The sequence below is a fragment of the Streptomyces sp. NPDC091371 genome, from assembly GCF_040684275.1.
Classification (GTDB): domain Bacteria; phylum Actinomycetota; class Actinomycetes; order Streptomycetales; family Streptomycetaceae; genus Streptomyces.
The window spans coordinates 1-53827 of the sequence record NZ_JBFBFP010000019.1 but is presented as its reverse complement, the minus strand read 5'-3'; the positions used below and the strand labels follow the sequence as shown (position 1 = coordinate 53827).

General features: G+C 72.5%; 56 protein-coding genes and 1 riboswitch (1 of these 57 cut by a window edge). Of the genes, 26 read left to right on the top strand and 30 right to left on the bottom strand.

What is annotated here, in order from left to right; translation table 11 throughout:
* Positions 1–1274, bottom strand: the 5' portion of a protein-coding gene (locus AB0O21_RS21470) for an FAD-dependent oxidoreductase (protein ID WP_365172778.1). The gene continues 109 nt to the left of window position 1, outside the view; only the first 1274 of its 1383 coding nucleotides appear in the window; its start codon is at positions 1272–1274; its stop codon lies off the left edge, out of view.
* A 154-nt stretch (positions 1275–1428) separates the two neighbouring features.
* On the opposite strand from AB0O21_RS21470, the gene AB0O21_RS21465 reads away from it, so the two are divergent.
* Positions 1429–2142 carry a thioredoxin domain-containing protein gene (locus tag AB0O21_RS21465; RefSeq protein ID WP_365172776.1) on the top strand — a complete coding sequence of 238 codons (714 nt, stop codon included), beginning with the start codon at positions 1429–1431 and terminating at the stop codon, positions 2140–2142.
* A 12-nt stretch (positions 2143–2154) separates the two neighbouring features.
* Here the strand turns inward: AB0O21_RS21465 and AB0O21_RS21460 are convergent, their stop codons facing one another.
* Positions 2155–2556 (bottom strand): VOC family protein, encoded by a 402-nt coding sequence (locus tag AB0O21_RS21460; protein WP_365172774.1) that lies wholly within the window; start codon positions 2554–2556, stop codon positions 2155–2157.
* Between the two features lie 140 nt (positions 2557–2696).
* Between AB0O21_RS21460 and AB0O21_RS21455 the strand changes: the two genes are divergently transcribed.
* The 3 genes from AB0O21_RS21455 to AB0O21_RS21445 all read left to right on the top strand — a co-directional run bounded on the left by AB0O21_RS21455 (position 2697) and on the right by AB0O21_RS21445 (position 4886).
* A complete protein-coding gene (locus tag AB0O21_RS21455; RefSeq protein WP_365172773.1) occupies positions 2697–3605 on the top strand; it encodes an aminoglycoside phosphotransferase family protein in 909 nt (302 codons plus the stop codon).
* Positions 3606–3627: 22 nt separating this feature from the next.
* On the top strand, positions 3628–4131 hold the full coding sequence (locus tag AB0O21_RS21450; protein ID WP_365172771.1) for a GNAT family N-acetyltransferase: 504 nt from the start codon (positions 3628–3630) through the stop codon (positions 4129–4131).
* 80 nt (positions 4132–4211) lie between these two features.
* The gene (locus AB0O21_RS21445) at positions 4212–4886 is read left to right on the top strand and encodes a pentapeptide repeat-containing protein (protein WP_365172770.1); all 675 of its coding nucleotides are present in this window, start codon (positions 4212–4214) and stop codon (positions 4884–4886) included.
* An 8-nt stretch (positions 4887–4894) separates the two neighbouring features.
* On the opposite strand, the gene AB0O21_RS21440 is transcribed toward AB0O21_RS21445, so the two are convergent.
* From AB0O21_RS21440 to AB0O21_RS21425, 4 genes are read right to left on the bottom strand one after another with little or no spacing between them, the layout of a single operon-like run.
* Complete coding sequence (locus AB0O21_RS21440; RefSeq protein WP_365172769.1) at positions 4895–5707, bottom strand: hypothetical protein; 813 nt, start codon at positions 5705–5707, stop codon at positions 4895–4897.
* Positions 5704–6207, bottom strand: a complete 504-nt coding sequence (locus tag AB0O21_RS21435; RefSeq protein ID WP_365172767.1) for a hypothetical protein — start codon at positions 6205–6207, stop codon at positions 5704–5706. Before AB0O21_RS21435 ends, AB0O21_RS21440 begins: the two co-directional genes overlap by 4 nt.
* Before the next feature lie 35 nt (positions 6208–6242).
* Positions 6243–6863, bottom strand: a complete 621-nt coding sequence (locus AB0O21_RS21430; RefSeq protein ID WP_365172765.1) for a response regulator transcription factor — start codon at positions 6861–6863, stop codon at positions 6243–6245.
* Entirely contained in the window at positions 6860–8056 is a 1197-nt protein-coding gene (locus tag AB0O21_RS21425) for a sensor histidine kinase (RefSeq protein WP_365172764.1), read from the bottom strand. Before AB0O21_RS21425 ends, AB0O21_RS21430 begins: the two co-directional genes overlap by 4 nt.
* 371 nt (positions 8057–8427) lie before the next feature.
* Between AB0O21_RS21425 and AB0O21_RS21420 the strand changes: the two genes are divergently transcribed.
* Entirely contained in the window at positions 8428–8985 is a 558-nt protein-coding gene (locus AB0O21_RS21420) for a heme-binding protein (RefSeq protein WP_365172762.1), read from the top strand.
* Positions 8986–9026: 41 nt separating this feature from the next.
* The gene (locus AB0O21_RS21415) at positions 9027–10439 is read left to right on the top strand and encodes a M1 family metallopeptidase (RefSeq protein WP_365172760.1); all 1413 of its coding nucleotides are present in this window, start codon (positions 9027–9029) and stop codon (positions 10437–10439) included.
* Here the strand turns inward: AB0O21_RS21415 and AB0O21_RS21410 are convergent.
* The 3 genes from AB0O21_RS21410 to AB0O21_RS21400 form a co-directional block, all read right to left on the bottom strand.
* Positions 10436–11437 (bottom strand): pyridoxal-phosphate dependent enzyme, encoded by a 1002-nt coding sequence (locus AB0O21_RS21410; RefSeq protein ID WP_365172758.1) that lies wholly within the window; start codon positions 11435–11437, stop codon positions 10436–10438. The two genes, AB0O21_RS21415 and AB0O21_RS21410, sit on opposite strands and share 4 nt — an antisense overlap.
* A 68-nt stretch (positions 11438–11505) precedes the next feature.
* Positions 11506–12021, bottom strand: a complete 516-nt coding sequence (locus AB0O21_RS21405) for a GNAT family N-acetyltransferase (protein ID WP_365172756.1) — start codon at positions 12019–12021, stop codon at positions 11506–11508.
* An 80-nt stretch (positions 12022–12101) separates the two neighbouring features.
* Entirely contained in the window at positions 12102–12677 is a 576-nt protein-coding gene (locus tag AB0O21_RS21400) for a TerD family protein (RefSeq protein WP_365172754.1), read from the bottom strand.
* A 177-nt stretch (positions 12678–12854) separates the two neighbouring features.
* Between AB0O21_RS21400 and arfB the strand changes: the two genes are divergently transcribed.
* A complete protein-coding gene (gene arfB / locus AB0O21_RS21395) occupies positions 12855–13280 on the top strand; it encodes an alternative ribosome rescue aminoacyl-tRNA hydrolase ArfB (RefSeq protein WP_365172752.1) in 426 nt (141 codons plus the stop codon).
* 94 nt (positions 13281–13374) lie between these two features.
* Here the strand turns inward: arfB and AB0O21_RS21390 are convergent, their stop codons facing one another.
* Entirely contained in the window at positions 13375–13944 is a 570-nt protein-coding gene (locus AB0O21_RS21390; RefSeq protein WP_365172750.1) for a flavin reductase family protein, read from the bottom strand.
* A gap of 300 nt (positions 13945–14244) precedes the next feature.
* Here AB0O21_RS21390 and cdgB point away from each other — a divergent pair, with 300 nt between their 5' ends.
* Together cdgB and AB0O21_RS21380 are read left to right on the top strand one after the other, a co-directional pair.
* On the top strand, positions 14245–15990 hold the full coding sequence (gene cdgB / locus AB0O21_RS21385) for a diguanylate cyclase CdgB (RefSeq protein WP_365172748.1): 1746 nt from the start codon (positions 14245–14247) through the stop codon (positions 15988–15990).
* Positions 15991–16058: 68 nt separating this feature from the next.
* Positions 16059–17075, top strand: a complete 1017-nt coding sequence (locus tag AB0O21_RS21380; protein WP_365172746.1) for a CBM35 domain-containing protein — start codon at positions 16059–16061, stop codon at positions 17073–17075.
* A 13-nt stretch (positions 17076–17088) separates the two neighbouring features.
* On the opposite strand, the gene AB0O21_RS21375 is transcribed toward AB0O21_RS21380, so the two are convergent.
* The 3 genes from AB0O21_RS21375 to AB0O21_RS21365 form a co-directional block, all read right to left on the bottom strand.
* Positions 17089–18012 (bottom strand): 1-phosphofructokinase family hexose kinase, encoded by a 924-nt coding sequence (locus AB0O21_RS21375; RefSeq protein ID WP_365172744.1) that lies wholly within the window; start codon positions 18010–18012, stop codon positions 17089–17091.
* Positions 18013–18113: 101 nt separating this feature from the next.
* Positions 18114–19277 carry an N-acetylglucosamine-6-phosphate deacetylase gene (gene nagA, locus AB0O21_RS21370; RefSeq protein WP_365172742.1) on the bottom strand — a complete coding sequence of 388 codons (1164 nt, stop codon included), beginning with the start codon at positions 19275–19277 and terminating at the stop codon, positions 18114–18116.
* On the bottom strand, positions 19277–20209 hold the full coding sequence (locus tag AB0O21_RS21365; RefSeq protein WP_365172888.1) for an ROK family protein: 933 nt from the start codon (positions 20207–20209) through the stop codon (positions 19277–19279). The genes nagA and AB0O21_RS21365 overlap by 1 nt, the downstream gene beginning before the upstream one ends.
* A 176-nt stretch (positions 20210–20385) precedes the next feature.
* On the opposite strand from AB0O21_RS21365, the gene AB0O21_RS21360 reads away from it, so the two are divergent.
* From AB0O21_RS21360 to otsB, 3 genes are read left to right on the top strand one after another with little or no spacing between them, the layout of a single operon-like run.
* Positions 20386–21687 (top strand): extracellular solute-binding protein, encoded by a 1302-nt coding sequence (locus AB0O21_RS21360; protein ID WP_365172740.1) that lies wholly within the window; start codon positions 20386–20388, stop codon positions 21685–21687.
* Positions 21688–21724: 37 nt separating this feature from the next.
* Positions 21725–21961: a DUF3263 domain-containing protein gene (locus AB0O21_RS21355; RefSeq protein WP_365172739.1), complete on the top strand. Its 237-nt coding sequence runs from the start codon at positions 21725–21727 to the stop codon at positions 21959–21961.
* A gap of 52 nt (positions 21962–22013) precedes the next feature.
* A complete protein-coding gene (gene otsB / locus AB0O21_RS21350; protein ID WP_365172738.1) occupies positions 22014–22862 on the top strand; it encodes a trehalose-phosphatase in 849 nt (282 codons plus the stop codon).
* 255 nt (positions 22863–23117) lie between these two features.
* Here the strand turns inward: otsB and AB0O21_RS21345 are convergent, their stop codons facing one another.
* The 3 genes from AB0O21_RS21345 to AB0O21_RS21335 all read right to left on the bottom strand — a co-directional run bounded on the left by AB0O21_RS21345 (position 23118) and on the right by AB0O21_RS21335 (position 27451).
* Complete coding sequence (locus AB0O21_RS21345; RefSeq protein WP_365172737.1) at positions 23118–24563, bottom strand: trehalose-6-phosphate synthase; 1446 nt, start codon at positions 24561–24563, stop codon at positions 23118–23120.
* A gap of 43 nt (positions 24564–24606) precedes the next feature.
* A complete protein-coding gene (locus AB0O21_RS21340; RefSeq protein ID WP_365172735.1) occupies positions 24607–26373 on the bottom strand; it encodes a hypothetical protein in 1767 nt (588 codons plus the stop codon).
* A 100-nt stretch (positions 26374–26473) separates the two neighbouring features.
* Positions 26474–27451 (bottom strand): glucosyl-3-phosphoglycerate synthase, encoded by a 978-nt coding sequence (locus AB0O21_RS21335; protein WP_365172733.1) that lies wholly within the window; start codon positions 27449–27451, stop codon positions 26474–26476.
* 185 nt (positions 27452–27636) lie between these two features.
* Positions 27637–27792: riboswitch (SAM riboswitch) on the top strand.
* A gap of 17 nt (positions 27793–27809) precedes the next feature.
* Here AB0O21_RS21335 and thrC point away from each other — a divergent pair.
* The 6 genes from thrC to AB0O21_RS21305 all read left to right on the top strand — a co-directional run bounded on the left by thrC (position 27810) and on the right by AB0O21_RS21305 (position 34283).
* A complete protein-coding gene (thrC, locus tag AB0O21_RS21330) occupies positions 27810–29099 on the top strand; it encodes a threonine synthase (protein ID WP_365172732.1) in 1290 nt (429 codons plus the stop codon).
* A gap of 31 nt (positions 29100–29130) precedes the next feature.
* Complete coding sequence (locus AB0O21_RS21325) at positions 29131–29409, top strand: MoaD/ThiS family protein (RefSeq protein WP_365172731.1); 279 nt, start codon at positions 29131–29133, stop codon at positions 29407–29409.
* Between the two features lie 395 nt (positions 29410–29804).
* Positions 29805–30011: a cold-shock protein gene (locus AB0O21_RS21320; protein WP_030009783.1), complete on the top strand. Its 207-nt coding sequence runs from the start codon at positions 29805–29807 to the stop codon at positions 30009–30011.
* Positions 30012–30354: 343 nt separating this feature from the next.
* Complete coding sequence (gene groL, locus AB0O21_RS21315) at positions 30355–31977, top strand: chaperonin GroEL (RefSeq protein WP_365172729.1); 1623 nt, start codon at positions 30355–30357, stop codon at positions 31975–31977.
* Between the two features lie 196 nt (positions 31978–32173).
* Positions 32174–32785, top strand: coding sequence for a phosphoribosylanthranilate isomerase (locus AB0O21_RS21310; protein WP_365172727.1), 612 nt, complete (start codon positions 32174–32176; stop codon positions 32783–32785).
* A gap of 55 nt (positions 32786–32840) precedes the next feature.
* Positions 32841–34283 carry a PQQ-binding-like beta-propeller repeat protein gene (locus tag AB0O21_RS21305; RefSeq protein ID WP_365172726.1) on the top strand — a complete coding sequence of 481 codons (1443 nt, stop codon included), beginning with the start codon at positions 32841–32843 and terminating at the stop codon, positions 34281–34283.
* A gap of 55 nt (positions 34284–34338) precedes the next feature.
* On the opposite strand, the gene AB0O21_RS21300 is transcribed toward AB0O21_RS21305, so the two are convergent.
* Positions 34339–34542 (bottom strand): hypothetical protein, encoded by a 204-nt coding sequence (locus AB0O21_RS21300; protein ID WP_365172725.1) that lies wholly within the window; start codon positions 34540–34542, stop codon positions 34339–34341.
* A 141-nt stretch (positions 34543–34683) separates the two neighbouring features.
* Between AB0O21_RS21300 and AB0O21_RS21295 the strand changes: the two genes are divergently transcribed.
* Entirely contained in the window at positions 34684–36126 is a 1443-nt protein-coding gene (locus tag AB0O21_RS21295; RefSeq protein WP_365172723.1) for a hypothetical protein, read from the top strand.
* An 84-nt stretch (positions 36127–36210) separates the two neighbouring features.
* Positions 36211–36552, top strand: coding sequence for a HopJ type III effector protein (locus tag AB0O21_RS21290; RefSeq protein WP_365172721.1), 342 nt, complete (start codon positions 36211–36213; stop codon positions 36550–36552).
* Between the two features lie 14 nt (positions 36553–36566).
* On the opposite strand, the gene AB0O21_RS21285 is transcribed toward AB0O21_RS21290, so the two are convergent.
* The 4 genes from AB0O21_RS21285 to AB0O21_RS21270 form a co-directional block, all read right to left on the bottom strand.
* Entirely contained in the window at positions 36567–37364 is a 798-nt protein-coding gene (locus AB0O21_RS21285; RefSeq protein ID WP_365172719.1) for a hypothetical protein, read from the bottom strand.
* 91 nt (positions 37365–37455) lie between these two features.
* Positions 37456–37614 (bottom strand): hypothetical protein, encoded by a 159-nt coding sequence (locus AB0O21_RS21280; RefSeq protein ID WP_365172718.1) that lies wholly within the window; start codon positions 37612–37614, stop codon positions 37456–37458.
* Positions 37611–38201 carry a GNAT family protein gene (locus AB0O21_RS21275; protein ID WP_365172716.1) on the bottom strand — a complete coding sequence of 197 codons (591 nt, stop codon included), beginning with the start codon at positions 38199–38201 and terminating at the stop codon, positions 37611–37613. The genes AB0O21_RS21280 and AB0O21_RS21275 overlap by 4 nt, the downstream gene beginning before the upstream one ends.
* Before the next feature lie 7 nt (positions 38202–38208).
* Positions 38209–38682, bottom strand: a complete 474-nt coding sequence (locus AB0O21_RS21270; protein WP_365172886.1) for a MarR family winged helix-turn-helix transcriptional regulator — start codon at positions 38680–38682, stop codon at positions 38209–38211.
* A gap of 307 nt (positions 38683–38989) precedes the next feature.
* On the opposite strand from AB0O21_RS21270, the gene AB0O21_RS21265 reads away from it, so the two are divergent.
* A complete protein-coding gene (locus AB0O21_RS21265; protein WP_365172714.1) occupies positions 38990–40063 on the top strand; it encodes an alkene reductase in 1074 nt (357 codons plus the stop codon).
* Positions 40064–40170: 107 nt separating this feature from the next.
* Here the strand turns inward: AB0O21_RS21265 and AB0O21_RS21260 are convergent, their stop codons facing one another.
* Genes AB0O21_RS21260 through AB0O21_RS21250 form a run of 3 tightly spaced genes read right to left on the bottom strand, consistent with a single transcriptional unit; the run spans position 40171 to position 43491 of the window.
* Positions 40171–41649: a PTS transporter subunit EIIC gene (locus tag AB0O21_RS21260; RefSeq protein WP_365172713.1), complete on the bottom strand. Its 1479-nt coding sequence runs from the start codon at positions 41647–41649 to the stop codon at positions 40171–40173.
* Positions 41650–41686: 37 nt separating this feature from the next.
* The gene (murQ, locus tag AB0O21_RS21255; protein WP_365172711.1) at positions 41687–42619 is read right to left on the bottom strand and encodes an N-acetylmuramic acid 6-phosphate etherase; all 933 of its coding nucleotides are present in this window, start codon (positions 42617–42619) and stop codon (positions 41687–41689) included.
* A gap of 17 nt (positions 42620–42636) precedes the next feature.
* Positions 42637–43491 (bottom strand): MurR/RpiR family transcriptional regulator, encoded by an 855-nt coding sequence (locus AB0O21_RS21250; protein WP_365172885.1) that lies wholly within the window; start codon positions 43489–43491, stop codon positions 42637–42639.
* Positions 43492–43789: 298 nt separating this feature from the next.
* Between AB0O21_RS21250 and AB0O21_RS21245 the strand changes: the two genes are divergently transcribed.
* Both AB0O21_RS21245 and AB0O21_RS21240 read left to right on the top strand, forming a co-directional pair.
* Positions 43790–44167: a hypothetical protein gene (locus AB0O21_RS21245; protein WP_365172710.1), complete on the top strand. Its 378-nt coding sequence runs from the start codon at positions 43790–43792 to the stop codon at positions 44165–44167.
* 7 nt (positions 44168–44174) lie between these two features.
* Positions 44175–44444 carry a DUF4031 domain-containing protein gene (locus AB0O21_RS21240; protein WP_365172709.1) on the top strand — a complete coding sequence of 90 codons (270 nt, stop codon included), beginning with the start codon at positions 44175–44177 and terminating at the stop codon, positions 44442–44444.
* Positions 44445–44589: 145 nt separating this feature from the next.
* Here AB0O21_RS21240 and AB0O21_RS21235 read toward each other — a convergent pair whose 3' ends face one another.
* On the bottom strand, positions 44590–45822 hold the full coding sequence (locus tag AB0O21_RS21235) for a Cmx/CmrA family chloramphenicol efflux MFS transporter (RefSeq protein ID WP_365172884.1): 1233 nt from the start codon (positions 45820–45822) through the stop codon (positions 44590–44592).
* Positions 45823–45930: 108 nt separating this feature from the next.
* The gene (locus AB0O21_RS21230; protein ID WP_365172707.1) at positions 45931–46602 is read right to left on the bottom strand and encodes a hypothetical protein; all 672 of its coding nucleotides are present in this window, start codon (positions 46600–46602) and stop codon (positions 45931–45933) included.
* A 109-nt stretch (positions 46603–46711) separates the two neighbouring features.
* Between AB0O21_RS21230 and AB0O21_RS21225 the strand changes: the two genes are divergently transcribed.
* Positions 46712–47398, top strand: coding sequence for a copper homeostasis protein CutC (locus tag AB0O21_RS21225; RefSeq protein ID WP_365172706.1), 687 nt, complete (start codon positions 46712–46714; stop codon positions 47396–47398).
* A gap of 215 nt (positions 47399–47613) precedes the next feature.
* Here AB0O21_RS21225 and AB0O21_RS21220 read toward each other — a convergent pair whose 3' ends face one another.
* Positions 47614–49620, bottom strand: coding sequence for an AAA family ATPase (locus AB0O21_RS21220; RefSeq protein WP_365172883.1), 2007 nt, complete (start codon positions 49618–49620; stop codon positions 47614–47616).
* Between the two features lie 393 nt (positions 49621–50013).
* Here AB0O21_RS21220 and AB0O21_RS21215 point away from each other — a divergent pair, with 393 nt between their 5' ends.
* Positions 50014–50199, top strand: a complete 186-nt coding sequence (locus tag AB0O21_RS21215) for a hypothetical protein (RefSeq protein ID WP_365172705.1) — start codon at positions 50014–50016, stop codon at positions 50197–50199.
* A 106-nt stretch (positions 50200–50305) separates the two neighbouring features.
* On the opposite strand, the gene AB0O21_RS21210 is transcribed toward AB0O21_RS21215, so the two are convergent.
* Positions 50306–51949 (bottom strand): DNA repair helicase XPB, encoded by a 1644-nt coding sequence (locus AB0O21_RS21210; protein ID WP_365172704.1) that lies wholly within the window; start codon positions 51947–51949, stop codon positions 50306–50308.
* A 159-nt stretch (positions 51950–52108) separates the two neighbouring features.
* Here AB0O21_RS21210 and AB0O21_RS21205 point away from each other — a divergent pair, with 159 nt between their 5' ends.
* Entirely contained in the window at positions 52109–52561 is a 453-nt protein-coding gene (locus AB0O21_RS21205) for a GNAT family N-acetyltransferase (RefSeq protein WP_365172702.1), read from the top strand.
* An 83-nt stretch (positions 52562–52644) separates the two neighbouring features.
* On the opposite strand, the gene AB0O21_RS21200 is transcribed toward AB0O21_RS21205, so the two are convergent.
* Both AB0O21_RS21200 and AB0O21_RS21195 read right to left on the bottom strand, forming a co-directional pair.
* Positions 52645–52833, bottom strand: coding sequence for a hypothetical protein (locus tag AB0O21_RS21200; RefSeq protein WP_365172700.1), 189 nt, complete (start codon positions 52831–52833; stop codon positions 52645–52647).
* Between the two features lie 252 nt (positions 52834–53085).
* Positions 53086–53676, bottom strand: coding sequence for a DUF4291 domain-containing protein (locus AB0O21_RS21195; protein WP_365172699.1), 591 nt, complete (start codon positions 53674–53676; stop codon positions 53086–53088).
* Positions 53677–53827 lie beyond the last annotated feature (151 nt).

The window sequence follows — 53827 nt, the reverse complement described above, 5'->3', positions numbered from 1 at the left end:
TGGACGCCGAGCCAGCGGAAGGGTTCCGGCTCCCAGCGGCGGACGCGGTGGTTGACCCAGGGGAGGGTCGTGAGGTCCGTGGCGTCGCCCAGGACCAGGTCGCGGAGGGTGCGGGCGGCGAGGTTGGCGGTGGCTACGCCCGAGCCGACGTAGCCGCCCGCCCAGCCGAGGCCGGTCGTGGCGTCCAGGGTGACCGTGGCGCACCAGTCGCGGGGGACGCCGAGCACGCCCGACCAGGCGTGGGTGATCTCCGTGCCCGTGAGCTGCGGGAAGAAGGCGAAGAGGAGGTCGCGCAGGGCGGTGATCGTGGCGGGCTGGGTGCGGCCGTCGTTGTCGGTGCGGGAGCCGAAGCGGTAGGGGACCCCGCGGCCGCCGATCGCGATGCGGTCGTCGGCGGTGCGCTGGGCGTACATGTAGGCGTGGGCCATGTCGCCGAGGACCGGGGAGTCGGACCAGCCCAGTTGGGCCCAGGTCGAGGCCGGCAGCGGGGCCGTGACGATCATCGAGGAGTTCATGGGGAGCCATGAGCGCTTCTGGCCCTTGAGGGCGGCGGTGAAGCCCTCCGTGCAGCGCAGGACGTACGGGGCGCGGACCGTGCCGTAGGGGGTGACGGCCTTGCGGGCGGCGATCTCGGTGACGGGGGTCGACTCGTGGATGACGACGCCGAGGCGTTCACAGGCGGCGGCCAGGCCCTTGACCAGCTTGAGGGGGTGGATGCGGGCGCCGTGGGGGCTCCAGCTGGAGCCGACGGCGTCGGCGATGTTGATACGGGTGCGGGTTTCCGTGGCGCCGTAGAGCTCGCGGTCGGTTTCGCCGAAGGCGAGTTCGGCTGCGTGGAAGGCCCTGAGGCGGGTGAGCTGGGCGGGGGTGCGGGCGACTTCGAGGACTCCGCCGCGGTGGACGTCGGCGTCGATGGCTTCCTTGGCGGTGACGTCGATGACCTCGGTGACGGTGTCGTTCATGGCCTGCTGGAGGCGCTGGGCGGCAGGGCGGCCGTGCAGGGCTGCGTAGCGGTCGCGGCCGGCGATGCCGTTGTAGAGCCAGCCGCCGTTGCGGCCGGAGGCCCCGTAGCCGCAGAACTTCTGCTCCAGGACGGTGACGCGCAGGTCGGGGGCGGCGGTCTTGAGGTAGTAGGCGGTCCAGAGGCCGGTGTAGCCGCCGCCGACGATGACGACGTCGGCCCTGGCGTCGGTGGTGAGGGGCGGCCGGGGTGGGGTGGCGGGGGTGGTGTGGTCGGTCGCGTACCAGAAGGAAATGCCGCCGTTGATCGTCATGGGGGAGTTGGTACACCGGCTTTCGCAGGGGTGTCCAGGGACGGGTTGTCGTGCCTTCGGGGGTGAGGGGTGGCCGGATGGTCGATGTGGGAGGGGTGGCGGGGGCCGTAGGGTGGTGGGGGTTTGGCATGTTTTCGGGTGAGAGGTTCTTTTGATGCTGGGCGTACGTGGGGCAGGGCGTGCGGGGCGGGTCGGCACGGCGGTCGCGGCGGCGGCGCTGCTCGGCGGGCTGGTCGCCGGGTGCGGGGCGGGTGAGGGGGCGTCGGCGGGTACCGCCGTGGTGCGGACCAGTCCGATCGCCGACGTGCTGGCGAAGCTGCCGGCGACGGTGGACGGGGCGAAGGTCGTGGTGGGCAGCCCGGACGCGCCGCGCACCGCGCAGGTGCTCGTGGATCCGCATTGCGGCTGGTGCGCGAAGTTCGAGGCGACGGGCGGCGAGGCGCTGCTGAAGGAGGCGGCGGCCGGCAAGGTGAAGGTGGAGTACCTGCTGGCTTCGTTCCTGGACCGGGGTGGTGCGAGCGGTTCGGCGAAGGCGGTGAACGCGCTGCGGGCGTCGGTGGACGCGGGGAAGTTCGCGGAGTACCACGCAGCGGTGTTCGCCAGTCAGCCCGAGGGGAAGTTCAGCGACGAGCTGCTGCTGGAGATCGCGGACCGGGTGCCGGGGCTGCGCGGGGCCGCCTTCGACAAGGCGGTGGCGGAGAACTCGTACGAGGGCTGGGCACGCGAGTCCGAGGAGGCCTTCGAGGCGACGGGCGTGCAGGGGACCCCGGCGGTGCTGGTGGACGGGCGGCCGGTGGGGGCGCAGGACAGGTCGATGTTCGACGCGGGGGCCTTCGCGGGGACGCTGCGGGGTGTGGGTGTGGGGTAGGTCGGGGTCAGGTCAGGTCTGGCGGGCGGGGAGGTAGAACTCCAGGGCTATGTCGTCCGGGTCCCTGAAGTTGAGGTGGCCGGCTCCGTTCGGGTCTTCGAAGACGCCGGAGTGGGAGATGTCCTGCTCGTCGAGCCGGGCTTCCCAGGCGTCGAGTGCCGCTTGGTCGGCGACGTGGAAGGCGAAGTGGTCCAGTCCGATCCGGGTCGGGTCGAACCCGTCGGACCGGTTGGTCGCCTGGTGGGTGCGGAAGCCGATGACGAGGGTGGGGGAGGCGACGGCCATGAAGGGGCCGAACTCGTCCTCGATGTCGAGAACTGTCTGTGTGTCAAACAGGCCGTTGTAGAACTCGGCGCTGCGTTTCACGTCGCTCACGGTCAGGGTGACGTGCCCGATTCCGAGGGTCTCAGGCATGGGCGGTCACCTCCTCGGGGGCTCGGGAGGTCCTTTCCTCTGTTTCGATGCTACGCCGGGCGGGTTTTGGTGTAGCGGGCATGGAATGTCCGGGCGGGCGTGCCGGGCCCGCGGGGACCGTGCGGGGATACGGTCGGTGCGTGGTCGACTTCGCGGAGATTCCGGACGAGCTGGTTCAGGCGCAGGTGCTGTGGAACGGCGATGCGGGGCGGGAGTTCATCGCCGCGCTGCCGGGGCGGGCGGAGTGCTTCCTCGAACGGTGGGGGCTGCGGCGCACGGGGCCGGTGATGCACGGGGTGACGGCGCTGGTGCTGCCGGTGGAGCGGGCCGACGGGAGCGCGGCCGCGCTGAAGCTGGTGGCGCTGGACGAGGAGACGGTGGGGGAGCCGGTCGCGCTGCGGGCATGGGCCGGGCAGGGCTGCGTGCGGCTGCTGGAGCACGACGCGGAGACGGGCGCCCTGCTGCTGGAGCGGCTGGACGAAGGGCGGGACCTGTCGGGGCTCGCGCGGCGGGACGCGCGGGGTTCCCGGGAGGCGGTGATGGTGGTCGGGGGGCTGCTGGCGCGGCTGACCTCGGTGGCGGCGCCGGCCGGGCTGCGGGGGCTCGGGGAGATCGCTGCGGGGATGCTGGAGTCCGTACCGGAGGCGGCAGGGCGGCTGGCGGACGCGGGGGAGCGGCGGCTGCTGCGGGACTGCGCGGCGGCGCTGGCGGAGGTCGCGGGGGAGCCGGGGGACCGGTTGCTGCATTGGGACTTGCACTACGACAACGTGCTGGCGGGTGGGCGGGAGCCGTGGCTGGCGATCGATCCGAAGCCGTTGTCCGGGGATCCGGGGTTCGAGTTGCTGCCGGCGATCGTGAACGAGTTCCGGGTGGAGGAGGTGCGTTGGCGGTTCGAGGCGTTGGCGGAGGCGGTGGGGGCGGACCGGGAGCGGGCGCGGGCGTGGACGTTGGGGCGGGTGCTGCAGAACTGCCTGTGGGACGTGGAGGACGAGGAGGAGCGGCTGGCGGACCGGGAGTTGGCGGTGGCGGAGGTGCTGCTGGGGCGGTGAGCGGGCGGTTTAGGGTGCGGGGATGATTCGTAGCGCTGTGGTCGCCGATGTCCCTGTCATTCACGCGATGATCCGTGAGCTCGCGGAGTACGAGAAGGTGCCGCACGAGGCGCGGGCGAGCGCGGAGCAGTTGCGGGAGGCGCTGTTCGGGGAGCGGCCGGCGGTGTTCGCGCACGTCGCGGAGTCGGCGGAGGGGGAGGTCGTCGGCTTCGCGGTGTGGTTCCTCAGCTTTTCCACGTGGCGCGGGGTGCACGGCGTCTACCTGGAGGACCTGTACGTGCGGCCGGGGGTGCGCGGGGGTGGTTACGGGAAGGCGCTGCTGCGGGAGTTGGCGCGGATCTGCGTGGAGCGCGGGTACGAGCGGCTGGAGTGGTCGGTGCTGGACTGGAACGCGCCGACGATCGCCTTCTACGAGGCCTTGGGGGCGCGGCCGCAGGAGGAGTGGTCGGTGTACCGGCTGACGGACGGGGCGTTGGCGGAGCTGGGTTCGGCGGGTTCCGCGGGTTCCGCGGGTTCCGCTTCCTAGGGTTCGAGGACGACCTTGCGGCGAGGTGCCGCGCGCCGGGGCGGAGGGGCGTTGTCGGTGGGGTGGGCCACGATGGGGGGATGGCGCGCAAGGGGCAGCAGGAGACGGTGAAGGCGGCGCGGCGGCCGGAGGTGCGGCTGCCCGGGCTGGTGGCGTGGGAAGGGGGCGGGCTGGAGCCGGACGGGGATTACGACGGGCTGGAGTTCGCGGACCTGGACCTGGCGGGGCAGGAGGGGGTCGGGGCGCGGTTCATGGACTGCGCGGTGCGGCGGTGTGTGCTGGACGAGGCGGGGCTGGCGAAGGCGCGGTTCCTGGACTCGGTGCTGGAGGGGGTCCGGGGAGTGGGGACGGACCTCGCGGGGGCGGCGCTGCGGGACGTGGAGGTCGTGGACGCCCGGCTGGGCGGGGTGCAGATGCACGGGGGCGTGCTGGAGCGGGTGGTGGTGCGGGGCGGCAAGATCGACTACCTGAACCTGCGGAAGGCACGGCTGAAGGACGTGGTCTTCGAGGGGTGCGTGCTGGTGGAGCCGGATTTCGCGGGGGCGGAGCTGGAGCGGGTGGAGTTCCGGGACTGCGCGGTGCGGGGGGCGGACTTCAGCGGGGTCCGGATGCGGGACGTGGACCTGCGGGCGGCCGCGGAGCTGGGGATCGCGCGGGGGGTGGACGCGCTCGCGGGGGCGGTGATCAGTCCGGCGCAGCTGTTCGACCTGGCTCCGGCGCTGGCCGCGCAGCTGGGGGTGAGGGTCGTTCCGTAGCCGCCGCGTCAGGCGGTGGGGGGCAGGTGCGGTTCGGCCTCGCGGTCGGGGCCGGGGAGGCCGAGGAGGCGTACGGTGCGGAGGAGCTGTTCGGGGGCGCCGTGGGCGCGCAGCCGGGCGGGGGCGTGGCGGGCGAACCAGGCGCAGAGCTCGTCGTGGAGGTCGTTGTCCTCGTCCCAGGTGGTGCCCCAGGTGGTCCACGGCACGTAGCCGTACATCAGGTCCTTTTCCCAGGTGTCGATGGTGTCGGCCAGGTGCTGGTCGGGGGCAGGGCCCTTGGCCGCTTCCCATACCGCCAGCCACGGGGCGAGGGTGCCGGAGGCCTCCCTGAGCAGCGCGAGGAGGTCGCCCGCGGGGACGGCGGGGTCCGGGGTGAGGAGGGTGTGGGCCCACCAGGCGTGCAGGAATTCCCGTACCGCCGCGCTCTGCGGGGCGGGCCACTGCTGCCAGTTGCTGCGGCTGAACGAGGTGCCGACGTTGTGGATGTCGTACGCGTACGGTCCGAGGCCGCGGGTCAGCTCGCGGGCGAACTGGGGCAGGACGCGGCGCAGCACGGCTCCGTGATCGGTCCAGTCGGGTGCGGACCAGGTGCGGTGCAGCAGGTCGGGGTCGAGTTCGGTGTCGGGGAGCTTCAGCAGGGCGAGCTCCTCGGGGCTGCCCCAGTGGCATTCGCACTGGGTTTCGTCGGCCCGGGCGGTCATGCCGCGGAAGGTGACGGCGAGGTGGTCGAGTGCCCGGTCGAGCCGGGCGCGGGCCGCCTCGGGCTCGGGCTCGGGCACGGTCATGTCCCCGTTCGTGTCCCCGTTCGTGTCCGTGCTCATGCCGGGACGCGGGGGAATTTGGCCTGGAGGGTCCAGATGGCGGGGTTGTCGGCCAGGCCCTCGTGCATGTCGATCAGGTCGGCGACGAGGTCGTGCAGGAAGTCGCGGGCCTCGCGGCGCAGCAGGCGGTGGCTGAAGGTGAGGGGGTCCTCCTCCGGCGGCATCCAGTCGGCCTCGATGTCGACCCAGCCGAAGCGGCGCTCGAAGAGCATGCGGTCCGTGGACTCGGTGAAGTCGAGTTCGGCGTACTGGCGGTGCGCGGAGCGGCTGCCGCGGGGGTCCTGGTCGAGCTGTTCGACGATGTCGCACAGCGCCCATGCGAAGTCGAGTACGGGGACCCATCCCCAGGCTGTGGACACCTCCCGGTCCTTGACGGTGTCCGCGAGGTAGACGTCCCCGCAGAACAGGTCGTGGCGCAGGGTGTGGACGTCCGCCGAGCGGTAGTCGGTCTGCGGGGGGTCCGGGAAGCGCCGGGAGAGGGAGTAGCCGATGTCGAGCACGTGATTGATGGTGTCATGGGCGGGGGGCGGCCGCGTCAGGGGAGGAGGCGCTGCTCCTTGGCGACGGAGACGGCGCCCGCGCGGGTGTCGACGCCGAGCTTGTCGTAGATGCGGCCCAGGTGTGTTTTGACCGTGGCTTCGCTGATGAAGAGGGCGCGGGCGATCTCGCGGTTGCCCAGGCCGCGGGCGAGCTGGCCGAGGATGTCGAGTTCGCGGTCGGTGAGGGTGGGGCGGCTGCCGCGCATGTGGGCCATGACGCGGCTGGCGACGGGTGCGGAGAGGGTGGTGCGGCCCTGGGCCGCGGAGTGGATGGCGGCGAAGAGCTCCTCGGGGCGTTCCGCCTTGAGGAGGTAGCCGGTCGCGCCCGCGCCGATGGCGCGGGTGATGTCCGCGTCGGTGTCGTAGGTGGTGAGGACCAGGACGTGCGGGGGGTTGGGGGCGGCGGTGATGCGGCGGGTGGCCTCCACGCCGTCGATGCCCTCGCCGAGCTGGAGGTCCATGAGGACGACGTCGGGGCGGAGCTTGGCGGCCAGGGCGACCGCCTCCTCGCCGCTGCCCGCCTCGCCGAGCACTTCGATGTCGGGTTCGCTGCCGAGGAGGGCGAGGAGGCCGGCGCGGACGACGACGTGGTCGTCGCAGAGGAGGATCGTCGTCATGGGGTCGGCTCCAGGGGGACGGCCGCGGAGAGGACGGTGCCCTCGCCCGGCGCGGATTCGATGGTGAGGGTGCCGCCGAGCTGGCGGACGCGGGCCCGCATGGCGGGGAGGCCGTGGCCGCGTTCGGCGGCGTCGGGGCGGGGTTCGGTGAAGCCGTGGCCGTCGTCGGCGATGTCCAGGACGACCTGGTCGCCGAGGAAGCTCAGGGTGAGTGCGGCCGTACGGGCGCCCGAGTGCTCGCGGACGTTGGCGAGGGCCCCTTGCGCTATGCGCAGCAGGGCGGACTGGACGCGGTCCGGGAGGGCGGACGGGGTGCCTTCGAGGTGGAAGCGGACCGTGATGTCCGGGCCGGCGTCGAGGGAGCGCAGGGCGTCGGCGAGGCCGGCGCCGTCGGCCAGCTCGGGCGGGGCCAGGTCGTGGACGAGCCGGCGGGCCTCGGCGAGGCCGTGGGCGGCGATGCCGGTGGCGGTACGGACGTGCGCGCGGGCGGTGGCCGGGTCGGTGTCCCAGGTGCGGTCGGCGGCCTGGAGGAGCATCTGCTGGCTGGACAGGTTCTGGGCGAGGGTGTCGTGGATCTCCATCGAGAGCCGCTGGCGTTCGGCGAGGGTGCCTTCGCGGCGCTCGGTGGCGGCCAGTTCCCGGCGGGTGCGGATCAGGTCGTCGATGAGTGCGCGCTGGGCCTGGGCCTGGCGCTCCATGTGGACGAAGACCGCGGTGGCGAGGGCGGCGACGGCGGGCGGGGCCAGGAGGAGGTTGGGGTCGAAGGCGCCGGCGAGCTGGAGCTGGGCGATGACGACGAGGGTGGTGAGGAGGGCGACGAGGATGATCGCGGCGCGTGGGGGGAGGGTGCGGACGGCCGTGAAGAAGAGGGGCACGGCGCACCAGGCGAAGCTCGGCGCGAGGACGACGAGGACCACCCAGGTGGTGACGACGAGGCCGAGCCAGAGGAGGCGCCGGGCGGTGGGGGTGGTTTCCCGGACGCCGAGGGCGGGGCCGAGTACGTAGAGCAGGGCCAGGGTGATGCTGAGGGCGATGATCCACGGGGTGCGGGGGTCGCCGGGGTGGCGCAGGAGGAAGCGGGCGAGGGAGGCACCGAGGAGGAGGAAGAACGCCGTGTGGGCTACCGCGGCCAGGATGCGGGTGTCTGGGGTGCGGGTGTCCGGGGTTCGGGTGGGGTGGTTCGCGTGGCTCACCGGGGCTCCTGGGGTGCGGCGTGCGTCTATTGTCGGCCGTCGGCCGGTGCCTGCCCTGCTGGGGCGGTGTCCGGGCGGGTGCGGCGCCGTTGCCGGGGCGCTGCCCCGGACCCCGCGCCTCAAACGCCGGCGGGGCTGGATCTGCCCCGCCCGTGACCAGCCAATACCGCCGCGGAGCGGGGCCGCATCAGCCGATCGGTTGACCCCTGGGTCAACCGGTGCGGTGGGCGGTGGGAGCCGGTACGGGGACGGGGTGGCGGGGGGTTCGGGGCCAGGCTTGGAGCAGGGAAGGAGCCGGGCCGCTCAGCACCGCCGGCCCGCTCGCCGACCGCCCCGAAGCCGTCACCGTGTCACCGTACTCAGGAGCAGAGATGAACACCCGCACCCGCGTTCTCACCGGTACCGCCCTCGCCATCGCCCTGGGCGCCGGGACCTTCGGCGCCGTCAGCGCCAGCGCCAGCCCCGCCGCCAACTCCGCCCCGGCCGCCGCCGTCGCGAAGAAGGACGAGGTGAGCGACAAGAACTTCACCACCACCACGCACCTCACCATCGACGCCGCCACCCGCGCCGCCCAGGCCTCCCTGCAGGCGGCCCAGGCCGAGAACCAGAAGGTGACCGTCGCGGTGGTGGACCGCAACGGCAACACCATCGTCACCCTGCGCGGCGACGGCGCCGGCCCGCAGTCCTACGAGTCGGCCCAGCGCAAGGCCTTCACGGCCGTGTCGTGGAACGCCCCGACCTCGGTGCTCGTGGGCCGTCTCGCCCAGGCCCCGAACCTGAAGGACATCCCCGGCACCCTCTTCCTCGGCGGCGGTGTCCCGGTGCAGGCGAACGGCGCCCCGGTCGCCGGCATCGGCGTGGCCGGCGCCCCGAGCGGCGACCTGGACGAGAAGTTCGCCAAGGCCGGCGTCGACGCCCTCGCCAAGTAGGTCAGACAGGTTCAGCAAGGCACCCGCTTAGGATCGAGTGCGTGGACCTCCGTGTGCTTTCCCGCCTCGCCGCCCCTGCCGTAGCCGCCCTGCTCGCCCTCACCACGGGGTGTACGGGTGGCACGGTCCAGGGGCGGCCGGGTGCGTCCGGGCTGCGCGACGCGTACTTCCCCAAGGCCGGCAACGGCGGCTACCAGGTCGAGCACTACGCACTGGACCTGGACTACGACCCCGCCGACGCAGAGTTGAACGCCACGGCCGTCATCACGGCCCGCGCGGAGCAGGATCTCAGCTCCTTCAACCTCGACCTCAGCGGTCTGAAGGTCGAGGGCGTGACCGTGCAGGGCGAGCCGGCCCGCCACAACCGGAGCGGCAACGAGCTGACGGTGCGGCCCGCCGAGGACCTGAAGAACGGCGAGGTCTTCCGCGTCGAGATCGACTACGGGGGCAAGCCGAAGACCGTCGTGGACCCGGGCGGCGCCAAGGAGGGGTGGATCGCCACTGAGGGCGGCGCCGTCGGCGTCGGGGAGCCCGTCGGGTCGATGGCCTGGTACCCCGGCAACCACCACCCGAGCGACAAGGCCGCGTACGACATCACGGTGACCGTCCCGCACGGCTACGAGGCCGTGTCGAACGGGGAGTTGAGGTCCCGCACCGACACCGGCGACGGACGGACCGAGTTCGTATGGCACAGCCCGGAGCCGATGGCGAGCTATCTGGCGACCGTGGCCGTGGGCCCGTACAAGGTCACGACGGGGAAGACCCCCTCGGGTGTGCCCGTCTACAACGCGGTCGCGCCGGGGGAGGCGGCCGAGAGCGCGGCCCCGCTCGCGCGGCTGCCGGAAATGGTGGAGTGGGGCAGCGGCCGGTTCGGGCCCTACCCGTTCAGTACGGCGGGCGCGATCGTGCTGCCGAAGGGGACTTTGACCTACGCGTTGGAGACCCAGACCAAACCCGTGTTCTCCGGTGCGCCCGTGGAGGAGGACCTCGTGGTGCACGAGCTGGCCCACCAGTGGTTCGGCAACTCGGTGTCGCCGAAGTCCTGGAAGGACATGTGGCTCAACGAGGGCTTCGCCACCTACGCCGAGTGGCTGTGGGCCGAAGAGCACGGAGGCCACACCGCCGAGGAGTACTTCCGGGCGTTCATGGCCGGCGACACGGACGTCCACTACGACGCCGACTCCGACTGGGACGCCTTCCCGCCCGCCGCCCCGCCCCGGCCCGAGGACATCTCGGGGTACCCGGTGTACTACGGGGCCGCGATGGTCCTGCACCGGATCCGGCAGGAGGTCGGCGACGACAAGTTCTTCGACCTGGTCCGCGGCTGGGCCGCCGACCGCCGGCACGGGAACGCGAGCACGGCCGAGTTCACCGCGTACGCCGAGCAGCGGACGGGCCACGACCTGAAGAAGGTCTGGGACGTCTGGCTGTACGGGGAGGGCCGGCCCCGCTAGCGGGGGCCGAAGGTGTTCAGGAACACGACCGGCTCGCCGCCGAAGCGCCCCGCCGCGTCGAGGTCGGTGAGCGCCGCGAGCGCCTTGGCCGTGTACGTGGTCTCCAGTTCCAGGCCGGCCTCGGACGCGGCCCGCTGGAGCGCCCGCGCCCCGGGCCCGGTCGGGTGGGCGTAGCCCGGGCCGAGCCAACCGCGTTCCGAGGCGATGTCGCCGGGGCCGATCCGGACCGGCGGCAGGTCGGCTCCGCGTGAGCGCAGCAGCGTGCGGGTCCTGCCGGCCAGCGCGGCGAGCGCGGCCCCGTCCAGCCGGATGGTGTCGTTGACGACGACGCCCATGACCCGGGTCCGCAGGCCGGCGAGCCGCAGTCCCAGGGCCAGTCCGGCGGCCGTGCCGCCCGACCCGACCGCGGTCACGATCCAGCCGGGCTCGGGCAGCAGCCCCCGCGCCACCTGGTCGGCCAGTTCCAGCCCGCACTCGACGTACCCGAGCGTCCCGAGCGGCGAGGACCCGCCGGCCGGGAGCAGGTGGGGCGGGGTCAGGCCGTGCGTGTGGCGGGCCACCAGCCAGGGCAGCGAGAGGATCAGCCGGCGTTTGGTCCGGGGGAAGTGGAGGGTGGCGCCGGAGTCGCGCAGCCGTCGGAGCTGTGCCCGTACGTGGTCGTCGACCGGGTGGTCGATGAGCGCGAGGGCGACGTCGATCCCCTGCTCGCGGGCGTAGAGCGCCGCCGCCAGCCCCCAGTTGGTGCCGAGCCCGCCGACGCTGAGGATCGTCCGCGCTCCCCGACGCCTGGCCTGGGGCAGCAGCCACTCCAGCTTGCGGACCTTGTTCCCGCCCCAGCCGCCGCGGCCGTAGCCGCTGTCGTCCTTGAGCCAGACCGGGGAACGGAACCCGAGCCCGTCGAGGGGCCGCACGGGCGTCGGCCCGTCGCCCAGCGCCAGGTACGGCAGCGCGTCGGCCGCGGCGGGCCAGGCGCGGTGGAGGTGCGGGCGGCGGGTCATGCGGCCACGGTAGGGAGAAGTCGCGCCGTAGGGGAGGGGCTCGGCGGGCCGGGTTCGGCGGGTTCGGCTCAGAGGGCCTTGCGCATCACCGAGCAGTCGCGGCCCAGTTCGCGGTCCTTCGCCCGGCGCAGGACCGCGTAGCCCTGGGACTCCCAGAAGGCGACGCCCTTCGGGTTGTTGTCCAGTACGGCGATGCGGATGCCCGCGCGGCCCGCGGCGCGGAAGCGGTCCTCGACCAGGGCGGCCACGGCCCGGCCGTATCCCTCGCGGTGCGCGGTGGCGTCGATGAGCAGCAGCCCGATCCACGGGTCCGGGTCCTCGGAGGCCGGATCCGGGTGGTGGGAGAGGGTGGCGGCGAGTCCGACGAGGCGGCCGGCGGAGCGGGCGAGGAGCACCTCGGCGCCGTCGTGGGCCAGTTCGCCGGCGAGGGCGGTCGCGACCTGCTCGACCGTGATGCGGTCGGGGTCGGGGAAGTCGCCGCTGAGCTCGAAGAAGGCGTGGTTCGTCGAGTAGAGGGCGGCGATCTCGGTGAGGACCGGGCCCGGCAGTGCGCCGTCAACGGGGACGAGCGGTTGGAGGATCACCTACCGAACGGTAGCGAAGACCCCTCCCCGGACGGCTGGGAGGGGGCTTCGCCGCGGTGGCGACGGGTGTCGCCCGTGACTCAGACGTTGACGCCGAAGTCCTGCGCGATGCCGGTGAGGCCGGAGGCGTAACCCTGGCCCACCGCGCGGAACTTCCACTCGGCGCCGTTGCGGTAGAGCTCGCCGAAGACCATGGCGGTCTCGGTGGCGGCGTCCTCGGAGAGGTCGTAGCGGGCGATCTCGGCGCCGCCGGCCTGGTTGATGACGCGGATGTACGCGTTGCGGACCTGGCCGAAGTTCTGGCTGCGGGTCTCGGCGTCGTAGATGGACACCGGGAAGACGATCTTGTCCACGTCGGCCGGGAGGCCGGCGAGGTTGACGTTGATGGCCTCGTCGTCGCCCGCGCCCTCGCCGGTGCGGTTGTCACCGGTGTGGACGATGGTCTGGTCCGGGGTGGAGCGGTTGTTGAAGAAGACGAAGTGGCCGTCGGAGACGACCTTGCCCGTCGGGTTCACCGCGATCGCCGAGGCGTCGAGGTCGAAGTCGACACCGGTGGTCGTGCGGACGTCCCAGCCGAGGCCGACCGTGACGGCAGCGAGGCCCGGGGCCTCCTTCGTGAGCGAGACGTTGCCGCCCTTGGACAGGCTGACAGCCATGGGAATGTCCCTTTCCTCATCCGACATGCACGCACATCGCGTACAGGCGGCCAAATTACCGCTGACTCCTATAACGCCACGAGGGGGCAGGCGGGTTCCCGCGGGAATTCGCGTCACGGTTTCGGCGCGACGGTAAATGCGGGTGACGGGGCGGCGGCGGGCGCGGATCATAGGGGCATGCCTGGTCCCTATGTCATCCGCGGTTCGGTCGCGCTCCCCGAGGGGGAGCTCGCCTGGCGGTTCTCGCGTTCCTCCGGGCCGGGCGGGCAGCACGTCAACACCTCGGACTCGCGCGTGGAGCTCCTCTTCGACCTCGCGGCGACGAAGGCGCTGCCCGAGGTGTGGAAGGAGCGGGCGCTGGAGCGGCTCGCCTCGCGGCTGGTCGACGGGGTGGTGACCGTACGGGCCTCCGAGCACCGGTCGCAGTTCCGCAACCGGGAGATGGCGCTGGTCCGGCTGGCCTCGCTGCTGGCCGAGGCGACGGCGCCGCCGCCGAAGCCGCGGCGGGCGACGAAGATCCCGCGCGGGATCAACGAGCGGCGGCTGCGGGAGAAGAAGGCGCGGGCCGAGACCAAGCGGGGGCGGACCGGGCGGGACTGGTAGCCACCGCTGGAGGGTCGGGTGCGGCTCCGTTGCCGGGGCTCCGCCCCGGACCCCGCGCCTCAAACGCCGGCGGGGCTGGATGTGCCGTGCGGGGCTACTGACCCAGGTGCCGGTAGCGGCCGCGGAAGTAGGTCAGGGGGGACGAGTCCGGGTTCGGGAGGGCGGCCGTGAGGACGCGGCCGACGACCAGGGTGTGGTCGCCCGCCTCGACGCGGTTCTCCGTACGGCACTCCAGCGTGGCCAGCGCGCCCGTCAGCAGCGGCGCGCCCGAGGCCTCGCCCCGTACGTAGGGGACGTCCGCGAAGAGCAGACGGTCGCTGATCCGGCCCTTCATCGCGAACCGGCCCGCGACCTGGAGCTGGCGGTCGGCGAGCACCGAGACCGCCCACAGCGGCTGCTCCGCCAGCAGGTCGTCCATCCGGGAGCCCTCGCGCAGGCTCACCAGTACCAGGGGCGGTTCCAGGGACACGGACATGAAGGCGGTCGCCGTCATGCCTACGTCCTCACCGCGCGGGCCGTCCGCCGTCAGGGGGGTCTCGTGTGCGGTGATCAGGCACACGCCCGCCGCCAGCCGGGACATGGCGGCCCGGAACTCGTCGTTGCTCACCCCCTCAGGATGGGGGGTTCTCCGGGAAAGGGTGGTTGCGGGGGTCGTCTTGGGCACGGTCGAACGCTAATCTCGCCTCCCCGTGCCCCACATCGGGCCCCGGGCCGAGTCGCGCCCCCGCCGCTCGACCTAGGCCGCGGCGTATGTTTGCTCCCGGGAAGGACCGGGAGCGCTCCCAGAGCGCCGGCTCCCCGCGCACCCTATTGGTCATCTCATGTGACTTGAGTCACAGAGAGCAAGATTTGTTGACCCTGTGTACCTGCCGCACAGCTCACTGTGATTCAGTGGACGGGACACCGCAACGAAACGCCGATGACAAACCTGGAGTTGCTGTCGAGGTCTCGGGGAGAGCGAGCAATGGAGACCGAGTCGGAGCCGTACGTCCGTCTTGCGACCCTGCGGCAGCTGCACCGGGTGGTGGCCGAGCTCAATACGGCCCGTAGCCTGGCGGACACTCTGCAGACCGTCGTGGACGGCATCGTCGTGGGCCTCGGCTACGAACTCGCCTGCGTCAACCTCGTACGCCCCGACGGCGATCTCGTCGTCGCCGCCTTCGCCGGCGACCCCTCCGCCGAGGCCCTGATCACCGGCCGCGTCGGCTCCCGCGCCTCCTGGGAACGCCGGCTGACGATGGGTGAGAACTGGGACGGCCTCCGCTTCATCCCGCACACCGAGGGCTGGATCCTCCTGGAGGACGACGTCCCCCAGTGGCACACGGACGGCCCCGAACCGCGCTTCGAGGACGAGTGGCACCCCGAGGACCGGCTGTACGCGCCGATGTACGCGTCCGGCGGGGAACTCCTCGGTGTCATTTCGGTGGACAGACCCCGCAACGGCCGCCGCCCCGGCGCCTGGGGCCGCGAGGCGCTCCAGATGTACGCCTTCCAGGCCGCGATCGCGATCAGCAACGCCCGGCTCCGCGCGAACATGCAGCGCGCCCTGGTCCGTCTGGAGCGCGAGCAGCAGGCCCTGCGGGCCAGTGAAGAGTCGTTCCGCCAGGCCTTCGAGTACGCGCCCAGCGGCATGGCCATCGCCGAGATGGGCGGCGACCAGCACGGCAGGCTGCTGCGCACCAACGACGCGCTCTGCCGCCTCCTCGGCCGGCCCGCGTCCGTCCTGCGCCGGTACTCCTTCTCCGACCTGGTCCACCCCGAGGACATCGGCACCCTGCTGCGCACCTCCGCCGAGGGCGGCCGCGCCGAGCTGCGGCTCGGGCGGCGCGACGGCACGTACGTATGGGTCTCGCTGCGCAACTCCGTGGTGGCCGACGCCGCCGACGGGCCCCGCTTCCTCCTCACCCACGTCGAGGACATCGAGGAGCGCAAGCGGCACGAGCTCCAGCTCGCCCACCGCGCCAGCCACGACTCGCTGACCGGCCTGCCCAACAGCGCCGAGCTGCGCTCCCGGCTCGGGGCGCGGCTGTGCCGCCGGCCACAGTCCGTGCGGGCCACCGCCGTGGAGGCCCTGGACGCCGCCTACGAGGGGCACGAGGTGCAAGGGGTGCACGGTGAGGGGGGTGGTGCGGGTGAGCACGGCTTTCAACCCGACTTCCGGCCCGACTTCCGGCCCGATTTCCGTCCCGACGGCTCGGACGGCCTGGCCGCGTCCGACCCCTTCGAGTTCCCCGGGGCGCTGGCCGCCCCGGACGGCCCGTACGACCACCACGTGCACACGGTGGCCCCCGCGACGGACATCGACGACGGGACCAAGGGGCTCGCGGTGCTCTTCTGCGACCTCGACGGCTTCAAATCGATCAACGACCGGTTCGGGCACCACACGGGCGACGCGGTCCTGATCGAGGTGGCCCGGCGGCTGACGACGGGCGTCAGGGACGGTGACACCGTCGCCCGGCTGGGTGGTGACGAATTCGTCGTCCTCGCCGACGGGCTGGGCGCGGCGGACGCCGCCGACCTGGCGGTCCGGCTGCGCAACGCGATCATCCCGCCGATCCGCGTGGACGGCCGTGCGGTGCGTGTCGGTGCGAGTTTCGGCATCGGCTGGGCCGGCTGCGGCATGTCCGCGGACGAGGTCCTGCGCTCGGCCGACCAGCGGATGTACATCGAGAAAAGGTCGCGCTCCAAGGCACACCGAAGGGCCGGCTGAGGCGATCTGGCGCCCGTGGGCGCACCTGTTCGGGGTAGGCTCCCGGGGGTCGAAAGGAGTGACCTGCGATGACGACGCCCGCGAACAACGGACCGCACGGTGGGGGCAACCAGCCCGAGGACGACGATCCGTTCGGCTATCTCTACGCGGACGGCCAGGCTGCCGGAGCCGTCCCGCCCGGTCAGGGCGGTGGATACGGCTACCCGGGGCCCGCGGCAGGCGGTCCTTCCGGCGCTCAGCCCGGAGTGCCCCGCACCTCCCACCACCAGGTGCGGACGGTCGGCGAGCGCAGGAACGGCGGCCAGCGCGGCCAGGTGCCCGCCCAGCAGCCCGCGTACCAGGCGGGCCAGTACCAGGCCCCCGAGGCGCTCCAGGCGGCCGGCTACGGCGTTCCTCCGCAGCAGCAGCCCCCGCAGCACCAGACCCAGGCGATCTCGCACTCCGGCGGCCACGGCCACGGCGGCGGCGGCTCCAGCCGCAAGGGGATGCTGATCGCGGCGGTCGCCGTGGTCGCGGCGGTCGCGATCGGCATCGGCGTCGCGGTGGCCTACGGCGACAACGACAAGGACAAGGGCAAGAACAACGCGGACGGCAACCAGCAGACGGCCGCCCCGCAGACCGCGTCGAGCCCGCCGCCGAGCTCCCCGCAGCCCGCGCAGTCCCCGCTGCCGAAGGGCGAGGCGGCCGGCGCGGGCATGGCCATCACGGGCGGCGCGTCCCTGATGAGCGCGGTGCCGGGTGCGAAGAGCTCGGGCGGCCAGTACGTCGGCAACTTCAACCAGCCCGGCGCGGCCGTGACCTGGACCCTGGACGTCCCGAAGGCCGGGACGTACAAGTTCTACGTGCGTTTCGGCATCCCCGGTGAGGACGCCAACGGCACCCTCACCGTCAACGGCAAGGCCAACAGCTCGCCGATCAGCATGCGCAACTTCGCCAATTCGCCCAAGGGCGACTGGGAGAAGGGCTGGCAGACGACCTGGGGCCAGGTGACCCTCGTCCAGGGCACCAACACGATCAAGCTGTCGTGCGAGGCCGGCAACAGCTGCAACGTCAACATCGACCAGTTGTGGCTGCAGCAGGGCTGAGTCCGGGCCCGGCCTAACCGGCCTCCGTGACCTTCACCGACCCCCGTACCTCCTCGTAGGTGCGGGGGTCGAACTCTCCCGCCACCGGCGCGAGCACCGTGGCCGCCGACAGGGCGACCGCGCGGGTCAGGCGCTCCGGCCAGTCCAGGCCCTCCACCAGGGCGGACAGCAGCCCGGCGACCGCCGAGTCGCCGGCCCCGGTGGGGTTGCCGGACAGCGGGCGCGGCGGGGCCGCCTGCCAGGTGCCCCCGGCGGTGGCGGCCAGCAGGCCCTCCGGGCCCAGCGAGGTGACCACCGCGTGCGCGCCCCGGCGGCGGGCGTCGCGGGTGGCGGGCAGCGGGTCGCGGGAGCCGGTGAGCTCGGCCAGCTCGGCGGCGTTCGGCTTGATGATCTCCGGGCGGGCGGCGACCCCGCGGCGCAGGGGCTCCCCGCTGGTGTCCAGGAGGACCGGCACCCCCGCCGCGCGGGCCTGGCGTACGAGCACCCCGTACGCGCCCACCGGCACGCCCGGCGGGAGGCTGCCGCACAGGGCGACCGCGCGGGCGCCGGCCAGCAGGGCCTCGTACCGGGACAGGAACCGCGACCACTCGGCCGGGGTGATCAGCGGGCCGGGCTCGTTGAACTGGGTGGTGTCCCCGGAGGCCTCGTCGACGACGGCCAGGGTGCGGCGAGTGGTGTCCGCGCAGGGCATGAGGGCGTCGGTCACCCCGGGGGCGGCGGCCGCCAGCAGTTCCCGCACGACGGAGCCGACCGGGCCGCCCGCGAAGCCCGTCGCGGTCGCCTCGTGGCCGAGCGCGGCCAGCACCCGGGCGACGTTGAGCCCCTTGCCGCCGGGGCGTTCGGTGACGGCCGCGACCCGGTGCGAGGCGTGCGGGAGCAGCCGTGGCACGCGGTACGTGACATCGAGCGCGGTGTTGAGCGTCACGGTCAGGATCATTGGGCACCCCCGGGTCTGTTGCTGCCGGGATCATGCCAAAAGGAAGGCGGTCGGCCCAGTTCTCGGGGCCGACCGCCTTCGTCCGTACAACCGCTTGGCCGTCAGGACACCGCTCGCGCGGCCGGGTTGACGATCCATTCGCCGCGCCGCATGACGCCCTTGACGTCGAAGGCGGCGTCCAGGACCACGAGGTCCGCGTACTTGCCGGGCTCCAGCGAGCCGATCTCGTCGTACAGGCCGATCAGCTTGGCCGGGTTGGCGGAGATCGCCTGGACCACGGACTCCACCGGCAGCTTGTCGAGGGTGACCGAGCGCTTGAACGCGGTGTCCAGGGTGAGCGTCGAGCCGGCGATGGAGCCGCCCTCCACGAGCCGGGCCACGCCCTCCTTGACCTCGACCTCCAGCGGGCCGAGGTGGTAGATCCCGTCGCCGAAGCCGGCCGCGTCCATCGCGTCGGTGATCAGCGCCACCCGGTGCGCGCCCGCGTGGTGGAACGCCAGTTCCAGCATGGCCGGGTGCAGGTGGACGCCGTCGTTGATCAGCTCGACGGTGACCCGCTCGTCCTCCAGCAGCGCCGCGATCGGGCCGGGGGCGCGGTGCTCCATGCCGGGCATCGCGTTGTACAGGTGCGTGGCGACGGTCGCGCCCGCGTCGATGGCCTGGCGGGTCTGCTCGTACGTGGAGTCCGTGTGGCCGATCGCGGCGATGACGCCGTGCTCGGCGAGGAGGCGTACGGAGTCCAGGCCGCCCGGGAGTTCGGTGGCGAGGGTGAACATGCGGGCGGTGCCGTGGGCGGCGTCGACGAGCTTGCGGACCTCGGCGGGGTCGGGGTCGCGCAGCAGGTCCTCCTTGTGCGCGCCCTTGCGGCAGGCGTTGATGAACGGGCCCTCGAAGTGGATGCCCGCGATCTCGCCCTGCTGGGTGAGCTCGGCCAGCAGCCCCGCGCGCCGGGCCAGTTCGTCGAGTTCTCCGGTGACGGTGGAGGCGACCAGGGTGGTCGTGCCGTGCTCGCGGTGGGTCCGTACGCCCTTGAGGACCTCCTCGGCGGTGCCGGAGGTGAAAGAGGCGCCGCCGCCGCCGTGGTTGTGCACGTCCACGAAGCCGGGGACGAGCCAGTGCCCCGTCAGGTCGACGACATCCGCGCCCTCGTGGGCGCTGCCGGCGATCCGCTCGCCCTCGACGATGACGCGGCCGCCCGCCACGATCCCGGTGGGCAGCACCACCCTGGCGCCGGAAAGAACGGTGCTCTGTGCGCTTCCGGACATCAGGCCGGTACCTCCGTGGCGAGTAGGTCCCAGGCGAGCAGCCCTGCGCCCAGGCATCCGGCGGTGTCCCCGAGGGCCGCCGGAACGATGTGGGGCAGCCGCTGGAACGTCACGCGCTCCTCGACGGCCGTCCGTAGTGGTGCGAACAAGGTTTCCCCGGCCTCGGCGAGCCCGCCACCGATGATCAGCGTGCGCGGGTCCAGCAGGGTGATCGCGGTGACCAGCCCGTCGGCGAGGGCGCCGACGGCTTCGTGCCACACCTCGCGGGCGCGCGCGTCGCCGGACTCGACGGCCTTGGCACAGTCCGCGGCGTCGGCCTCGGGGTCGCCGGAGGCGGCCGCCCAGGCGCGGCTGACGGCGGAGGCGGAGGCGAGGGTCTCCAGGCAGCCGCGCTGGCCGCAGCCGCAGGCGGGGCCGCCGGGGCGTACCACGATGTGGCCGATCTCGCCCGCGTAGCCGTGGGCGCCGGCCTCGATGCGGCCGGCGATGCCGATGGCTCCGGCGATGCCGGTGCCGAGCGGTACGAAGAGGAAGCGGTCGGCACCCCGGCCGGCGCCGATGCGGCCCTCGGCGAGTCCGCCCGTGCGGACGTCGTGGCCCAGGGCGACGGGGATGCCGCCGAGCCGCCGGCCGAGCAGCTCGCGCATCGGGACCTCGCGCCAGCCCAGGTTCGCCGCGTAGACGGCGATCCCGTTCTCGGCGTCGACGATGCCGGGGACGGCGACCCCGGCGGCCGAGGCGGGCTCGCCGAAGCGCTCCCGGCCGGTGTCGAGGAGCTCGGCGGCGAAGTCCTGGATCGTCTCGACGACGGCTTCGGGGCCCCGCTCGCGGCCGGTGGCGCGGCGGGCCTCGTGGAGCAGGGTGCCGTCGGCGGCGACCAGGGCGGCCTTCATCCCGGTGCCGCCCACATCGAGGGCGATGACGTGTTTCACGGGTTTCACAGGGACAGTCTCGCGTGCTCGGCGGGGAAAGGTCTAGTCCAGTGAGGGGGATTGTTGAGTGGCCATACAAATTCGGGACCAAGGTCGGGGGCCCGATGTGGAGGAGCCGCCAAAGTGGTGTAGACCTTACGTGGATCGTACGTACGACAAGGGGTGGATCGAGAACCGTGAAGGGCCGTTACCAGAGCCTGGCCGCGTCCGGCGCCGCACTGTGCCTGACCGCCGTGACGCTGACGGGCTGCGGAGCCGTCGGCGGACTCACCGGGGACAACGAGGTGACCCTGCGGGTCGTAGCGGCCGACTACGGGGACAATCCGCAGAACTCCTCGGCGGCCTACTGGAAGAACCTCGCCGACGGCTTCGAGAAGGCCAACCCCGGCGTGCACGTCGAGGTCAGCGTCTACTCCTGGTCGGAGGTCGACGCCAAGGTCGCCGCCATGGTCAAGGCCGGCAAGGCCCCCGACATCGCCCAGATCGGCGCCTACGCCGACTACGCGGCCGCCGGAAAGCTGTACACGGCCGACGAACTGCTCTCCATACGCACCGAGGCCGACTTCCTCGCGCCCCTCGCCGACGCGGGCAAGGTCAAGCGCGTCCAGTACGGACTGCCCTTCGTCTCCAGTACCAGGCTGCTCTTCTACAACGAGAAGCTGCTGACGGACGCGGGCGTGCTGGGCAAGGACGCCAAGGCCGGCTGGCAGCCGAAGAACTGGGCCGACCTGGAAGCGGCGGCCAAGAAGCTCAAGGCCGCGGGCGTCCCCACCCCCCTCGCGGTGCCGCTGGGCCGCGAGGAGGCCCAGGCCGAGACGATGATGTGGACCCTCGCGGGCGGTGGCGGCTACACCGACGACGAAGAGGGCTACTCCATCGACTCCGCGGACAACGTCAAGACCCTGGAGTTCCTCCGGGACAAGATGGTCGGCCAGGGCCTCACCGGCTCCGTGGAACCGGGCAAGCTCGACCGGCAGGCCGCCTTCGACGCCTTCACCCGCGGCGAGGTCGGCATGCTCAACGGACACCCGACGCTGCTGAAGCAGGCCGCCGCCAAGGGCGTGAAGTTCGGCATGGTCGCGCTGCCGACCGCCGACGGGTCCGCCCCCTCCGCGATGGGTGTCGCCGACTGGGTCATGGCCTTCAAGAACGGGCACCTCAAGGAATCCGGGAAGTTCCTGGACTACCTGTATGAGCCGAAGAACGTGACGGCCTTCACCGGCACGTACGACCTGCTGCCGGCCACCACGAGCGGCTACCGGGCCATGGAAGCCGACACGGGGCCGTCCGCGGCGCAGCTGAAGACCTTCCTGAACGCCCTGCCCAACGCGAAGCTGTACCCCGTCGGCAAGAAGTCCTGGGCGGGCGTCAGCGAGGACATCAAGCAGAAGATCGGCACCACCGTGCAGCCGGGCGGGCAGCCGGCGAAGGTGCTGGAGGAGATCGCGACGGCCGCGCGGGCGGCCGACTCGAAGTGAGCGCGGCACTGTCGGTGGGCGGCGTTAATCTGGCGGTATGACGGACGAGGGGCAGCTGACGGCCACGGAGGCCGAGGTGCTCGCGTACGAGGCACGCACCTGGCCCGGGCCCGGCGTCAAGGAGCGGGCCATACGGGAAGGGCTGGGCATGACCCCCGTCCGCTACTACCAGCTGCTCAACGCCCTCATGGACGACCCCCGCGCACTCGCCCACGCCCCGGGCACCGTCAACCGCCTGCGCCGCATCCGCGAAGCGCAGCGGGCGCGGCGGTAGCTTTCGGCCGACGCCGTAGCCGACGTTCCGCTGGGCCATTAGGGTCATCCGTATGGGGAGCACTCCGCACCACCTGCCGACGCCCGTCACCGCAGCCGGACGCGAGGGACTCGAAGCCCTGCTCCGCGCACCCCGCCGCTCCGTGGTCGCCCTCGACTTCGACGGCACCCTCGCCGAGATCGTCCCGGACCCGGACCAGGCCCGCGCCCACCCGGGGGCCGTCCCGGCCCTCTCCGCACTCGCCCCCGAAGTCGACTCCGTCGCCGTGATCACCGGCCGCCCGGCGGGTGTGGCCGTGCGCTACGGGGGCTTCGCGGGGGTCCCCGGCCTCGAGCACCTCGTCGTCCTCGGCCACTACGGGGCCGAGCGGTGGGACGCCGTCAGTGGAATCGTGCACGCCCCCGCCGAGCACCCCGGCGTGGCGGCGGTACGGGCCGAGCTGCCGGGCTTCCTCGACGCCATCGGGGCCTGGCGCGGCACCTGGATCGAGGAGAAGGGCCGCGCGCTGGCCGTCCACACCCGGCGGGCGGAGAACCCGGCGGCGGCCTTCGCGGCCCTCCGCGAGCCGCTGGCCGAGCTGGCGGCCCGGCACGGGCTGATGGTCGAGCCCGGGCGGGCCGTCCTGGAGCTCCGGCCCCCGGGCATGGACAAGGGCGTCGCCCTGACGGAGTTCCTCGCGGAGCGGGGCGCGGAGGCCGTGCTGTACGCGGGGGACGACCTGGGCGACCTCGCGGCGTACTCGGCGGTCGAAAAGCGCCGGGCGGAGGGCCTGCCGGGGCTCCTGGTGGCCAGCGGCTCCGCCGAGGTCCCGGAACTGGCCACCCGAGCCGACCTCGTCCTCCCGGGCCCGGCGGCGGTGGCGTCCTTCCTGGCCGACCTGGCGGGGGCGCTGGCGGGGTAGGCGGCCGGCTTGGCTTGCGGTCCGGGCCCGCCATCTCCCCCTCGGGGGGTGGGAGTGGGGCGGTGGTTGCCCACCCGCCTCTGGGTGCGGGCCCCGCCGCCCCGCTGCCTCGACTGGGTCAGGCGCCGCCGCACCCGGGGCGGCGACCCTCCCCGCCCCGCACCCGGGGGCGGGTGGGCAAACACCGTCCCACCGCGCGCCCCCGAGGGGGAGATGGCGGGCCCGGACCGCGAGCCGAGCCAGCCGCACCCCCCGTCACCCCCGCAGGTCCTCCAGCTGGGCCGTGAACCAGGCCGCCGGGGGGAGGGCCGTTGCGGTGGCGGCCAGGCGCTTCGTGCGGTCCGCGCGTTCCTCGGCCGGCATGGACAGGGCTGCGTGCAACGCCGACGCCGTCTCCGTGACGTCGTACGGGTTCACCGTGAGCGCGTCCCGGCGGAGTTCCTCGTACGCCCCCGCTCCGGTGGACAGCACCAGCACGCACCCCGCCTCCGACACCACCGGGATCTCCTTCGCCACCAGGTTCATCCCGTCCCGCACCGGATTCACCAGCGCCACGTCCGCCATCCGGTACGCCGCCAGCGAGCGCGCGAAGTCGTCCTCGACCGACACCAGCACCGGCTGCCAGTCCGCCGTGCCGAACTCCGCGTTGATGTCGGCCGCCAGCTCCGCCACCGACGCCGTGTACGCGCGGTAGACCTCCAGGTCCTGCCGCGAGGGGTAGGCGGACGCCAGGTGAACCACGCGGCCCCGCCACTCGGGGTGGGCCGTGAGCAGCTCCCGGTAGGCCAGCAGGCCGCGGAGGATGTTCTTCGACAGTTCGGTGCGGTCCACCCGGACGATCGTCTTGCGGTCGCCGACCTCGGCGCGCAGCCCCGCCAGTTTGTCGTCCACCTCCGGCCGGTGCGCGAGCGCCCGCAGGTCGTCCCCGTCGACGCCGAGGGGGTACACGTCCACGTCCGTGAACCGGACCTCCGCTCCCGCCTTCTGGTGCCGCACCCCGCGCCGCCGGTCGCCGCCCGGCAGGACGCCCCAGGCGAGGCCGATCGCGTCGTCGGTCTCCGCGCCGCTGATGAAGGCCGAGGCCCAGGACCAGGTGTGGAAGCCGAGCCGGTCCGCCCCGAGCATTCCCCACATCAGCTCCGCGCGGACGTCGTCCGGCAGAATGTCCAGGAAGTCCGGCGAGGCCCACGGGGTGTGCGTGAAGTGCCCGATCCGCAGGTCCGGCCGCAGTGCGCGCAGCTGCCCGGGGACCAGTGCCAGGTGGTAGTCCTGGACGAGGACGGACGCGCCCTCGGCCGCCTCCTCGGCGAGAGCGGCCGCGAAGGCGCGGTTGTAGTCGGAGTACGAGGACCACCGGCGCCGGAACTCCGCGTCGAAGACAGGCTCGCGCGGTACGTCGTACAGGTGGTGGTGGGTGAACCACAGCACCGAGTTCGCGATGCCGTTGTACGCGTCGTCGTAGACGGCGGGGTCGATGTCGAGCATCCGGACGCCGGGCTCCGTGACCCCCCGCCGGACCGCCTCCCGGTCCGCCTCCGACAGGGCCGCGCAGATCCACAGCGCCTCCGGCTGCTCAGCGAGGGCCGCGGAGAGGCCGGAGACGAGGCCGCCCCCGCCGCGCCGGGCACTGAGCGTGCCTTCGGCGGCGAGGGCGTAGGAGAGCGGGCCGCGGTTCGCTGCGACGAGTACCTGGGAAGCCATGCGGCGAACCTAGCCCGGGCTGCCTCTTCTCAAACTCCCCCGGCTACCGCTGGGAGGTGCCCCCGGGCCTACTGGTGCGCGTGCGGCGGACCGAGACGAGGACCACTGCGCCCAGGGCCGTCAGCGCGGCGGCCGCGCCGGCCAGCAGCCACGTCCGCTGCCCGTCCGCGCCGGTCTCGGCCAGGTTGCCGCCCGATCGGGTGGGCGTCGCCGGGACGGGGCGGGCCTGCTGCGTCGTCTGGGTGGGGGAGGGCTGGGTGGAGGCCGTGGGGGACGGGGAGGCCGACGCGGACGGGGAAGGCGTCGGGCTCGGGGTCGGGCTCGGGGTCGGCTTTTCGATCACCGGTGCGGGCGGCGCGCACGCCGGGTCGTCCGAGCCGGCCGCGCAGTTGGTGCGGCCGCTCTGCGCGACCACGTGGTTGGTCAGCTTGCCGTCGCCGGTGAGCGGGTCGTTGACCTTCACCCGGTAGGTGAGGGTGGCCGTCTTGCCCTTGGGGACGTCGCCCGTCCACGTGATCTTCGGGCGGGTGTAGGCGGCCGTGCCCAGGTCGGTCGTCACCTTTCCACCGAAGGCCGCGTCGTCGAGGAGTTCCGTGAGGTCGTCGGTCAGCTTCGCGTTCGGGTAGTCGAGGCTGCTGATGTTCTTCGCGGTGATCGTGTACGTGACGGTGTCGCCCGGCTTCACCGCCTTCGCGGGCGAGGCGGTCTTCTTGACCTCCAGGTCCGGCACCGGCACGGCCAGCGCGAACTGCGAGATGACGTACGTGTCCCCGCGCGTGCGGAAGCTCAGGTCCACCGAGGTCGCCCCGGCCGGGAGGGCCTTCGCGGGGATCTCGAAGGACTTCGCGTCGATGCTGAGGTTGTTCGGGTGGTCCGGGGCGAGGGAGCCGTCGGCGGAGCTGGTGAAGAAGTTGTCCGTGGCCTTGTCCGCCGGGTTGGCGATGTTCGTGCCGGCCACCCGGAACTGGTCGCCCTTGGTGTTCCGGTCGCCCTCGTACGCCGTCGCGCTCGCCCGCACCGGCCCGTCGCCCGTGCGGTAGAAGCCCTTCACCTTCACGGTGGTGTCCGGGCTGGTGGAGCGCTGGAGGACGTGGCCCCCGTACACGTACACGTTGCGCCGTTCGGGGGCCTGCGCGTTCGGGCCGTCGTACTTGTAGACCACGGTCAGGGACCAGCCGGCGACGCAGCCGCGCCCGTCCGGGGCCCAGACGTTGCCCACCGCCACCGTGACCGGCGTGCCGGTGGCGACGCCCTTGAAGGCGGCGGTGACGTCGGATTCGCCCGTGTAGTAGTGCGGGCCGCCCGTCGTCGCCGGGTCCAGCACCATGTCGGAGAGGGCCACCGGGGCCGCCGCGGCCGGGCCGACCTTCAGGACCGGGCGGGTGGTGAGCGGGTCGCCGGGGGCGCGGACCACGTTCTCGCCCGACACGTCGCACCGCTGGATCACGTTCGAGCCGAGGCGGTAGGTGCCGCTGTTGCCGCCCCAGAAGAGGCGGGCGTACGCGACCTCCGCACCCGCCGGGACCGTGACGCGGCCCGTGCTGGAGGTGCCGGTGGCCGTGGCCAGCCCGGCCGCGTCGATCCGGCGCGTCACGAAGTCGTTGTTGTTCTTGCCGCCGCCGCCCCGCTGGACCTCCGCGCACTCGGCGGCCGCGGCGGGCGGCGCCGTCGGGCACCCCATCACGGTGTTGCCGAGCGTGACGAAGTCGCCGTAGAGCGCCTCGTCGTACCGCTTCTCGAAGGGGGAGACCACCTCCGCGACCGCGGGTCCGCCGACCGCGCCGACCAGCAGCGCCGCACCCGAGGCCACCGCGAGGACCGTCCCCCATGTCTGCCTGAATTGCCTGAAGTGTGTGAAACGCGTAAACCCCATGATCGGGAAATTAGACCGATAGGGGTGGATATCGCGGTTACGCCACGCGACGCAGCGCGTACTCCTTGACGCCGAGCATCGGCGGCCGTTCCTCGGTGTCCACCGCGTACGTGTGCGGTACGAAGCCCTCCGGGCCCCGCTCGAACTGCGTCAGCTCCGGCCGTACGAGGTGCCCGCGCGAGAGCCGTACCAGGGCCGTGCGGTAGATCGCCGCGGCCATCCGGCCCAGCGCCTGCCCGTCCTGGTGGCGGTGCAGGCGCACGCCCACGTCGACCTGGGCCAGCGCGTTCAGTCCGACCGTGTGCAGCGCGTCCACCAGCAGGCCCAGCTCGACGCCGTACCCGACGGGGAACGGCAGCCGCTCCAGCAGCGAGCGTCGCACCGCGTACTCGCCGCCCAGCGGCTGCACGAAACCGGCCAGCTGCGGCCAGTGCAGGTTGAGGAGGGGGCGGGCGACCAGCTCCGTCACCCTGCCTCCTTGCTCGGCTCCGCCAAGACGCCCGCCCTGGCCGGGAGCGTCCCCGAGCGGGCGGTCGTACATCGCCTTGACGAACTGCACGTCCGGCTCGGTCAGCAGCGGGCCGACGATCCCGGACACGAAGGAGGCGGAGAAGTCCCGCAGGTCGGCGTCGACGAAGCAGACGATGTCCCCGGTGGTCGCCAGCAGCGAGCGCCACAGCACCTCGCCCTTGCCGGGCAGCGGCGGGATCCGCGGCAGTATCTCGTCGCGGTGCACCACCCGCGCGCCGGCCTTCGCCGCCACCTCGGCCGTGCGGTCGCTGGAGCCCGAGTCGATTACCACCAGTTCGTCGACCAGCGGGACCGGCAGTCCCTCGATCAGCTCGCGCCGGATCACCTCGACGATCGCCCCGACGGTCGGCTCCTCGTCGAGCGCGGGCAGCACGACGCTGACCGTGGTCCCCGCCGCCCGTTTCCGGTCGAGCAGCTGGTCGAGCGGTCGGTCGGCGGCTGACCAGGAGCGGTCTGCCAGCCAGCGCTCCACCTCTTCCAGCACCCTCAGCACTCCCTGCGTGTCGGCGTTATGGTGCGATATGTGATCCATCTCGCGGTTCGGACGGCTGTCTCAACCGCCCGGGCCTTCGGTTACAGTCTTGAACAACGCGAAGGACCGCCGCATGCCGGGGGTCCCCGCGAACAAACGCACCGGCGCGCCATAGAGCGCGTGTGCCGGTGCCATACCGCTCATCCAGAGGGGCAGAGGGATACGGCCCGTTGAAGCCCCGGCAACCCTCCAGTCGGTTCTCGCGATGCGTCTTACGCACCCACGCGAGGTCCCCGGCTAGGGAAGGTGCCAATTCCGTCTCATGGCGAAGTGCGCCATGGGGAAGATGAGGAGAAAGGGCCTCGCCATCATGGCTGCACAGACTGTTGCCACCTCTGCCACCGCAGAATCTGTCGACCTCGGACCGGCCACCGGCCTGTCCTGTCGCGAGTGCGGTACCCGCTTCGAGCTCGGCCCCATTTTCGCGTGCGCCGAGTGTTTCGGACCGCTGGAAGTCGCCTACGACCTGCCCACCGGTGACCCTGAGGCCCTGCGCGCCGCCATCGAGGCCGGCCCGAACAACATCTGGCGCTACGCCCCGCTGCTGCCCGTCCCCGCGGACGTGGCCTCCAAGCCCAGCCTGAACCCCGGCTTCACCAAGCTCGTGGACGCGGCCAACCTGGCCAAGGAGCTCGGCGTCACCGGCAAGCTCTACGTCAAGGACGACTCCGGCAACCCGACGCACTCCTTCAAGGACCGCGTCGTGGCCATCGCCGTCGAGGCCGCCCGCGCGTTCGGCTTCACCACCCTGTCCTGCTCCTCCACCGGCAACCTGGCCGGCGCCGTCGGCGCCGCGGCCGCCCGCGCCGGCTTCCGGTCCTGCGTGTTCATCCCGCACGACCTGGAGCAGGGCAAGGTCGTCATGGCCGGTGTCTACGGTGGCGACCTGGTCGGCATCGAGGGCAACTACGACGACGTCAACCGCTTCTGCTCCGAGCTCATCGGCGACCCGCTGGGCGAGGGCTGGGGCTTCGTCAACGTCAACCTGCGCCCGTACTACGGCGAGGGCTCCAAGACCCTCGCGTACGAGATCTGCGAGCAGCTCGGCTGGCAGCTGCCCGACCAGATCGTCATCCCGATCGCGTCCGGCTCCCAGCTGACGAAGATCGACAAGGGTCTGCAGGAGCTGATCAAGCTCGGCCTCGTCGAGGACAAGCCCTACAAGATCTTCGGCGCCCAGGCCGAGGGCTGCTCCCCGGTGTCCGCCGCCTTCAAGGCCGGCCACGACGTGGTCCGCCCGCAGAAGCCGAACACCATCGCCAAGTCGCTGGCCATCGGCAACCCGGCGGACGGCCCGTACGTCCTGGACATCGCGCGGCGCACCGGCGGTGCGGTCGAGGACGTCAACGACGAGCAGGTCGTCGAGGCCATCAAGATCCTCGCGCAGACCGAGGGCATCTTCGCCGAGACCGCGGGCGGCGTGACCGTCGGCGTCACGAAGAAGCTCATCGAGAACGGCGTCCTCGACCCGGCGCTGACCACCGTCATCCTCAACACCGGTGACGGCCTCAAGACCCTGGAGGCGGTGGCAGCGGACAGCGGCCAGACCGCCACCATCCGCCCGAGCCTGGACGCGTTCCGCGCCGCCGGCCTGGCCTGAGTCCCCTGAATCCCGGAAAGGCAGTAGCGCCATGAGCGTCAACGTCCGCATCCCCACCATCCTGCGCACCTACACGGGCGGCGCCGCCGAGGTCTCCGCCGAGGGCGCGACCCTGGCCGAGGTCATCCAGTCCCTGGAGGCGAACCACCCGGGCATCGCCGCGCGCGTCCTGGATGACCAGGGCAAGCTCCGCCGCTTCGTGAACGTCTACGTGAACGACGACGACGTGCGCTTCGAGGGCGGGCTGGAGGCGGCGACGCCGGACGGCGCGGGCGTCTCGATCATCCCGGCCGTGGCCGGCGGGTGCTGATCACCTCCCCGGGTTCTGCATAAATTGAATTGCCCCCTCCGCTATAAGCGGAGGGGGCAATTCTGCTTGATTGGGCGCGGTAGAGTTGGGGAAGTCCCCTCCGCTGTTCTTGCCCGGCGCATATGAACGGGTCGCGTGAGGGTCGACATCGGGTCAATGTGCAAGTGCGGTATGGGGCTTTGGCGAGACATGTCAGGCCCGACTTGCCCTGGAATATGCCAAATTTTCACTTCATTTCAATGTATCGGGCTGTCCAGATTTCTCGTCGGATTGACCTGTTGCAGACAGCACCGGCGCGGATACATTCAGCCTCGGTCGACGCGTTCCGACGCAAGTTCTGACCCGGGACCGCGAAGTGCGTTCCTGCGCAAGGGCCAGTAATAGGGGAGTTAGGCATGGCTCAGGGCACCGTCAAGTGGTTCAACGCGGAGAAGGGCTACGGCTTCATCGCGGTCGACGGTGGTGCGGATGTGTTCGTCCATTACAGCGCCATCCAGATGGACGGGTACCGCACCCTTGAAGAGGGTCAGCGGGTCGAGTTCGAGATCTCGCAGGGCCAGAAGGGTCCGCAGGCGGACATGGTCAAGCTCGCACTCGGCTGAGTCCCGGAGCGATCGACCACCGACGCGACACGTACGCGCGCACCCGCGTACGCGCATACACAACGAGGGGCCTGCATCCGAGGAGGGATGCGGGCCCCTCGTGCGTTCGCCGTACGTCCCTTGGATCGTGGCCCGGTGTTGCCCCAAGCCGCTTGCACTCGTGGGGGTCGAGTGCTAATCATTGGCGTTAGCACTCTCCGGTTGAGAGTGCTACTGAACGAGGACCGGGTCGGTGAGGCCCGCAGGGTCCGGCGGGAAGGAACCGCCGGGCACGCAGGCCGTCCGTCGCGGGCGCGGGCGCGGTCCAGGAGCAATCCACCGCTGTCCGGGAGGACCACTTCAGATGGCCAAGATCATTGCGTTCGACGAGGAGGCCCGCCGCGGCCTCGAGCGTGGGATGAACCAGCTCGCCGACGCCGTCAAGGTCACCCTTGGCCCCAAGGGTCGCAACGTCGTCCTTGAGAAGAAGTGGGGCGCCCCCACGATCACCAACGATGGTGTCTCCATCGCCAAGGAGATCGAGCTCGAGGACCCGTACGAGAAGATCGGCGCCGAGCTGGTCAAGGAAGTCGCCAAGAAGACGGACGACGTCGCCGGCGACGGTACGACCACCGCCACCGTCCTCGCCCAGGCGCTCGTCCGCGAGGGTCTGCGCAACGTGGCCGCCGGTGCCAACCCGATGGCCCTCAAGCGCGGTATCGAGAAGGCCGTCGAGGCCGTCTCCGCCGCCCTGCTCGCCCAGGCCAAGGATGTCGAGACCAAGGAGCAGATCGCTTCCACGGCCTCCATCTCCGCCGCCGACACCCAGATCGGCGAGCTCATCGCCGAGGCCATGGACAAGGTCGGCAAGGAAGGCGTCATCACCGTCGAGGAGTCCCAGACCTTCGGTCTGGAGCTGGAGCTCACCGAGGGCATGCGCTTCGACAAGGGCTACATCTCGGCGTACTTCGCCACCGACATGGAGCGTATGGAGTCGGCTCTCGACGACCCGTACATCCTGATCGTCAACTCCAAGATCGGCTCGGTCAAGGACCTGCTGCCGCTCCTGGAGAAGGTCATGCAGTCCGGCAAGCCGCTGCTGATCATCGCCGAGGACGTCGAGGGCGAGGCCCTGTCGACCCTGGTCGTCAACAAGATCCGCGGCACCTTCAAGTCCGTCGCCGTCAAGGCCCCGGGCTTCGGCGACCGCCGCAAGGCCATGCTCGGCGACATCGCCATCCTCACGGGCGGCACGGTCATCTCCGAGGAGGTCGGCCTCAAGCTCGAGAACGCGGGCCTGGACCTGCTCGGCCGCGCCCGCAAGGTCGTCATCACCAAGGACGAGACCACCATCGTCGACGGTGCCGGTGACAGCGACCAGGTCGCCGGTCGCGTGAACCAGATCCGCGCCGAGATCGAGAACTCCGACTCGGACTACGACCGCGAGAAGCTCCAGGAGCGCCTCGCGAAGCTGGCCGGCGGCGTGGCCGTCATCAAGGCCGGTGCCGCGACCGAGGTCGAGCTCAAGGAGCGCAAGCACCGCATCGAGGACGCCGTTCGCAACGCGAAGGCGGCCGTCGAGGAGGGCATCGTCGCCGGTGGTGGCGTGGCCCTGCTGCAGGCCTCCGCGGTCTTCGAGAAGCTGGAGCTCAACGGTGACGAGGCGACCGGCGCCAACGCCGTGAAGCTCGCGCTGGAGGCCCCGCTGAAGCAGATCGCCGTCAACGGTGGTCTCGAGGGCGGCGTCGTCGTCGAGAAGGTGCGCAACCTTCCGATCGGCCACGGCCTGAACGCCGCGACCGGCGAGTACGTCGACATGATCGCCGAGGGCATCATCGACCCGGCGAAGGTCACCCGCTCTGCCCTGCAGAACGCGGCGTCCATCGCGGCCCTGTTCCTGACGACCGAGGCCGTCATCGCCGACAAGCCCGAGAAGGCCGGCGCCGCTGCCGGCGGCGGCATGCCGGGCGGCGACATGGACTTCTGATCGAACGCCTGGCCTCCGGCCAGGGTCGATCGGCTGTTCGTACACGTACCGAGGGCGGCACTCCCCGACGAGGGGGGTGCCGCCCTCGGGCGTTTCACGCGGCGGGCCTTGCGGTCGGCGGCGGGCGGGACGGAACCGGTTATCCGTCCCTCGGGCACGTACGCGCCGGGGCGGGTCCGGGTGGTTGACTGCTGGCATGACTGACGTGAGGGACGTGTTCATCAAGATCTGCGGGCTGCGGACCGCCCGGGACGTCGAGGTGGCCGTCGCGGCCGGGGCCGATGCCGTCGGGTTCGTCTTCGCGGCAGGCAGCCCCCGTACGGTCGATGCCGCCACCGCCCGCTCGCTCGCCGCGCTGGTGCCGGAGAACGTGCTCACCGTCGGGGTGTTCCGGGGGCAGGCCGTCGAGGAGGTGCGCCGGTTCGCCGAGGAGAGCGGGGTGCGGGGCGTGCAGCTGCACGGCGAGGAGGGGCCCGAGGACTTCGCGGCGCTGCGCGCCGAGGGGCGGACCCTGCTGCGGGCCACCGCCGAGCACGCCGAGCGGTGCGGCGAGTACGGCGAGGATCTGCTGCTGCTCGACGCGCCCGACCCCGGCTCCGGTAAGCCCTGGAACTGGGGCTCCGCCGACTTCACCGCCCCGGAGGGGCGCTGGCTGCTCGCCGGCGGGCTCACCCCGGGCAATGTGCGGGAGGCGGTGGAGGTGACCGGCGCGTGGGGCGTGGACGTGTCCAGCGGTGTGGAGCGCGAGCGCGGGGTGAAGTCACCGGAGCTGATCCGCGCGTTCATCGAGGCGGCGCGCGGCCGCTGAGCTGCTCAGGGGCGTACGGGAGTGCGCCCGCGGTTAGTCTGCGGTCGGGGGGATCATGAACGTCGAAACACCACTGCCCGAGCGGCTCTTCAAGGCCGCGTGCCTCGCCGTCACCGCCGGCCTCGCGGCCGTGGCGCTGCTGTACCTCGTGCTGTTCGGGAAACTGATGGTCGCCGACATGCCGACCAACAAGTGCAGCTCGGACACCTGCCCGCGCGGCATGGGCCGGCTGCTGATCTTCGTGCCGCTCCTCGGGATCGCCGCGGGGTTGCTGTGGTCGCGCATCAGGGCGGACACGGCCACCCGCCGCTCCTGGCCGGCCCGACTCCTCGCCGCCGTCGTGGCACTGGCCGCGCTGTGGCCGGGCTGGAGCGGGTACGAGTGGATGCGCGGCCCGCAGATGGACGTCTTCGGCTACCAGGCCCCGGACCGGCCGTCCTCGGTGAAGCCGGTCGGCGTCTGGAAGCCGGACGGGCCTTCGGGGATGGTGGTACGGGCCCGCACGGACATGCTCGTCGCCTTCAACGGGGAGGGCCGTACGGGCTGGAGGCTGTCCGCGCCCGACCGGGCGGCGGTCTGCGCGCTGAGCCGGAGCACGCCCTCGAACGTCGGGATCGTCGCGTACGAGGGGGACCGGCCGGTGTGCGGCTCGAAGATCGAGGCCGTGGACCTGGCGGAGGGCCGCAAACTGTGGGCCAAGGACCTCGCACCGCCCTCGGTCTCGGCGGCGGTGGGCGGCACCGCGGTCGTCGCGGAGCGCGGCTCCCTGATCGGCCTCGACCTGCGCGAGGGCGTGGAGCGGTGGCGCGTGCCCGTGCCGGGGGAGTGCCGGGTGATGGCGCTCGACGGCGCCGGAGACCGGGCGCTGTACGTGGAGCAGTGCGCGTCGGCGGCACGGATCACGGCCGTCGACACCCGGACGGGCGCGCGCAGTTGGCAGACCCCGCTCCCCACGGCGAGCCCGCTGCGCGAGGCGCAGGTGCTGTCCGCGGGGCCGGTCGCCGTACGGGTCGCGGAGACGGCCGCGCGCGGCACCGACGCGGTGCTGCTGTTCGACGACACCGGCCGGGCACGCGGTTCCGTGCCCTCCTCGGGCCCGGAGGAGGACCTGCGGTCCCAGCCGGCCCCGGTGGTGAGCGGCGAGCTGCTGATCACCCCGGTGAAGAACGGGAAGGCTGGCGGCGTGTCCGCGTACTCCCTCACGGACGGCCACCGCGTCTGGCACGCGGGGTTCGGCAAGGAGAGCGTCAACGGCCTGGCGGCCGGACCCGCCGGTGAGGTCGGTGTGGTGACGTCGTACCGCTGGTGGAAGTACCTCACCCGGCTGGACGTGGACTCCGGCGAGCGGGAGCAGGAGTCCGCGGTCCTCCGCGACGCACCGCTGGGCACGCGTTTCGCGTTCTACCCGTCCTCGCCCGGCTATTGCGTCTTCGTCAACCTGGACCAGAGCGGCACCCTGCCGCCCATCTTCGACATGAACCCGGTGATGGGGTGGTGACCCAACTCGGTTGGGAGCGCCGCGTGTTGGCGTGCGTCCGCCCTGACCCGACGTCTCAGCTGGTGATGGGCTCGCCGTCGTGGTCGCCGCCTATGCAGGTGTCCAGGCCGGTGTCGGAGTCGTACTCGATGCTGCCCGACTTGGCCTCGCACTCCGGTCCGGTGACGGCCGGTACGGCGGCGGCCTGGGCGGCGGGGACCGCTGCGCCGAGGACGGCCAGGACGATGGCGGCGGCAAATCCGAGAATTCTTCTACGCATGGGAGCTCCTCCAGATGTGAGCGGCACCAACACGTCAACTCCAGCTTCGCCCTGGGCCGCGCCGGGCGCACCCTGACGCGAGGGTGCTTGCGGGCGCCCGCTCGAGAGGCGCTCGTCGCGGACAAGCGGCAGGCTGGTGTCATGGCGAACACGCCCCAGGTGACCGTGGGGGCGCCTGATGACCTCGGCTTGCGCAAGATCCTGGTCGACGGCAAGCGCGTAGGAAGGGCCAGATCCCCGCGGGAGCTCCGGAGAATCCTGGACCGTGCCGGTGTGGCACCAGGACACGACATTCAGTGGCTCGGCGGAGACTTCAGCGTCTGGCCGGACAAGCCGGTACAGCGGATCAGCATCGGCTTCGTCATGGTCTTCGGCCTCCTCGCGACCGCAGTTCCGCTGTGCCACATCGGACTGTCGGACAGCGGCGACGCCCTGACCTACGGCGGACGCGTCGCGGGATTCACCGTTCTCGTCGCGTCCATCGTGGAACTGGCGGCCGCCGCGGCGGCCGTCGACTACTGGGGCAGGCGGCGGTGGCGCTACTCGGGGGTGGTCGTCCTGATCGGGGTCGTGATCGCCTTCCTGTGCAGCGTCGCCCTCCTCCTGCTGCAGATCGGCGAGCGCTTCAACCGCTACACGCTGATCGGGCTGGCCCTCGCCGCCTGGTCTTCGGTGGCCCTGGTCGTACTGGTCAGATCCGGGGTGTGGCGGGGGCTCCGCTACCCCAAGACGATCGCGATCGGGGTGATCGTGTCCACCTTTCTCGCCGGTTCCAACCTGGCGTATTCGCAGATCTACGTCCCGTACGTGAAGACCCCGCTGGTGCAGAGCGGGGCCGAGTTCGGGGAGGCGACCCAGGAGAAGCCGGGGGCGCCGATGTACGTGACGGTCCATCTGTACGTCAAGAACTCGGGCGAGGTGCCCGTCTACGTCCTCGACAGCAAGTACTGGATCCGCGGCGGCCCCGCGAACAGCAGGTCAGACGGGAAGACAGGCCAGTTCAAGTTGGTCTACGACGGCGACTTCGTCACGCCGGTGGGCCGCGTGCTGACTCCGGGGGAGGAGATCAAGCAGGACGTGGTCGTCGAGGTCAAGGATCCCGAGGGGCGCAAATTCGAGGCGATCAAGGCTCAGACCGAGGTGTACGTGATCAGGAAAGACAGAATGAAGATGTCCGATGCCTATGAGAGTTCCGCGGTCTGGGGCAAGTCCCTCAAAGAGGAAGTCGCGAGGGGGAAAGCGCCCCGCGGTGCGAACTACAGATTCCGGGCCCAGATCTCGAACAGCAGTGAAATCCTGAACGTGACCCGTGGACGGCAGCTCATCACCGTGTGGCGGGTGGCCAGTGAGCAGTATCCGCGCATCGTCGTGGACGTGTCGCCACCGGGTGAACGGATAGAGTTCGACGGCAGATATCCGAAGGCGAAGAAGAAGGCCATTCAGCGGTACGGGCTGACGGTGGTGCGCGGCTCCATGGCGCAGACGCCCTATCCCGAGCTCCTGGAGCAGGCCCGCTCCGGCGAGAGCGAGAAGGCGGAAGGCTCGGGCGGCCAGGACGGCTCGGGCGGCTCGGGGCAGCCCTGACATCGTGGTACGAGCTCTCGGTTGGGTATTGTCGTCCGGTCACGGACGGCAATCGGATCGTCTGTTCAACCCGAGGGAAACGAAATGACTGATCTGAACTCGCTGCGGGCAAGCCTTGCGTCAGGTGAGCACGAGTTCGCCGACACCTTGGCCTTCATCGCCGCGCATTACGAGTACCAGCCGCAGGCTTTCCGCAATGGGGAAGTGGAAAATGCCGCGGGCGAGAACGAGGGTTCCTGCAAGACGCTGGGACTGGCCGTGCTGGAAGGGCTGAGCGACCAGGAAGCGCTGCTTGCATTCGGTGAGCACTATCGCAGTGTGCTCGCGACGCCGAACGACACCGACCACGCCAACATCCGCAACCTGATGGCCCACGGCCTGGCAGGAGTGAGCTTCGCGGGGCAGCCGTTGGCCCGCAAGAGCTGAACGGAGGCGGCTGATCACCCGCCGGCTACGGCCCGGGCGCGGGGCGGCAGTTGGTCGTACGTCTTGAACGTGTAGTGCGCGGACAGGGCGATGGAGTTGCCGGTCGCGGCCGGCAGGCCCAGGCGGTCGTTGACGAGGCCGCCGAGGGGGCCGCAGCCGGTCGCGGGCGGGGCGGTGAACGCGTTGTCGTACGCGGCGAACTTGATGACCGGCGGGTTCTTCGAGATCCACTCGGACTTCCCCGCGCGCTTGAGGCGGATCTCGACGGGGGTCTCGCCGCCGCCGATGACGCAGCCGTCGGGGAGGGCGGGGCTGACGGCGCGGAAGCGGAGGGTGAACAGGCCCATGTTCTCGCCGACGGAGTAGAAGTCGGACCGGCCGCCGTACTCCGGCTGGAGGGACAGGGCCAGGCGCGGGTTGCGGTCCCCGGCGGGTCCGCCGAGGATGCCGCCGGGCACGGCGGTCGGCGCGCTGCGCAGGGCGCCCCAGACCTGGCCGTTCGTGCCGTCGGGCAGGGGGCCCTCGGCGTGGGTGATGGTCATCGGCGCGAGCTCGGGGAGGGTGCGGCTGCCGAGGGTCAACGAGCCGGTGGCGGTGAGGACTTCGCACTTCCAGCGGGCCGCGTCGACCCCGGCGGGGATGGCCGGGCAGTCGCCGAAGTCGTACGCGGGCACGGCGGGCGCGGCGGGCTCGGCGGTGGCGGCCTCGGCCCCGGCCGCCGTGAAGGTGGCGGCTCCGAGCACGGCGGCGAAGGCGATGCCGGCGGCCGTGCGGCGGAGGGCCTGCGGGCGCTTGTCGGTGGTGATCTCCATGCCCCCAGCCTGCCGCCGCGCCCGCCCCGCGAGCTATCAGGGCGCCCCCTCGGCGTACCCCGAACCGACCCTGACGCCGCATCAGGGTCGGCTAGTCGCCCGAGCGGAAGCGGAGGCGGAGGTACTGGGCGTTCGGGCACTCCGAGTCGAAGTACTGGCGGCCGAGGGCGGGCGGCACTTCCGGGCCGGCGGTGATGCGTACGACTTCCAGTCGGGTGGCGGCGGCTGCGGCGGCCTCGGGGAGTTTCATGCGGGGGTGTCGGTGCGGAGGCGGGCGTGGAGGTGTTCGTCGTGCCAGCCGTCCGCGTGGAGGAGGGCGCCGCGCATCGTGCCTTCCAGGGCGAAGCCGGCCTTGGTCGCGATGGCGCATGAGGCCGGGTTGCGTACGGAGTGGGTGATGCGCAGGCGGTGCAGGCCGAGGTCTTCGAAGGCCCAGCGGGTGATGCGGGTCGTGGCCGAGGCCGTGGCGCCGCTGCCGCGGCCGGCGGGGAGGAGCCAGTAGAGGAACTCGCCGCTGCCGCCGCGCAGATCGAGGTCGGCCAGCCCGATCAGGCCGACGGCCGGGCGGGCGGCGGCCGGGGCGATCGCCCAGATCGCGGCCTCTTCGGCCTGCCAGAGGTCGCGGAAGTCCGCGGCCCGGCCCTCCGCTTCCGTCAACGTGCGGCGGGCCGGCCGGTTCCAGTGCCGGATGTCCGGGTCCTCGTACGCCGCGACGAGCGCGGGGGCGTCGGACGGCTGCCACGGGCGTAGCAGCATCCCGCCGGGGAGGGCGAACACCGGCTGGGGGAGGGCGGCCAGTCTGCCCGCCGGGACCACGGGGGGTATCTCGTCGGTCATCGACGCATCATGCCGGAGGCGCCCCGGTGTCCGTGGTGTTTTCCGTCGTGGCGTGGGTGAGGCTCTCCGCGATCCGGGCCAGGACTTCGAGGGCTTCGGCCTGCTGGTCGGGGGTCAGGTGGTCGGTGACGCTGCTTTCGAGTTCGGCCCAGATGTTCTCCACCTCGCGGCGCAGCGCGAGGCTGGCGGTGGTGGGTTCGATGATGGTGGCGCGCTTGTCGGTGGCGGAGGGGCTGCGGCGGACGAAGCCGGCGTGTTCGAGGCGCCTGATGGTGCGGGTCATGGTGGCGGCGTCGGATCCGAGCATGCGCACGAGGTCGGTCTGCCGCTGCGGGCCGCGGTCCCACAGCTGCATCATGACCAGTTCCTGGCCGGTGTGGAGGCCTACGCGGCGCAGGAGCTGCTGGGCGAGCATGCGGTGCAGGCGGGCGACGCGGAAGATCGCGTGGGAGACGGGGCCGGCCAGGACCGACGGCGGCATCGACGGGACCGACGCGTCTGACGGGGCGGCCGCCGTCCCGGCCGCGTCGGTGGCCGGTCGGTCGCTGCCGGTCGTGTCCTTCGGCTCGCTCATGGGTCCCTCGTTGCGGCGTGTAACTGCTCGGACAGAAACCACCCTATCGCGACCGGTTCCTGCGTGGAGCGGCCGCATATCTCCCTGTTCGGGCACCCCGAGGGCAGCATTTGTGACGTGGCTCACATGGGCGCGGGAATGGATGCGTGCGAGATACTTGTTCGGACAGTTAATCCGCGTGAGCGGTGCCACCTCAAGGACAAGGAACGTGATCATGACGACGGCATTCGACGCGTACGAGCTCGCGGGCAAGCGCCTGGCCAACCGCATCGCGATGGCCCCGATGACCCGCAGCCGCGCCCACGGCCCGGGGGCGACCGCCACGGACCTCATGGCGACCTACTACGCCCAGCGCGCGAGCGCCGGCCTGATCATCACCGAGGGCATCCAGCCCTCGGTGGTCGGCCAGGGCTACACCGACACCCCGGGCCTGCACTCCGCGGAGCAGGTCGCGGCCTGGCGCCCGGTGACCGAGGCCGTCCACCGCGAGGGCGGCGTGATTTTCGCGCAGCTGATGCACACCGGCCGGATCGGCCACCCCAGCCTGCTGCCGGACGGGCTGCTGCCCGTTGCCCCGTCCGCGGTGGCGGCGCGCGGGCAGGTCTTCACCCACCAGGGCATGCAGGACCTGACCGTTCCCGAGGAGCTGACCGAGGCCGGCATCGCCCGGACCGTCGAGGACTTCGCCGCCGCGGCGCGGGGCGCGGTGGCCGCCGGCTTCGACGGGGTGGAGCTGCACGGGGCGAACGGCTACCTGATCCACCAGTTCCTCGCCCCCGGCTCCAACCGGCGCACCGACGGCTGGGGCGGCTCGGTCAAGGGGCGGATCCGCTTCGCCGTCGAGGTGGCGACCGCGGTGGCCGAGGCCATCGGCGGGGAGCGGGTGGGCTTCCGGATCTCCCCCGGCAACCCGTACAACGACATCACCGAGGGCGACGACGTCGACGAGACGTACAGCGCCCTGGTTCAGCGGCTGGCACCGCTGGGCCTGGCCTACCTGCACCAGCTGGAGGCCGAGGGGCAGCGCGAGCTGGTCCTGCGGCTGCGCAAGGAGTGGCCCGGCACGTTCATCCTCAACCCGTACACCGGCGCGGACGTGACGGGGCCGGGGGAGCTCGAGCTGGTCCAGGACGGCACGGCGGACCTGATCGCCTACGGCGCGCTGTTCCTGGCCAACCCCGACCTCCCCGCCCGCCTCGCGGCCGGCGGCCCGTTCAACACCCCGGACACCGCCTCGTTCTTCGGCGGCGACCACCGCGGATACACCGACTACCCGGCCCTGGGCTGAGCGGATCGGCGGATTGGCTGCCCGAACAGCTAAGCCCGGACGCACCTTTCGGCGGGGAGCAGCAGGCGTGCGCGCTGCTCCCCGCCGTGCTCGGCGCCGGGCCCGGGTCAGGCCAGGGCCGGCTCCTTCGCCGGTTCGGTGCTCGCGGCGGCCGCGGTCGGCTCCGGGTCGGTGTTCAGCTCGGCCAGCATCTCCTTGGTGAAGCCGAAGAAGTAGGTGGCGGCGAAGCCCACCAGGTAGCCGACGGCCAGGCCGCCCGCGTAGATCGCGATGGTGAGGCCCATGCCCGACTTGCCGTCCAGGAGCGGGAACAGGGCCCAGCCCGAGGGGCCGATGGCGGTGGAGCCGAAGGCGGTGCCCAGCTGGTTGAAGAGGCCCACGAAGGCTCCGCCGGCCGCGCCGCCGACGCACGCCGTGATGAAGGGGCGGCCCAGGGGGAGGGAGACGCCGTAGATCAGCGGCTCGCCGACGCCCAGGAAACCGGCGGGGAGGGCCGACTTGATGGTGCTGCGGAGCGAGCCGTTGCGCGGGAGCCGGTAGTAGACGGCGATGGCCGCGCCGACCTGGCCCGCGCCCGCCATGGCGAGGATGGGCAGCAGGACCGTGTAGCCGGACTGCTCGATGAGGGTGGTGTGGATGGGGATGAGGGCCTGGTGCAGGCCCAGCATGACCAGCGGGAGGAAGAGCCCGCCGAGGACCAGGCCCGCGAAGGCGCCGCCGGTGGCGAGCAGCCAGTTGGCGAAGGTGCCGATGGCGGCGGAGGCCTCACCGGCGATGAACATCAGGCCGAACAGGGTGACCAGGCCCGAGATCAGGACCGTGAGGGTGGGGGTGACCAGGACGTCCAGAGCCTCCGGGACCCAGCGCCGGCACCACTTCTCCACGTACACCGCGAGCAGGGCGGCCGCCAGGGCGCCCAGTACGCCGCCCTGGCCGGGCTTGAGTTCCAGGCCGAACGCGGTGATCTTCGCGACCCCGGGGAAGACGATGATGGCGGCGACCGCACCGCCCAGGACGGCCGTGCCGCCGAACTCCTTCGCCGTGTTGTAGCCGACGAAGACGGCGATGAGGGACATGAACCCGGACGCCATCGCGGAGAGGGCCGGGACGAGGGCGGGCAGCCAGCCGAGGTTGGTGAGGACGCCGTTCAGGCCCGCGATCACACCGCAGCCGATCAGGGCCGGGATCAGCGGGACGAAGATGTTCGCGATGCGGCGCAGGAACAGCTTGAAGGGGGTGGCGTTGCGCGCCTTCTGCGCTTCCTTCAACGCCGCGCCCTGGGCCTGGAGTTCCTCCGCGGTGACCGCATGCGGCGTCGATGCCGAGCGGCCCTCCTCGACGAGCGCCTCGAACTCGGGGGTCACCCGGGCGACGGTGCCCGGGCCGAGCACGATCTGGTAGGTGTCGTCCTCGACCACGCCCATGACCGCGGGCAGCGCCTTCAGCGCCTCGTCGTCGACGAGCGAGCGGTCGCGCAGGGCGATGCGCAGCCGGGTCATGCAGTGGGCGATGGAGGTGATGTTGTCCGGGCCGCCGACGAGGGGGAGGATCGCGGCGGCGGTGGCGCGGTTCTTGTCCGTAGGCATATGGGGGTCGCCTTGCTGTGCGGGGGTGGTCGGCCTGTCAGTGGGTCGGGGCGGCTGCGGCCAGGGCGGCCCGCAGGTGGCCGTGGGAGTCGGCGAGGAGATCGGCGGCCTCGTTGCCGTCGACCCCGCCGAGGATGACGAGGACGGCGTTCTTGACCTCGCCGTCGGTGGCCCTCAGCGCGGCCTCGATCTCCTCGTCGGGCGCGCCGGTGGCCAGCGCCACGATGCGGCGGGCGCGGGCGCGCAGCTTTTCGTTCGAGGAGCGCATGTCGACCATGAGGTTCCCGTAGGTCTTGCCCAGGCGGATCATGGTGATCGTCGAGATGAGGTTGAGTACGAGCTTCTGCGCGGTGCCCGCCTTCAGGCGGGTGGAGCCGGTGAGGAGTTCGGGGCCGACGACCACCTCGATGCCGTGCTCGGCGGCGGCCGCGAGCGCGGAGCCGGCGTTGCAGGAGAGCCCGACGGCGAGCGCGCCGCGGGTACGGGCGAACTCGACGGCCCCGATCGCGTACGGGGTCCGGCCGGAGGCGGAGATGCCGATGACGGTGTCGTCCGGGCCGATGGCGAGCGCGGTGAGGTCCTCGGCGGCCAGCTCCCGCGAATCCTCGGCGCCCTCGACGGCCTTCACCATCGCGGAGGGGCCGCCCGCGATCAGGCCGACGACCGCCGCCGGGTCGGTGTTGAAGGTGGGCGGGCACTCGCTGGCGTCCAGCACGCCCATCCGGCCGGCGGTGCCGGCGCCCGCGTAGACGAGCCGGCCGCCGCGGGCCATCCGGGCGGCGATCGCGTCGATCGCGGCGGCGATCTGCGGGAGCTGCGCGGCGACGGCTGCCGGGACGGTGGCGTCCTCGGCGTTCATGGTGCGGGCGATGTCGAGGGTGGACAGCCGGTCGATCTCGGCGAGTTCGGGGCGGAAGGCCTCGGTGGTCAGGGTGGCGAGCTGGGCGCGGAGTTCGGCGTACGCGGTCATGTGGGTGCGGTGCCTTCCTAGCGGGCGGAGTGGCGGTGGGCGAGGGCCTCGTACGAGGCTGCGAGCGCGGGCGCGGCCCGCTCGTACGTCTGCTGCGCGACGGCGACGAACAGGCAGTCGACGACGAGGAGCTGACTGGTCCGGCTCGACATGGCGGCCGGGCGCAGCGCGGTCTCGCGGGCGGCGGAGGTCGCCAGGACGTGGTCGGCGTAGCGGGAGACGGGCGCGTTCGGGCGGCCGGTGAGGGCGATGGTGGTGGCGCCGCCCTCGAAGGCCGTACGGAGCGGCTCGATCACGTCGCCTGTGGAGCCGGAGTGGGTGATGGCGACGGCCACGTCGCCGGGGCGCAGCTGGACGGCGTTGGTGACGGCCAGGTGGGGGTCGCTGTGGGCGTGCGCGATCAGCCCGATGCGCAGCAGCTTCTGCGCGAGGTCCTGGCCGACGAGGGCGGAGGCGCCGATGCCGTAGATGTCGATGCGGCGGGCGGCCGCGAGGGCGGCGACGGCGGCGCCGAGCTGGGTGAGGTCGAGGCCGGCGGCGGTGTCGGCGAGGGTCTGCGCCTCCTCGTGCGCCAGCTTGGCGACGACCTCCGCGAGGGGGTCGTCGACGGCTATGTCGACGGTGACGGCGGGGGCGGCGCCGGACTCCTGCTGCGCGGCGAGGGCGGCGAGCGCGAGGCGCAGGTCGCGGTAGCCGGGGTAGCCGAGGAGGCGGGCGGTGCGGACGACGGTGGCCTCGCTGGTCCCGGTGCGCTCCGCGAGGGCGGTGACGGTGAGCTGCGCGCACCCGGCGGGATCGGAGACGACGGCTTCGGCGACGGACTGCATGGACCGGGTCATGGAGGGCCCGAGACTCCGCACGCGCGCCCGCAACGCGGTGGCCGGCGGAGCCGGCGGGGCGGGCTGGTCCGGCGGGTGCGGGCTGGTCCGGCCCCCGGCTTCGGCGCCGGCGCCGGCTCCGGCTCCGGCCCCGGCGGGCTCCGTGTGGGCGGCCTGCGTACCGGCGGGGTCCGCAGGGGCTGCGGAAGGCTGCCGCAGCGGGCTGAAAGTTTCCTTCTGGTTCCTGCTCACACGTGAAATCTATTTTCAGCCGCCCTGGGCGGCAAGGCGCCATTCGGCCCCCGAGAAGAGGACCTTCGTCACCGGGCCCTCGCGGGTTCACAATGGGCCCATGGACCACGCGACCCCCCTGGAACAGGCGCTGCACGTCGCCCGTGCACTTGTTCTCGCCGATCTCGCCGCCGGCGAGGTCGCCGATGCCGATGTCGTCTCCCTCGTCGAGGACTCGGTCACGCACCGCCGGTGGTGGGTGGAGCAGTGGCCGGAGGGGGTCGACTACCTTGCCGGACTCGTCGCCCAGGACGTGCAGGACGCACTGCTGGAGAAGTACGGCCGCTGGCCGCTCTGCCCGGTCTGCGGGCACGGCGACCCGCACGCGCTGGACGTGGAGCCGGAACTGGGACCCGACCCGCACTGGGTGTGTTCGGAGGCGGGCGTGAGGGTGGCGGCCGTCGGCGCCCTCGGGCCGGTCTTCCACCCGGGCCGGTGAGCCGCCGGTGACGGTGTACATCGACCCGCCGACCTGGCCGGGCCACGGCCGCATGTGGTCACACCTGGTCAGCGACGTCTCGTACGAGGAACTGCACGCCTTCGCCGCGTCGATAGGCTGCCCGCCGCGCGCCTTCGAACGCGACCACTACGACGTGCCCTCGCACCGCTACGCCGACGCGGTCGCGGCGGGCGCGGTGGAGATCGGCAGCAAGGAACTGGTCCGCCGCCTCACGGCCGCGGGCCTGCGCCGCCCGAAGGGGCGCCCGCTGGTGTAGGCGGCCTCAGGCCGTCAGCAGCACCCGCGTGCCGGCTCCCGTCGCCGCTGCCGCCGTACGGCGCGGAGGCAACAAGGTAGGGCAGAGCGTGCCCGGCCGCCAGGCCTGATCCGGGCATTCGCCGGACCCGGATCGGGCGGGACGGTCACGCGTGTGCGGAGGCCTCGGCCGGGGCAGCCGCCGAGGCCGGTGCGGCCGATGCGGCCGGGCCGGAGGCCACCACGCGGCCCGGGACGCGGCGGTCCAGGCGGAGGGCGATGACGGCCAGGGCGATGGCCGTGAGGGTCATCGCCGCGCCCGCCCAGGCGGTGGCGGCGAAGCCGAGGCCCGCGTCGATGACGGTGCCGCCGAGCCAGGGGCCGCCCGTGTTGCCGAGGTTGAAGGCGGCCGTGGTGGTGGCGCCGGCCAGGGTGGGGGCGGCGCCGGCGACGTTGAACATGCGGGCGTTGAGCGCCGGGGCGGTGAAGAAGGCCGAGACGCCCAGGAGGAAGGACAGGGTGATCGCCGCGACGGCCGTGGAGGCCAGGAGGGCGAGCGCGGTCAGGAACGCCGTGGACGCGGTGATGCCCCAGATCATGACGCCGAAGAGGTGCGCGTCCGCGACCCGGCCGCCGATGGTGGTGCCGACGAGGGCGCCGATGCCGAAGAGGCCGAGGATCCAGGGGACCCAGCCCGAGTCGAGCCCGGCCACGTCCGTGAGCAGCGGTGACAGGTAGCTGAAGGCGCAGAAGACGCCGCCCCCGGCGAGGGTGGTGACGCCGACCGCCAGCCACACCTGGCGGTCGCGGTAGATGCGCAGTTCGCGTCCGAGGGTGGGGCGCTCGGCGGGGAGGGGGATCTTCGGGATCAGCGCCAGGATGCCGGCCAGGGCGATCGCGGAGGCCGCGCCGACCGCCCAGAACGCGGAGCGCCAGCCCAGGTGCTCGCCGAGGAACGCGCCCGCCGGGACGCCGAGGACGTTCGCGATGGACAGGCCGCCGATCATGACGGCCATCGCCCGGGCCCGCTGGTCCTTGTCCACCATGGCGATGGCGACGGCCGCGCCGACGGCCCAGAAGCCCGCGCACGCGAGGGCCGAGACCACGCGGGAGGCGAAGAGGAGCTCGTAGGAGGGGGCGAGGGCGCCCGCGACCTGGCCGAGGCCGAAGAGGGAGATCAGGGCGACGAGCGTGGTGCGGCGCGGGAGGCGCAGGGTGGCCACGGCCAGCAGCGGCGCCCCGATGACCATGCCGATCGCGAAGGCGGATATGAGCAGGCCCGCCTGGGGGATGGTGACGCCCATGTCCTCGGCGATGGGCGGCAGCAGCCCGGACAGCATGAACTCGCTGGTGCCGAGCGCGAAGACCGACAGCCCGAGGACGTAGACGGCCACGGGCATGCGGGGGCGCTCGGAGCGCTCGGCCTGGTCGGGGTGAGTGGGGTGTGCGGTCGGTGCGGGGCGTGCGGCATCGGCGGGCATGACTGTGACCAACCGCCGTGAACGGGATCAAATTCCCCGTATTTCCTCCAGGTGGGAAAGCTCTCCCGCGAGGTTGGCGCGCGCCGGGGCCTCCCAGTGCGCGGCTCCGTACGGCGTGCGGTAGAGCCGCGGCAGGCCGAGCAGCTGGCGCAGTACGGCGGCGCGGCCGGTGCGGAAGGCCTCGTCGGGGACGAAGCCGTACTCGTCGCGGACGGCGGCCGCGTACGCCGCGTAGGCGTCCGGGGTGCCGGCGAGGACGGCGAGGTCGGCGTCGCAGAGGGCCTCGCCGTTGGTGTCGCCGGGGGCGGGGTCGTGGGTGACGGTGAGCCGGACCAGCCGGGCAACCTCGGCGGTGCGCGCGGCGTCCACGCCCAGCTCGGGCAGGGCGCGCTCGGCCATGGCGGCGCTGCGCTCCTCGTTCTCGGAGCGGTCGGGCCGGTACACGGCGTCGTGGAACCAGGCCGCGAGCCGGACGGCCGCGGGGTCGGCGGCGTGCGGGGCCAGTACGTCGATCCGCGCGAGTACGTCGGCCAGGTGCGCGGTGGTGTGGTAGCGGCGCTGGGGCTCCGCCCAGGCGGCGAGGAGGCGGTCGGCGTACGGGCCGGGGTCGCGGTCGGGGTCGGCTCCGGCCGCGGTGACGGTGGCCTGCCAGCGGGCGCGCAGTGCGGGGGTGTCGTCGTGCGGGGTGCCTGTGTCCATGCGCACATTGTGCGGGTGGCGTGATTGTGCTGGTGGAGCGCGGGCGGAGACCCGTACCCTGATATTGGACTAGACCTATTTTCCATTACCGGACGAAGGACGGCATCTGATGAGCAACCGTGCGCTCCTGGAGGTGATCGCCCTCGACGTGGAGGACGCGATCGCGGCCCAGGCCGGTGGGGCGGACCGACTCGAAGTGGTCACCGACATCGCCGCCGACGGGCTCACCCCGCCGCGCGAGACCTTCGCGGCGATCAGGGCGGCGGTCGACATCCCGCTGCGCGTGATGCTCCGCAAGACGGACGGGTTCGCGGCGGGCGACGTCTCCGTACTGGTGGAGGCGGCGCGGGAGCTGCGGGCGGAGGGGGCGCAGGAGTTCGTCCTCGGCTTCCTGAACTCGGACGGCAGCCCCGACCTGGCCGCCGTCGAGGCGCTGGTGGCGGAACTGGACGGCTGCCGGTGGACCTTCCACCGGGCGATCGACCGCGCGGCGGACCGGGACGGGCTGCGCAAGGCGCTCGCGGATCTGCCCGGGCTGGACACCTACCTGACGGCCGGCTCGGCGGCCGGCGTTGACGAGGGCCTGCCGGTGCTCCTCGCGGAGGCGGCGCGGGCGGGCGAACCGGGGTACGGGGCGCGGATCCTCGTCGGCGGCGGCCTGGCGCTGTCGCACCTGCCGGTGCTGCGGGGCGCGGGGGTGGACGCCTTCCACATCGGCGGAGCGGCGCGTCCCGACGGGTGGGGGCGCCCGGTCTCGGCGGCGGCCGTCGCGGAATGGCGGGCCGCCTTGGCCTGACCCTGCGGGCCGGCTGTTTCGCCCGGCGGGGCTGGGAGGCGCGACGTGCACTTGGCGGTCTACGTCAGCGAAATCCAGCCCCTCCGGCGTTTGAGGAGCGGGTCTGGGCGGAGCCCAGGTGCCGCGGAGCGGCATTTCAGGCTTGCCGCCCCGCACCCGGCACCCCGCACCCGGCACCCCGCACCCGGCACCCCGCACCCGGCACCCGGCAGCGGTCAGGCGAGGGCCTCCGGGAGGGCGGCCGCGTGGAGGAGGGTCAGGCCTGAGACGGCTCGGGTGAGGCAGACGTACAGGCGGCGCAGGCCCGTCCGCTCGTCCGGTTCGCCGTCCACGATCGCGGCCGGCTCGTCCAGGACCACGTAGTCGTACTCCAGGCCCTTGGCGAGCGAGGCGGGCACAAGGGTCAGACGGGACTCGGCCGTCGTCTCCTCGCCGGGCGAAAGGTACGCGAGGCCCGCCGCCCGCAGGGCCTCCGCCAGGTCCGGGATCCGGGCGTCCGCCGCGATCAGGCCGATCGAGCCCTCGTACGCGAGGGACTCGCGGCAGGCCGACAGCACCGAGTCCGTGAGGTCGGACGGCCCGGCCACCGCGGAGATCCGCAGGGAGCCCGGCGTCTCGCGGACCGAGGAGACCGCCGCCAGCCCCGGCGAGATCGACGGCAGCAGCCGGGACGCGTACGCGATCACCTCGCGCGGCACGCGGAAGCCCGCCGTCAGCTCCTCGACCACCGCCTGCGGCTTGCCCAGGTGGGCCAGGGCCTCGTCCCAGTCCCGCGTGGCCCACGGGGTGGTGCCCTGCGCGAGGTCGCCCAGTACCGTCGCCGAGCCCGTCGTGCAGCGCCGCCCCACCGCCCGGTACTGCATCGGGGACAGGTCCTGCGCCTCGTCGAGGACCACATGGCCGAGGGAGTGGGTGCGCTCCACCAAATCGGCCGCCTCGTCGATCAGGACCAGGTCCGCCGCCGACCACTTCGCCGACTTCACGCTGCGGAACGGCTTCGGCCACACCAGCAGCTTCTGCTCGTCCTCGTCGAGGACGCCCGCCGCGTGCAGCGCCAGGAACTCCGGGTCGGACAGGAGGCGGAGCACCAGCTTCGCCGGGTCGACCGGCGGCCAGATCTCCTTGACCGCCGCCTTCACCGCCGCGCCCCGCGCCACCGCGTCCTGGACGCGGTCGTCCGGCGCCTCGCCCGCCTGCTCCATCCGCACCAGGACCGCGTGCGCGATGCGCTGCGGGAGCGCCTCGCGGGCGGCCCCGTAGCGGATGTCGCGGTTCTGGAGCTCCTCGACCATCTCGGCCAGCTCGTACGACGGCACGCGCCAGCGGCGTGAACCGCGCACCACCATCAGCGCCTCGGTGGGGGCCGTGACGTGCGATTCGAGGGCGCGGCGCAGCACCTCCGCCATCCGGGCGTCGCCCTTGACCACGGCGGTTTCGGCGGCGTCCGTACCGCGTACCTCCAGGCCCTCGCGGGCCACCAGGTCGTCGACGGTGGCCTGCTTGACCTCCAGCTCGCCCAGCGCGGGCAGCACCTGCTCGATGTAGTGCAGGAAGGAACGGTTCGGCCCGATGACGAGCGTGCCGGTACGGGCGAGGCGGTCGCGGTGCGCGTACAGCAGGTACGCGACCCGGTGCAGGCCGACTGCCGTCTTCCCGGTGCCGGGGCCGCCCTGCACGCAGACGGAACCGGACAGCCCGGAGCGGACGATCTCGTCCTGCTCGGGCTGGATCGTCGCGACGATGTCCCGCATGGGGCCGACGCGCGGGCGCTCGATCTCCTGCTGGAGCAGCTTGCTGACGGCGGGTCCCCCGGCGGAGCCGGATGGTGTCACAGCGGCGGGGTCGGAGAGGTGCTCGTCCTCGTAGGCGGTCAGCTCCCCGCCGGTGTAGCCGAAGCGGCGGCGCAGCGAGACGTCCTGCGGGTCGGTCTTGGAGGCCCGGTAGAACGGCTGGGAGACGGGCGCGCGCCAGTCGATGACCATCGGGTCGCCGCCGGCGTCGTGGACATGGCGGCGGCCGATGTAGAACTGCTCCCCCTCGGCGCCTTCGGCGAGCTCCGCGCCGGGCGCGTGCAGGTAGTCCAGGCGGCCGAAGAAGAGGGGGGTGTGGGAGAGGTCGGCGAGGGCCTTGATGCGGTCGTCGATCTGGGCCTGGAGGACGATGGCGTTGACCCAGTTCGCGGTGACGTCGCGGATGTCGAGGGCCTCCACGTCCTCGCGCATGGCGCGGAGCGCGGCGCGGGAGGCGGCGAGGTGCGACCTCTCGCGGCCGAGGGGATCGGTGTCGGGGGCGTGCGCGGGCACGGGACTGCCTCCAGCTGCTGGTACGGAACAGTTGGCCCGCCGGTTTCCGGCCGGAGGGCGGCTCTCCCCGGTGGGGCGGTGGGAGGCGGCAAGAGCGGAGATTCTAGTCACCGCGGCGGGCCGGCGCGAACGGATTGCGGGGGCCGGAAGTCCCGCCCGCCCGGGTCCTCCGTCCGGGTGTCGTACCTGGGGTTGTCACCCTTTGGGGAGGGGCACCGGGGTGTCGCATGGGCCCCGAGGAGGACGCGGGGGGCCTTGAGGTTCCGTCCGCAGACCGATGTGGTGCGGCGGCCGAAAACGCACCATGGATACATGAGCACCGCAACCTTCACCCCGATCCAGGGCGGCCGCCCGAGCGGCGCCACCGCCACCTCCGACACCCCGCCCCGGCACTTCGTCGGCAATGCGCTGCGCGCGGCGAAGGTCTTCGCCGCGGCTGCCGTGAGCGTCGTCGTCCTGGGCGAATACGCCGAGGACGCGGGCGTCATACGCCGCTGACCTCCGGTCCGGCCACCGGGTACGTCCGCCTGTGCGGCGCCGCTGCCGGGGGCGCTGCCCCCGGACCCCCGCGCCTCAAGCGCCGGCAGGGGCTGGATGTGGCCTGTCAGTCCGCCGCCAGCAGCTCGTCCGCGTCCATGATCCGGTACGCGTAGCCCTGTTCGGCCAGGAAGCGCTGGCGGTGGGCCGCGAAGTCCTGGTCGATGGTGTCGCGCGCGACGACCGAGTAGAAGCGGGCCTCGTGGCCGTCCGCCTTCGGGCGCAGGACGCGGCCCAGGCGCTGTGCCTCCTCCTGGCGGGAGCCGAAGGTGCCCGACACCTGGATGGCGACCGTCGCCTCCGGCAGGTCGATGGAGAAGTTCGCGACCTTCGACACCACCAGCACGCTGATCTCGCCCTCACGGAAGGCGTTGAACAGCTTCTCCCGCTGCGCGTTCGACGTCTCGCCCTTGATGACGGGGGCGTCCAGGTGCTCGCCCAGCTCGTCGAGCTGGTCGATGTACTGGCCGATCACCAGGGTCTGCTCGCCCTTGTGCTTGCGGACCAGCGCCTCGGTGACCTTCCGCTTCGTCGCGGTCGTCGCGCAGAAGCGGTACTTCTCCTCCGTCTCGGCGGTCGCGTACGCGAGCCGCTCGCTCTCGGTGAGGTTCACGCGGACCTCGACGCAGTCCGCCGGGGCGATGTAGCCCTGCGCCTCGATCTCCTTCCACGGCGCGTCGAACCGCTTCGGCCCGATGAGCGAGAAGACGTCCGACTCGCGCCCGTCCTCACGGACCAGCGTGGCCGTCAGGCCGAGCCGCCGGCGGGCCTGGAGGTCGGCGGTGAACTTGAAGACCGGCGCGGGCAGCAGGTGCACCTCGTCGTAGACGATCAGGCCCCAGTCCCGGGAGTCGAAGAGCTCCAGGTGCGGGTAGACGCCCTTCCGCTTGGTCGTGAGGACCTGGTACGTGGCGATGGTGACGGGGCGGATCTCCTTGCGGGTGCCGGAGTACTCGCCGATCTCCTCCTCCGTGAGCGAGGTCCGCTTCACCAGCTCGTGCTTCCACTGGCGGGCCGAGACGGTGTTCGTGACGAGGATCAGCGTCGTCGCCTTGGCCTTCGCCATCGCCCCGGCGCCGACCAGCGTCTTGCCGGCGCCGCAGGGCAGCACGACCACGCCGGAGCCGCCGTGCCAGAAGCCCTCGACGGCCTGCTGCTGGTACGGGCGCAGCGCCCAGCCGTCCTCGGCCAGGTCGATCGGGTGGGCCTCGCCGTCCACGTACCCGGCGAGGTCCTCGGCCGGCCAGCCCAGCTTGAGCAGCGTCTGCTTGATCTGCCCGCGCTCGGAGGGGTGCACGGCCACGGTGTCGGCGTCGAGCCGGGCCCCGACGAGCGGGGTGATCCGCTTGGACCGCAGGATCTCCTCCAGCACCGGCCGGTCCGTGCTGGTCAGGACCAGCCCGTGCACGGGGTGCTTGGAGAGGGTGAGGCGCCCGTACCGGGCCATGGTCTCCGCGACGTCGACGAGCAGCGCGTGCGGGACGGGGTAGCGGGAGTACTCGACGAGCGCGTCGACGACCTGCTCGGCGTCGTGCCCCGCGGCCCGGGCGTTCCACAGGCCGAGCGGGGTGATCCGGTAGGTGTGGATGTGCTCGGGAGCCCGCTCCAGCTCGGCGAAGGGCGCGATGGCGCGGCGCGCGGCTCCGGCGAGCTCGTGGTCGACCTCCAGGAGGAGGGTCTTGTCGCTCTGGACGATGAGAGGCCCGTTCACGCACGTCCCTTTCCGGCATGGGGTGGTCCGCCCGGGCGCGGGCGGCCAAACCTCCAGTCTGCCGTATCGCCGGGCGTGCGGGGTGGTTCTGGGTGGGCGAAGCGGTGGGCGAAGCCGTTGACGGGTGGGTGCGGGGGCGGGTTGGGTGGGCGGATGCTGATGTCTGATCTTCGTATCGAGGTGGTCGGCGATGAGGCCGGCGATGAGGCCGCGCAGCGGGACTGGCGGATCGTCCACAACCTGATCATCCCGACGGACCCGCTGTCCCCGGACGAGGTCCGGGACCGGGCCGGGCGCCATCGGCTGGAGGTGGCGTACCTCGGTGCGGAGCTGGTGGGGTGCATGACCGTCCGGCCGCCCGAGGGCGAGGCGGCCGTGGCCACCGTGATCGCGCGGGTGCTGCCCGAGTACCGGCGGCGCGGCTTCGGCACGCGGCTGTACGGGCTCGGGCTGGCGCGGGCGCGGGAGCTCGGGGCCGAGCGGATTCAGACCGTGGTCCTGGAGTCCAACCCGGAGGGGCTGCGGTTCGCGCTCGCGCAGGGGTTCGTGGAGGTCGAGCGCTACCTGCTGCCCGGGGACACCGTGCCGTTCATCGACCTCGAACTAGCGTGAGGCGAGGCCGCGTACGAGCAGCACCAGGCCGCCGCGGAACTCCTGGTCCGGGGTGAGGGTCGGGGCGCCGTGGGCGGCCTGCGTCATGTGCGGGAACTCTTCCGGCGGTAGGGCGGCGATGGCCGTGTGCCCGCGCCGGAGAGGGCGCCGAGGTGTTCCTGCTGGACCGCGCCGATCACGTAGGCGAGCAGGGCCCGCAGGGCGATGATCCGCTCCTGGGGCCCGATGCCGGCCTCGCTGAGCACCCCGAGCAGCGTCTCGCCCCAGCGCATCACGCTTCCCGAGCGGTGGCGGTGGGGTGAAGTCGACGGCGCTGAGCACCCGTACAGCGTGCTGGACGGGGGCGACGGAGCGGCCGCCTAGGTCATCGGATGCCTGTACATCCACCCCTCCCGCGAGGATGCCGGGCGGGTCGTCGTCAGCCACTGGGTGCGCGCCGACCGGGCGCACCTCGACGCCGAGGTGTACGAGGCCGTCAGCCGCTGGCTCGCGGAGGTGTGGCCGTTCGACGGCGGGCGGATCGACTACGCGCCGAGGTGAGGCAACGGGCCCGAGGCGTACGGGGTTTCCGCGGGCAGCAGGGCCCGGGCCGCGTCCGGCTCGCCGGATCGGAGGAGGCCGTGGATCTCCCGGGCGAGGGGGGTGACGTCGCGGATGGAGACCGTCCACTCGTCGGCGTACGCGCGGGAGAGCGGGCCCGAGAGGCCCAGCTGGAGCGAGCGGTACGGGAGGGGGCCGAGGTGGAGGTCGCGCTCCGGATCCCACTGGACCCGCGCCGACGTCGTCCGCACCGACTCCCGCCAGGCCGCGCGGTCCGCGTGCACGCTGGGGGCGTAGTGGGACAGGCAGGCCTCGTGCAGCGCGCGGTCGAAGCCGGCGCGGGTGATCTCGACGGCCAGCACCGTCTCCTGGTCGGCCTTCGCGGCCCAGCCGCAGCGGTACATCATCCACAGGAACGAGGGCTTGATCCAAGTCATCCGCTCGCGCTTCCAGGCGGGCGGGAAGCGGCCGTCTCGCGCCGCGGGGAGGCCGAGGGAGGGGGAGTAGGCCTGGTAGACCGTGACGGTGGTGTCGGTGTGCGCGGCTCGGATCTGGCGGGTGGGTACGTCTTGCATGCGGCTTAGGGTGCGGGGTGGTTGGGGCAGGCCGCCAGCCGTTTTCCCGGCGGGGCGGGGCGGGGCGGGTGCGGCGCCGTTGCGGGGGGGGGGGGGGGGGGGGCCGGCCCGGCGGGGCCCCCCCCCGCCGCCCCGGCGGGGGGCCGCGGGC

What these genes read in the sequence shown, in the direction of transcription:
- AB0O21_RS21465 (WP_365172776.1), top strand. Translation starts at nt 1,429, where the DNA reads ATGCTGGGCGTACGTGGGGCAGGGCGTGCGGGGCGGGTCGGCACGGCG.
- AB0O21_RS21460 (WP_365172774.1), bottom strand. Translation starts at nt 2,556, where the DNA reads ATGCCTGAGACCCTCGGAATCGGGCACGTCACCCTGACCGTGAGCGAC.
- AB0O21_RS21450 (WP_365172771.1), top strand. Translation starts at nt 3,628, where the DNA reads ATGATTCGTAGCGCTGTGGTCGCCGATGTCCCTGTCATTCACGCGATG.
- AB0O21_RS21445 (WP_365172770.1), top strand. Translation starts at nt 4,212, where the DNA reads ATGGCGCGCAAGGGGCAGCAGGAGACGGTGAAGGCGGCGCGGCGGCCG.
- AB0O21_RS21440 (WP_365172769.1), bottom strand. Translation starts at nt 5,707, where the DNA reads ATGAGCACGGACACGAACGGGGACACGAACGGGGACATGACCGTGCCC.
- AB0O21_RS21430 (WP_365172765.1), bottom strand. Translation starts at nt 6,863, where the DNA reads ATGACGACGATCCTCCTCTGCGACGACCACGTCGTCGTCCGCGCCGGC.
- AB0O21_RS21420 (WP_365172762.1), top strand. Translation starts at nt 8,428, where the DNA reads ATGAACACCCGCACCCGCGTTCTCACCGGTACCGCCCTCGCCATCGCC.
- AB0O21_RS21410 (WP_365172758.1), bottom strand. Translation starts at nt 11,437, where the DNA reads ATGACCCGCCGCCCGCACCTCCACCGCGCCTGGCCCGCCGCGGCCGAC.
- AB0O21_RS21400 (WP_365172754.1), bottom strand. Translation starts at nt 12,677, where the DNA reads ATGGCTGTCAGCCTGTCCAAGGGCGGCAACGTCTCGCTCACGAAGGAG.
- arfB (WP_365172752.1), top strand. Translation starts at nt 12,855, where the DNA reads ATGCCTGGTCCCTATGTCATCCGCGGTTCGGTCGCGCTCCCCGAGGGG.
- cdgB (WP_365172748.1), top strand. Translation starts at nt 14,245, where the DNA reads ATGGAGACCGAGTCGGAGCCGTACGTCCGTCTTGCGACCCTGCGGCAG.
- AB0O21_RS21380 (WP_365172746.1), top strand. Translation starts at nt 16,059, where the DNA reads ATGACGACGCCCGCGAACAACGGACCGCACGGTGGGGGCAACCAGCCC.
- AB0O21_RS21375 (WP_365172744.1), bottom strand. Translation starts at nt 18,012, where the DNA reads ATGATCCTGACCGTGACGCTCAACACCGCGCTCGATGTCACGTACCGC.
- nagA (WP_365172742.1), bottom strand. Translation starts at nt 19,277, where the DNA reads ATGTCCGGAAGCGCACAGAGCACCGTTCTTTCCGGCGCCAGGGTGGTG.
- AB0O21_RS21355 (WP_365172739.1), top strand. Translation starts at nt 21,725, where the DNA reads ATGACGGACGAGGGGCAGCTGACGGCCACGGAGGCCGAGGTGCTCGCG.
- otsB (WP_365172738.1), top strand. Translation starts at nt 22,014, where the DNA reads ATGGGGAGCACTCCGCACCACCTGCCGACGCCCGTCACCGCAGCCGGA.
- AB0O21_RS21345 (WP_365172737.1), bottom strand. Translation starts at nt 24,563, where the DNA reads ATGGCTTCCCAGGTACTCGTCGCAGCGAACCGCGGCCCGCTCTCCTAC.
- thrC (WP_365172732.1), top strand. Translation starts at nt 27,810, where the DNA reads ATGGCTGCACAGACTGTTGCCACCTCTGCCACCGCAGAATCTGTCGAC.
- AB0O21_RS21325 (WP_365172731.1), top strand. Translation starts at nt 29,131, where the DNA reads ATGAGCGTCAACGTCCGCATCCCCACCATCCTGCGCACCTACACGGGC.
- AB0O21_RS21320 (WP_030009783.1), top strand. Translation starts at nt 29,805, where the DNA reads ATGGCTCAGGGCACCGTCAAGTGGTTCAACGCGGAGAAGGGCTACGGC.
- groL (WP_365172729.1), top strand. Translation starts at nt 30,355, where the DNA reads ATGGCCAAGATCATTGCGTTCGACGAGGAGGCCCGCCGCGGCCTCGAG.
- AB0O21_RS21310 (WP_365172727.1), top strand. Translation starts at nt 32,174, where the DNA reads ATGACTGACGTGAGGGACGTGTTCATCAAGATCTGCGGGCTGCGGACC.
- AB0O21_RS21305 (WP_365172726.1), top strand. Translation starts at nt 32,841, where the DNA reads ATGAACGTCGAAACACCACTGCCCGAGCGGCTCTTCAAGGCCGCGTGC.
- AB0O21_RS21300 (WP_365172725.1), bottom strand. Translation starts at nt 34,542, where the DNA reads ATGCGTAGAAGAATTCTCGGATTTGCCGCCGCCATCGTCCTGGCCGTC.
- AB0O21_RS21295 (WP_365172723.1), top strand. Translation starts at nt 34,684, where the DNA reads ATGGCGAACACGCCCCAGGTGACCGTGGGGGCGCCTGATGACCTCGGC.
- AB0O21_RS21290 (WP_365172721.1), top strand. Translation starts at nt 36,211, where the DNA reads ATGACTGATCTGAACTCGCTGCGGGCAAGCCTTGCGTCAGGTGAGCAC.
- AB0O21_RS21285 (WP_365172719.1), bottom strand. Translation starts at nt 37,364, where the DNA reads ATGGAGATCACCACCGACAAGCGCCCGCAGGCCCTCCGCCGCACGGCC.
- AB0O21_RS21280 (WP_365172718.1), bottom strand. Translation starts at nt 37,614, where the DNA reads ATGAAACTCCCCGAGGCCGCCGCAGCCGCCGCCACCCGACTGGAAGTC.
- AB0O21_RS21275 (WP_365172716.1), bottom strand. Translation starts at nt 38,201, where the DNA reads ATGACCGACGAGATACCCCCCGTGGTCCCGGCGGGCAGACTGGCCGCC.
- AB0O21_RS21270 (WP_365172886.1), bottom strand. Translation starts at nt 38,682, where the DNA reads ATGCCGCCGTCGGTCCTGGCCGGCCCCGTCTCCCACGCGATCTTCCGC.
- AB0O21_RS21265 (WP_365172714.1), top strand. Translation starts at nt 38,990, where the DNA reads ATGACGACGGCATTCGACGCGTACGAGCTCGCGGGCAAGCGCCTGGCC.
- AB0O21_RS21260 (WP_365172713.1), bottom strand. Translation starts at nt 41,649, where the DNA reads ATGCCTACGGACAAGAACCGCGCCACCGCCGCCGCGATCCTCCCCCTC.
- murQ (WP_365172711.1), bottom strand. Translation starts at nt 42,619, where the DNA reads ATGACCGCGTACGCCGAACTCCGCGCCCAGCTCGCCACCCTGACCACC.
- AB0O21_RS21245 (WP_365172710.1), top strand. Translation starts at nt 43,790, where the DNA reads ATGGACCACGCGACCCCCCTGGAACAGGCGCTGCACGTCGCCCGTGCA.
- AB0O21_RS21235 (WP_365172884.1), bottom strand. Translation starts at nt 45,822, where the DNA reads ATGCCCGTGGCCGTCTACGTCCTCGGGCTGTCGGTCTTCGCGCTCGGC.
- AB0O21_RS21230 (WP_365172707.1), bottom strand. Translation starts at nt 46,602, where the DNA reads ATGGACACAGGCACCCCGCACGACGACACCCCCGCACTGCGCGCCCGC.
- AB0O21_RS21225 (WP_365172706.1), top strand. Translation starts at nt 46,712, where the DNA reads ATGAGCAACCGTGCGCTCCTGGAGGTGATCGCCCTCGACGTGGAGGAC.
- AB0O21_RS21220 (WP_365172883.1), bottom strand. Translation starts at nt 49,620, where the DNA reads ATGCGCGAGGACGTGGAGGCCCTCGACATCCGCGACGTCACCGCGAAC.
- AB0O21_RS21215 (WP_365172705.1), top strand. Translation starts at nt 50,014, where the DNA reads ATGAGCACCGCAACCTTCACCCCGATCCAGGGCGGCCGCCCGAGCGGC.
- AB0O21_RS21205 (WP_365172702.1), top strand. Translation starts at nt 52,109, where the DNA reads ATGTCTGATCTTCGTATCGAGGTGGTCGGCGATGAGGCCGGCGATGAG.
- AB0O21_RS21200 (WP_365172700.1), bottom strand. Translation starts at nt 52,833, where the DNA reads ATGCGCTGGGGCGAGACGCTGCTCGGGGTGCTCAGCGAGGCCGGCATC.
- AB0O21_RS21195 (WP_365172699.1), bottom strand. Translation starts at nt 53,676, where the DNA reads ATGCAAGACGTACCCACCCGCCAGATCCGAGCCGCGCACACCGACACC.